Here is a 41,030-nt window from a genome sequence, read left to right on the forward strand (position 1 = left end):
ACAAAAGCTAGTTTGCGAATTACAAAAGCTAGTTCACGAATTACAAAAGCTAGTTCACGAATTACAAAAGTTGATTATACAAATCGCAAAAGCTAGTTTGCGAATTACAAAAGTTGAGTTACCAATCACAAAAGGTGTAACAGGCTAAACCTATGAACTTCCCTGTAAATTAATCTTCCCATCCGCAGGCATCCCAATTTTGGCACAGGGTAAATTACCGTTATTGTATGGTTGTTCGGGGTTAAAACAACCACTGGGATTTTCCACACTAATGCGAATACCCACAACCTGTCTGACTCGATCTTTTTGGAAGTAAATATTCTCTGGTGTAAACGAAGCTTGTGGATCAATAGAAATTACTTTGCCTGTCAGAGGTTTTTTCGGTGCAGAATCTAAGAAAATTTGAGTGGTTTGTCCCAAACGCACATTACCAATATCGCCTTCGGGAATAAAACCACGCAGATATATTGTTTTGGGGTCAACAATAGTGAGAATATTGCTTTGATTGCTGACAACAGCTCCCGGTTCCGCACTCCGAGCAGTTACTACCCCATCCAGAGGACTGACAACATTTAAGTCTTTCTTAGCATCTTGAATTTGAGTGAGGATTTGCTGTTTTGCTGCTTGAACATCTTTAATTTTTGCCTGAGCAGATTTAACTTTGGCTTGAGCAGATTTTAATTGAGCAAGACTTTGTTGTCGTTGTCTGTTGAGTGCTTCGATTTGAGCATTACGGATATCAGGGTTAAGCCCGGTGGTTTTGGCTTGCGTTAGTTCACCTTCAGTAGCGCTTAACTGTTCTCGTGCTGCATTGACTGCTGCTTTTTTGGCTTCTACAGTCGCGACTGCGGTTTCGTATGTGGTTTGAGCTTGATCAAATTGTTGTTGATTAATCGCCCCGTCGTTTACAAGTTTGGCATAGCGATCGCGGTTCACTTTTGCTAATTTTACTTCTGCTTCTGCCTGCTTGACTTGTGCTTGTGCCTGCACGAGTTGGGCTTTAGCTGCGGCGACATTAGCCTGTGCTTGCTTGATCCGCCCTTGAGTATTACCTTGGGACTGCAATAAATTCAATTTTGCTTCTTCAATTTGACTATCAATTTGTTTAATTTCTCCTTGAACTCGCTCTACATCTGCAAGCGCTTGCTGTTCATCTGATTGGGCTGATGATACCTGGGCCTGTGCGCCTCGTAGTTGGTCTTGCAGTTCTTTGACAGTACTATCATCTAACTGAATTAACTGCTGTCCTTTCTTAACTGCTACACCTTCTCGAACTGAAATAGACTCAATTCTCCCTGATTGTTTCACCCCAATATCAGTTTCGTAACCTTCTATTCTGCCACTGAATGTAAGTACATCTTCTGTTGTTGGTGGTTGCAGCCACCTCCAGACTCCATAGCCAATCCCACTTACCAACAGCAATAGCCCAATAATTAAAGGTATTGGCTTTTTGCGATGCTTTTCTTTATTCTTTGGTAAGGAAGCATCTTTAAGACCTTCTGTAGGTTGGGGTGCAGTCTGAGTCATGGTTTTACCCTATTAATTCAACACGCAACGTTGATTGATGGAGTTCGGGGAAAGGCGCAAAGATTTCGTAACTCGCGTGATGTTTATTTCCATTTCCACCAAGTTTCTGTGAGAATATTCATCATACTAGACAGTTTAGTATGATATAGCAAGAAATAGCCAAAAAATTTAACCTCTATGTCGCAAACTTCTTTCCCGGAATCTACAACCTTGGTAATAAATGAATCACCTGTTGTCACGCAAAAGCAGGAGCAAATATTACAAGGAGCCATGCGTGTATTTTTAAGATCAGGTTATGCTGGCACGAGTATGGATCGAGTGAGTGCGGAAGCAGGAGTTTCTAAGCAAACTATATATAGTAACTTTCAAGATAAAAAGGGACTGTTCAAAGCGTTGATAGAAAGGATGACTATAGGGAATTTTCAGAGCGTATTTCGTGATAGCGAATTCAAAGATGAACCTTCAGTGTTTTTACGTGAACTAACTACAATATTTTTTACTAAACTTGTAGATAATCCTGATTATGTGCCTTTGTTGCGATTAATTTTGGCAGAGTCAGAAAATTTTCCCGAATTAGCAAAACTTTATACTCACACAGTGATTCAGCAGGGTAAAAAATTATTGATTAAATATTTTGCTGATCACCCAGAATTAAACGTAGATGATCCACAGGCGATCGCTCAAATTTTTTTTGGTGCTTTGGTATCTCATGTCATCGTGCAAGAGATGCTATACGGTCAAGAAATGATTCCTTTATCACGCGATCGCTTAGTTAATAGTTTAATGAGTCTGGTGTTGGCGCGACAAAAAAATAAGGAGTTATGTACTGATTCATAACTCCCCAGCCAGGTTGGCAATGCTTGTAGTAGTTTATTTGATAAAACTTAAAGTAAATCAGCCAGTGAAAGTTTGCCTTCCATCTGAAGTTTAGCTTGCACACAGCTAGCACAATTGCAACCAAGTTGATCAATGATTGATTGAGAATCACTAGATAAGTTGGGTGCAATCCATTGGTGAACAGGTTGTGCAGACACCAATGTCATCTGTTGTGTGACAGCAGGTGCAGGCTGAAGAGAAGATGCAGCCGCCGGATTTACTACCGCCACCATAGAAGCAAGGACTACAGGAAAAGCAAGTAAAATTACTTTGATTATGTTCATAAAATTGGTAAAAAAAACCCCCATAGGACTATAACATAAATCATTTATGAAAAATTAGATCCCCAACTTCACAAGAGTTGTCGGGGATCTGAGCTTTGCGATTTTCACAAATCATATAGGATTGCTATAGTGTTTTCGCCCAAATAAATAATTCACCTTCTTTACCACCAGCAGCTATTAGCTTACCTTGCGGATGCCAAGCTAAACATGAAAAACCATTTGATGCGCCTGTGAGAATTTGCGATACTTGATTAGCATCTTTCCACAGACAAATCCAGCCATCAGAACCCGCAGATGCGAGAAGAAAACTTTTTGGTGCAAAGGCGATCGCATTAATGATATCTACATGATTGGTTAATACAGTTGCTTCCCAACCTAGAGACTCATCTAAGGACTTTTGCCAAACAACAATACCGTCAACGCTACAGCAAGCTAATATCGGTACACTATTTTGATCGCCAACACTAGACCAAGCGATTTCGCGAATTTTACCAGGAAAGCCGCGCATTATCCAAGGCTGAGGATCATTACCAGAGACTAATAACTGACTTTCCACTACAGTGATAGTGCGATCCATATTACCAGAAGCCAGATACTTGCCATCAGGCGACCATGCCATAGCCAGACTAACAGAAGGTATTACTAGGCTGTATGGTTCTTGATTCCAATCTCGGCAATTCCATACTTTTATACCCTGATGACCACCGATAGCTAAGTATTTTCCGTCGCTACGCCAATCAATACCCAATACTGATGAAAACTCAAAATTGAGAATTACGACAATTTTGCGAGTATCAGCATTCCATATTTGCACACGTCGCCCCAAGCTAAAAGCTAACTGGTGATTGTGAGGATTCCAAGCTAGTTGATCAACCCAAGCAGGAGCATTTTCTAAAGTAGCAATTAATTCAGTTCCTTGCCAGATTTTGACCTGACCATCTTGTCCACCAGCAGCTAAGAATTGTCCATCGTGAGAAAAAGCAAGACAATCAACAGAATTATCATTGCTAGTTTGCAAAGTAGTTAACTCGTCATTTTGCCAGAGTGCGACTTCCCCAGCAGAAGAAGCCACAGCGAGTATTGTATCTTGAGACGACCAAGCGATCGCACTTAGGTAATCTGAAAGTGTCCCAGAAAAATGCTGGTCAAATTCTTTGGAATCGAGAGTTGAAGGTTTCATGGTAAAGTTCTGGATTAAGGATTGGGGATAGGAATTTTACCTGATTGAGTTGAAAGTCGCGATCAATCTTAAGCTCAGTTAACTAAATTATACTTATCATCATGCAAATTAAATATTTATCAGCTTGTATCATTTTTTGTCTAGCAATAATACTTTTTTTCTCTGTCACACCTCCTGTTCAAGCTTCTGTTTGTCGAAATTTTCAAGGACATCAAATTTGTATTATTAGTATTAAACGCAGTGCCAAAAATTATTGGGAATATAGAGCAATTGTCAGTGTAGATGGAGTCAAAAGACCCCTCGAAGTTTACAACTGTCGTGATCAAAATAAACTTGAAGCAGATGGAAAAATTGTGCCATTTGATGATATTGATCCTGGTAGATTGATATGCAGATATTTTCAAAATAAAAGGTAAATAAATTTTTTCTACATCAATCCTGCTGATTCATACAGACGTTTGAGCATCGCTATGATCTTATCGCCATAATTTAAATCTGCTGACCATCGCCCTGATAATTGACCTAGTAAAGGGGCGATCCCACGGGTAACAAAACGAAATCTTGGATCTACCACATCCTGTACCAGAGGTTCTAAACTGGCGTAAGCTTTCAAATGTTGAATATGCGCCCTCACACCAATTCTGGCACTTTCAAAACTTGCTGCTTCACTACCTCCACCAATTGTCCCTAAACCTGCAAAGTTATTTTGTTCTAATTTAATATCACCGCCAAAGCGTAAAAAACCTGTTTCTACACACATTTGACAGAAAGCAATGTCATAGTTAACCCCTTCGATTGTGGCTTCTTCCCGATAGAGTTTGCCGATGTCAGGAAACTTGACGAAGGCATTTTCATTGTTATTTTTCAGAAATATTTGTAGCTGCACTTCTGAAGCATTACCATGAGACATGATTTTGTCAACTTGACCAGAGCAAATTACTAAGTTGGAACGTAAAGTTACGGTACGACTAGCACTGTCCCAACTGATAGAAACATGAAATTCTCGTAGTTCAATAGCTTTAACATAAACAACTCGACGATAGGTAATGCGGCGGACATTTGGTGCTTTTGATAGATCAATTTGCAAGCGATCCACTAAGTCAATCGGGATGTAAGCATTACCGTCAACTAATATCCCTTGCTCAGAATATTTTTGTCCATTAATGTTAATATTAATTGCAGGGTAAGTTGGTTCACTGCCTGCTGAACCAGGGTCAACACTACGACTCCAAGCAGCGACTCCATCAGCTATACCCACAGCAAAATCACGACGGCGATTTTGTAGTAAACCACGATCTTCTGGATTACTCAAAAAACCAACTTGCATTAACAAAGCAGGCGCTTGTGTCTGGCGACAAAATGCTAAACTACCCAAACCCGAATTTGTGTCTGGTTTCACTCCTCGGTTAGGTAATTGTGAAACGCGGCGTAGTAACCCCATTAATACCAATTCTGCATTGCTTTTGCGTTCATCATTGTTAGCAATGTAAAAAACACTAGCCCCACGCACAGAAGGGCTACTAGCACCATCAGTATGAATTTCCAACGCAACATCACCACGACGAACACGAGAATTGATCCAATCTATTGTTTGCTTGGCACTCAAGTCATCAGGAACTGATAAAACTTCAAAACTGCGCGCCCTCAGTTCTGTCAAAATTAAATCACGCAATAAAATCATTTCTCTGGCTTCTGTTGTACCTCCAGCCACCGAACCTGGATCAATTCCAGCCGTTTCTTTGCCTCCGTGGGCTGCGGAAAGAAAAACACGTCCCATTTTCAGTATTTCCTCTTATAAAATCTCAGGTAAGTAATTGAATACATCATTATTGGCTTGGGAACAAGAATATAATAGCGATCAGTTGTCATTGGTCATTGGTTATAGCAGTTTGTGTCCAATACGTACCCCACCCCTTAATCCCCTCCCCGCAAGCGGGGAGGGGAGGTTTTGCGTCAGCAAAGCCGGGGTGGGATTCCGACTGTATTGCAATCGAGTCAGAAGTGCTATATTTGCTGATTATTTACAATCCCCAATCTCCGGGAGCATCCCAAATGTTCAAAAAACCCGCCTGCGATTGAAATCGCTAAAGTCTGCTTAAGCAGACTGCTTGGTCTATTTGAGTCGTATTCATCCGACTTGTGCTATGAGCAAAGGGTTTAAACCCTTTGCGGTATATTGAAAAAATTGGGATGCTCCCCAATCTCCATTACCCCTTATCCCCTCCAGGGGACCCCTACCTTCCCCTTATCCCCTCCAGGGGACCCCACCTTCCCCAATCCCCAATCCCCAACATGTACACTCCTCGCCTACACCCAGACACTATAGAGGAAATTAAACAACGGGCTGACATTTATGATGTGATCTCGGAACACGTTGTTTTACGCAGGCGTGGTAAAGATTTTGTGGGTTTGTGTCCTTTCCATGACGAAAAATCCCCCAGTTTTACCGTCAGCCCTACAAAGCAAATGTATTACTGTTTTGGCTGTCAAGCTGGGGGGAATGCGATCAAGTTTCTCATGGACTTGCATAAGCATTCTTTTGCGGAAGTGGTGCTGGATTTGGCGCGACGTTACCAAGTTCCTGTGCAAACTCTCGAACCAGAACAAAGACAGGAGTTACAAAGACAATTATCAGAGCGATCGCAACTCTACGAAATTCTCGCTTCTACTGCTCAATTTTATCAACATGCTCTCAGACAAACCCAAGGACAAGTCGCCCTTGAGTATCTCCAACAAAAGCGCCAATTGCAAGACGAGACTATTGTGCAGTTTAACTTGGGTTATGCTCCTGCGGCTTGGGAAACTCTCTACCGTTATTTAGTAGAAGATAAACGTTATCCGGTGCAGTTGGTGGAGAAAGCCGGATTAATTAAACCCCGCAAAGAAAACAGTGGATATTATGATGTGTTTCGCGATCGCCTAATGATTCCGATTCACGATGTCATGGGACGGGTGATTGCTTTTGGCGGTAGAACTTTGGCAGATGAACAACCGAAGTATCTTAACTCGCCAGAAACTGAACTATTTAATAAGGGTAAAACTTTATTTGCTCTTGACAAAGCCAAAGCTGGTATTTCTCAAGTTGATCAAGCCGTAGTGGTAGAAGGATATTTTGATGCGATCGCCCTTCATGCGGCTGGAATTAATCACGCTGTTGCTTCTTTGGGTACTGCCCTCAGTATAGATCAAGTACGGTTATTATTACGCTACACCGACTCGAAACAACTAATACTCAACTTTGACGCCGATAAAGCTGGTAATATCGCCGCCGAAAGGGCGATAGGAGAAATTGCGGAACTGGCGTACAAGGGCGAAGTACAACTAAAAATTCTCAATTTACCCGATGGTAAAGACGCCGATGAATACTTACATACCCATACATCCACAGATTATCAACAACTGTTAGCGAATGCACCTTTGTGGTTAAATTGGCAAATTCAGCAAATCACAAAAGATCGGGACTTAAAACAAGCTACAGATTTTCAGCAAGTTTCGCAGCAATTAGTTAAATTACTCAAAAACATTACTAATATTGATACGCTTAATTATTACGTTTCTTATTGTGCGGAAATATTAGCTTTAGGAGACGCCAGATTAGTACCGTTGCGAGTTGAAAATCTTTTGACTCAAGTTGCGCCTCAGAATAATATTAGAGTTATATCGCGATCGCACTACAGACAAAACCAAGATTTATCAACACAAACAAATAAAAAAACTTCTATCACTTCAGAAAAAAGTCTACTAGAACAAGCAGAAGCTTTATTACTGCGAATATATCTGCATTGTCCCGAACAGCGCCAAGCCATCAATGATGCTTTAGAAGAACGAGATTTGCAATTTAGTCTTTCGCACCATCGCTTTTTGTGGCGACAAATTTTAGAACTTTCATCTGATATCTTAGAAGATGATTTAATCTCAATGGTGCAAGACAAATGTTTGGAATTTGCTGAAGAAATGGCCTTGGTTTCCCATTTGTTTCAGCTCAATGAAAAAAATAAGAAAGAAATATTACGTACTCCCCATGTTGTTCAAGCGACGACTGCTTGTATGGAACGAGTATTGAGAGAAAAACGTTATCGTCATTTTTTGGAATTGTGGGAACAAACTGATCATAAAGCTGAACCTGAGCGTTGGCAATCATATTATCAAGCTTTTTATGCAGATAAATTGCGCTTGCAAGAATTAGATAAACAACGACAGTTTTCTTTGACTGATTTGTTGTAATCTTGTAATTAGATGAATAGGCTAGGCGATACTTTGAAATAATCGCCAAGGGCTTTGGCTTGTGCCTTGCTGATCGAACGTTTACCATTCACAACTTCTGACACTACACCACTTGAGCCAATAATACCTACTAAATCAGCTTGACGAGTTCCACTGGCTCCCATAATGTGTTGGAGAATCTCATGAGGCGCAGATTCATCCATCGGATAATTTTGCGTTTCATATGCTTCAACCAATATTACTAGTAACTTGTGTAAGATTTGCTCTTCAATCGTGCGATTTTTCTTAAAAGTTAGCTGTTCTACTACTTGCAAAACACGTTCGTACTCTTGTTCTGTTTCAATTGCTGTAGGAGTAACCTCCGCCAAGAGATTGCGATAAGCATTTTGATCAAAAGTAAGCGTCATTTTTCCATTTACCTTTATCGTAATCAGCGTGTGTGAGAAAATATTTGTAATAAACTACCCTCTATCTTCAATTATTACTCCCACTCCTTGAGGGAGTGGGAATGTCAAAACAATTCAAAAAATGGTGATTATTTATTGAATGGAAGTTATCTTCCCAGTAATTGGATTCAGCGTTAATGAACCATCTTGATTAATTATTGCTGTTAAATTACCGCCTCCGCCATAGGAGTATGCCCATTTTTTATCTTTATAAGTAATCTCGACAAACCAATCTCCCGAAGAAACTCCGGGTGGTCTTTTACTACCAACGTCAGTAAAAATAACATCTCCTTGATTGGGAACTGAAAGCGTTGCATTCCCCAAAGCCACATTTGATGTTTCTACATTTTTACCTAGTTTTCCATTTTGAATATTAACGGTGACTGTTTGAGAGTATAAATTCTGGAGCTTGCTTAAATTCCACATTTTTCCTCCTCAATTAGGTATCTAAAGACTATGGAAATAGGCAATTTTATCTGGCAAGAGAAAACTGCTATTGATCAGCATACTATGCCTTTACTATCTTGATCAAGCCAATAACACTTTTTAATACACTTCATTGAGAAGGAGTTTGATTAGGGATGTATGAAAGCTTTCTCCCCACACTCCCTATCTTCTTCTCTAATTCCCCCGCAAAGGTGCATCCAAAACTTTCTTGATGCGATCGCGTGTCTCTAGTAAATGTGCTTTGGTATATTCGTCACCACCACGAACATTATCTAGTTTTTCGGATAATTTTTTCAAATTATACCAAGCTAAAGTCCGGGCATCTTCTGGAACTTCTTGTTTTCGCAACACCATTTCATTGAGAGTTTCCACATATCGGCGCTGTAAGCCTCGACGTAAGCTAGAAATCTTGATGGTTTTGCCTTGGGGTTTTAATACTTCTGTCCAAATGCCATTTTGCAGAGTATCAAATAGCTCAGGTAAGCTCAGGGAATTTTCGGTTTGATTTTTGTATTCCATGTCTTTGAGGCGGGAAAGGCGATCGCCTGAAAGCAAATCCCACAACACTAGACTTTGCATGAACAATACCCATTCATGAATCGGATAGTCTAAGCGACCGATACGGGGACTACTACCCCAATGTCGCCAACGGGATGGGGCTAATTTATTCAGCAAATCTGGTGAGAAGTTAAAAGCATTTTCGGCAAAGACATACTTTTGCAAAAGCGCTAATGCTTGCCGTTGTTTTTCTAATGGTACTGCTTGGAAGGGTAGTTTTCCTTCTTTATCATCAGGATGAACTCGATAAAAAGACTGTCCACCAATGTATTTTGTCGCGTAAAAAATATTTTGGAAATAATTTCCCAATACTGTACCAAATTGTTCTCTGACATCGCTATAGCTATCGCCATCGACAGGGCCACGCTGGTTGAGACGATCCCACATAATCCGGGCATTTTCTAACTGCCATTGAGAATAAAGCAGAACGTTGTTGCTGTTATCCCAAGCGTCAGCAGTCGGATCTAGGTCGTACATGTCTTCATCTGTAGCATAGCTCAATTCTGGCTGGTCTGATTTTTCGGCAATTTCAGTCAAAAATGGTTTTTCGGCTGTGGGAGTTGCGGCTGAAAATTGGGTGTAGCCATATTGAATTGCCCAGTCATCATAAGGCCCAACTATGTTAGGAAAATAATCTCCTTGTTTTTGACCTTTAGGTGCAAGATTTGGGGGAATATAGTCCATTACAGATGAAACTAGCCCTTTGTTGCGGGTAACATCTGTGTTGTTCAGTTGTTCTGGTGTCAGCATCGTGCTACCACGGAAATTGTGGCGTAACCCCAGAGTATGTCCGACTTCGTGAGCAATAATTAACCTTAAATATTGATGGATATAATTTTTCACCTGATCATCAGTAGGAGGCGTTTGTTGCAGAAGTGACATTGCAAGAGAACCAAAAGCAAATTGGTTAGCAGCTTCCATACCGTAACAAAGGTCATACTCTCCAGCTAGTTTCGATAAATGTTTGGCAAATAGCTTTGATTTGGCTGGGTTTTGGTTTGCTTCTAAACCATTGGTACAAAGCAAGCGATTTTGCATTAATGCTGTTAAGGAAGTTCTGTTTTTTTGCTGGTTGGGTTGGATAATTTGACGATACTCGTTTTTCAGGGCGCGGACAAAACTTGCATCTACTAAAATACTGGCGTTTAATATTTCTCCTGTGAGTGGATTGACGCGGGAAGGCCCCATGGCAAAATATCCATCTACGGTGTTGATCCAGCGAATTGTGTTGTAACGGATATCCGCAGGTTCCCATTTAGCATTATCCGGCATTTGTTTGACTTGGATTGCATCTTTAAATCCTGCTGCTTCAAAGGCTTTGTTCCACATCAAGACGCCTTCTGTAATGGCAGCGCGATATTCTAGAGGTACGGCGTTATCAATCCAAAAGACTATCGGTTTTTTGGGTGGAGAAATAGAGGCTGTGGGATCTTGTTTTTCTAAATGCCAACGGTTAATGTAGCGAACAAACGGTTCTTTGCGCTCATCGTTAGATAAGTCTTGGTAGGCGGTGATAAAATAGCCAATGCGATCGTCTGCTAGCCGGGGTTGGTAATTATTATTTGGGAGTTGAGATAGACTGTAGTGAACGCGTAAGGTAAAGCCACGGCTATCTGGTACGGTAATGAAGCTTTGTGTTTCCTCATCTTCGTCATCGCCACTACCAGAGAAATTCATCACAGATTCAATTTCGACATTTTGCGGGAAAGCTTTGGCGTTGCCAAAATAAGATTCATCAGCACTTCCAGGTAATCCCAAACTTGAGGTTAATCCTGCTATATCTGTCAGTAGCAAATCACTGAGATCGATTAAAATTGATTTGCTTTGGGGATGAATGCTTTTGATATCTATAGAATAGAGAACTGAGTCACTAAATGACCGCGCTAGCGATCGCGCCTGGGGATCTCCTTCACGAGTACGAAAATTGACGTTGCGGACAACAAAGTTTAATTTATTATTAACGCGCTCGAAATAAAACAAAAAATCCTGCAAAGGCATACCACTGTAGATACCAGCTTCACCAATACCTGATTCTAAGGTTGCTGTGGCAAGAAAATTTTTCTTTAGTTGCTCTGGTTTAATCTCTAGATATATTTTATTGTCTTCTTTGTTGCGGTAAATAGTAAATAAACCTTGCTGCTTTCGAGTATTTTTGATGACTGTGTTAAACTCTTCCAAGTCTTCTTTTTTCGATGGTTTGGAAGTAGAATCGGGTTTGTTCTCTGGTTTTTCTGGTTTATCTTTATCCGGCTTTTCTGAATCTTTCGCGATCAGTAAAAAAGGCTGCTGCTCAATTTTTTGAGTATCTTTTACCCAAATGAAAGATTGACGCTGTGATTGTTGATCGTTTTTGATCACCCAAATCTTGGATAAAGGTAGAGGAGAAGAAGACATCGGCATGGCAATTTTACCAGACACAGAGACGACTTTCTCTTTCTCCTGATTCCTCGCTTCCATAGCCAGTGTTTTGGCGCTAGCGATGACTATTCCTAAAAACAAACTAGGTAAAGCAACAACATAATAAGTTAATCTCTTCATCCGAAAATTCCTGGCTTCGTTCATTATCTCATTTCTAATACTTGCAAGGCAAAATGTCCTTACTACTACTATTGGCTGACTTGCCACGGTTTATCAAAAATATTCTTCAATAAAACTTAGACTCTTGGCAGATGACAACTCATATTAACGCTGAATATCAAGCAAGAAACTTTTATGTTAGCTGTTAATGACATTGATGAGCTTTTCTGCAATGTTTTACTGTAGTATTTTTGCTAACAACTATATCTGTAGCAAACAGAATCTATTGTTTTGATATTTGACCAAATTAAAGAGGCTGACAAGTTAATATAACAACTCAATCAGACGGCTTGGAGTTCATGAAAAACGAAAACGTTTTTAAGCAGACATTTTTGTTGAAATCAGACGAGAACATTGAGTAATAGCTTAAATAAGTATATGTATAAAATTATACTAAAAATAAATTTATTTTATAACCATTTTTTTACAGAAAAGTCCGATATTTAGGAATAAACATTATTTGGTTGATAGTATTAACGGATACATATATGGCACTATTATATCAAGTGTGGAAGCGTTTGGTAAGTTATGTTAGAAAAATCGAAGAACAAGAAATATCAAATTTAACGGGTCTTGAACTCGAAGGGGTTTTTACTTTAGTAGAAAGTAACAATGCTCAAAATAATTACAAAGAACTGCGATCGCCTGAACAATTGCAACAAGGTTTGGAAGAATGGACAAAAACTAGCGATAGATTGGATTTCCAAACAAGCGATCGCCAGTTAGATGAGAATATTTATGAGTTATTGGGAAATACTGCATTCAAGATTGAAATTGTCGAAACAGTAATGCAGAGGTTGATTGCTAGTAATAATTTTCGACCTGTACTGTTATTTCAGCGTTTAGCAGATTTTTATAGTCGTTGGTGTGAGGGGGTATTTATAGATGCAGTACCCAGTGAAAACTTACCACAGAAAAAGATGTTGCAGTTGCAAGCACAAAATCTTGCGATCGGACTACGACAGGTAGACATCAATACAGGACTGAATGTGTTGATTTTACTGTTGGAATTGCATCGTTATGCCCAACAGCAAGATGACATCAAAAACCAAATAATTTTTTATCCCTCTGGTCAACGGTACAAAGATATTTTTTTTACATCTCGACTCCTACGTGTCATTAATTATAGCGATGCGATCGAAATTGGTAATTTTGCTAATGTTGTTGGGGGATTCCTCAAAGGTAACAACTTTAGTGGCACTTATCTTGGGGATGCGAACCTGACTGGTGCTAACTTTAGTGGTGCGAACCTCAGTGGTGCTTATCTTGGGGATGCAAATCTGACTGGTGTTAACTTTAGTGGTGCTAATCTCAGCGCTGTCAACCTTGGCGATGCTAATCTCAGTGGTGCGAACCTCAGTGGTGCTAATCTCAGGTGTGCTGATCTTAGCAGTACAAATCTCAGTGGTGCGAACCTTAGTAGTGCTGATATTTACCGTGCTGATCTTAGTCACGCTGATCTCAGCAGCACTAACCTCAGTGGTGCCGATCTTAGCCATGCTAACTTAACCAGTGCTAATCTGAGGGATGCAAAACTCAACAGTAGCTATCTGAATCACGCGATTCTCTTTGGTGTTAATCTCAGTGATGCGAACCTCAACGGTGCTAACCTTGACTATGCTGATCTTTGCCGTGCTGACCTGAGTGGTGCAAACCTCAATCATGCTAATCTCAAAGGCACTAACCTCAGCGATACCATCCTTTTTAGCACAAACCTCACAAATGCCATTCTCATCTGTGCCGATCTCAGCTATGCCAAACTCAACGGTGCTAAACTCAACGGTGCTAATCTTAAAAGCGCCATTCTTCTGGGTGCAGATCTTGGTGGTGTAGACCTGACTAATGTTATTCTCAACGAAGCCGATCTCAGTGGCGTGATTCTCAACGAAGCTGATCTTAGTGGTGCAGACATCAGCGACGCTATTCTCTTAGCTACTGACCTAAGTTACGCCAACCTCAGCAGCGCTAACCTCAGTGGTAGTAACTTGAGTGGTGCAATCCTCAGTGGCGCTGATCTCAGCTACACAAACCTGAGTTATGCAATTTTAGGTGGCGCAGACCTCAGCGACGCCAACCTAGAAAAAATGATTTGGAATGAAAATTTAGAGTGGGAAGATGTGCGTGGTTTAGATAAAGCGATAAATATTCCAGAAGCTTTAAAGCAGCTGTTGGGAGAACGGGGATTGGGGATTGGGAAATAGGGAATTAACTTATACCAATTCTCTGTAAAGCTGCACATTATTTTAACCCCTCCCAACCTCCCCTTACCAAGGGGAGGTACCATCTTCATATGGAAATGGTATTAGTACAACATTTCACAAGTTCGTAACGAATATAATTCTGAAAAACTCTGCGAACCTCTGCGCTTACGGGCGAAGCATTTGTGTAGAAAAATGATAATTTTGGCTATCAATATTGGCACAAATGCTTCGCCCCTACAGCTACAAACTTAAATCTAACAACGCGTGTATACTCTCATCAGATAAATCGTAGAGATATCGCATCTCTTTGAAATTACTAAAATTTCGTTGAATTGACCTGCGATAGGTTGGATCGTAGTGATTAGATAAAATATCTTTGATGAATAATTCCCACTTCTCAGCATCAATTAATTGATACCACTGATTTAATTTTTCCCAGCCATAGCGATCTTTGAGTCTTTCCAACTTTGCTTTTAAAATATCAGGATATTCTACAAAGTGCGAATATTTTTGCAAAAGAAACTTGACTCTTGCAGTGATTGGTAGTTGAATATCTACACAACAAGCCTGTTTCATTTTCTCCCACAAAGACTTCGGTAAATAAACTTTACCTATTTTTCTACTTTCTGACTCTATCCAAACTGGCTGATTAGGATGAAAACCTTGTAGTTGTTGCAATAGTAGTGATTCAAAGTACTTTTGAGTAGGTTGGGGTGAAAGTTTATCTTGCCATTCTTCACCAAATACAGAACCACGATGTTGAGCCAAATTTTCCAAATCTAATACTTGAGTGCCGCGCTCACGCATTTGCCTTAAAATGTAGGTCTTACCACTACCAGTTAAACCACACAGTATTTTGTAAGTAAATTTTTTGGGTAATTCTTCTATTTGTTGACGCACATAAGCACGATAAGTTTTATAGCCACCTTCAAGTAGAGTTACGCGCCAACCAATTTGACCAAGTACTAAAGCCATACTTAAAGAAGGCTGTCCACCCCGCCAGCAATACACAAGAGGATGATAGCTCTTTTCTTTTTTGGCAAAGTGTTGAGTGATATGCTCAGAGATATTCTTTGTTACCAAAGCTGCACCAACTTTTCTGGCTTGAAACGTGTTTATCTGTTTATATATAGTTCCTACTTCTGTGCGTTCGGAATTATTTAGTACAGGTAAATTGATTGCGCCAGGAATATGATCTTCGCTAAATTCTCTGGGAGAGCGAACATCTATAATTTCAGTGTAGGTTTCTGTCTTAGGTTGTTGAGTGTATGTAGGTAAAGGTGGCATGTGATTTAGTTATTATAAATAATTGCTTGAAAATGAGCTTTATTCTCCTGATTGTAATAAATAGCGTCAGATTTCATAAACACCTTAGCGTAGCTATTGGGTTAAGAGGTTATTGATAACAGTAAATTCATTACCCAAATAACAAACACCTAACAACTACCACTAGCCCCCATCGAATGGCATAGTAGTAGGGTGGGTACTGCCCACCCTACTATTTTTTAGGGGTATACAATCAAAATGACAGACTTCAGAGAACTCAAAGAATGGGAAAAAGCCCATGAGTTAACAGTTGCAGTCTATGAAACTACCCAGTCTTTCCCCGAAGAAGAATTACTGGGGTTAACGCAACAAATACGTTTAGCCTGTTCCGCAATCCCCATTAAAATAGCCCAGGGATGCAATCGCGAAGATAGAGAAGATCAAGTTAATTTTTTAGAAACGGCGAAGGATGCAGCTATTGAGGTAGAGTATTATCTCTTGCTGTGTTATGAGTTAGATATGCTTGATTCTTCTGATTATGATCGCCTGGTCAGCAAAACAGTTGAAGCCAAAGAACTCCTAGAATTGTTCATCGATAAACTTAGTCATAGATAATCAAGTAGGGGCGAACGACCGTACTCTGCTAGAAGCCGCGCAGGGCGCGTCACGCCCATACAGTATGATTAAACTTACTCCCCAAAATTTGCAAACCATCAATAGTCACGCCGAAACTACTTACCCAGAGGAATGCTGTGGGATTATTTTTGGTCATCGTGGCAATGATGATAAAACTGTAGTAGAAATTATGCCCACAGAGAATGCTTGGAGTGCTGAAGCGGCGCTAGATTTTCCTGGTGAGGAAATCACATTTGAAAAAAAGCGCAGGTATGCGATCGCACCTCAAGTCATGTTACAAGCACAAAAAGCAGCACGGATACGTTCTATCGATATAATAGGTATTTATCACTCTCATCCCGACTATCCAGCAATTCCCTCAGAATTTGACCGACAGTGTGCTTGGCAAGAATACTCATACATCATTGTTTCTGTACAAAATGGTAAAGCTGCTGAGATCAACAGCTGGTGTCTTGATGATCACCACCACTTCCAACCAGAGACAATTGAAAAGTTATTTTAAAAACCACTAAAAATACAAAGACACAAAGGGTATCGTTTTTGGGTAGGATAAAAAGTCCGCGCTTCCTCATCTAACTGCTATGCTAAATCCGAACTTGGATGAAATCCAGCTGACGAAAGACGATTACGAACGCTACTCCCGACACTTAATTTTGCCGGAAGTAGGATTAGAAGGGCAAAAGCGTCTCAAAGCCGCTAGTGTACTCTGTATCGGTACAGGTGGACTAGGTTCACCGTTACTTTTATATCTGGCGGCGGCGGGTATTGGACGCATCGGTATTGTTGATTTCGATGTTGTTGATACTTCCAACCTCCAACGTCAAGTGATTCACGGTACTTCTTGGGTGGGTAAACCCAAGATTGAATCAGCCAAGAATCGCATTCTCGAAATTAATCCCTATTGTCAGATTGATCTTTACGAAACTCGCCTAAGTTCCGAAAACGCCCTTGATATTGTTAAACCTTATGATGTTGTCGTTGATGGAACTGATAATTTCCCCACGCGATATCTTGTCAACGATGCTTGTGTATTGTTAGATAAACCCAACGTCTACGGTTCCATTTTCCGTTTTGAAGGTCAAGCAACGGTATTTAATTACGAGGGTGGGCCAAATTACCGTGATTTATATCCAGAACCCCCACCACCAGGAATGGTTCCCTCTTGTGCAGAAGGCGGCGTCTTGGGAATTTTACCGGGAATGATTGGCGTCATCCAGGCAACAGAAACCGTTAAAATTATTATGGGTCAGGGCAATACTTTAAGTGGACGCTTACTGCTGTACAATGCCTTAGAAATGAAATTCCGCGAATTGAAATTGCGTCCCAACCCAATACGCCCAGTAATTGAAAAGTTGATAGATTACGAACAATTCTGTGGTATTCCACAAGCGCAAGCAGAGGAGGCGAAACAGCAGATGGAACTTTCCGAAATGACTGTACAGGAATTAAAGCAGTTGTTGGATGGCGGTAGTGACAATTTTGTACTGCTGGATGTCCGCAACCCACATGAATATGAAATTGCTAAGATTCCTGGTTCTGTATTAGTACCTTTACCTGATATCGAAAATGGTGAGGGTGTGAATAAAGTTCAGGAATTAGTCAATGGTCATCGCTTGATTGTCCATTGTAAATCAGGTATGCGTTCTGCAAAAGCTTTGGGAATTCTCAAGCAAGCAGGAATTGATGGTACAAACGTCAAAGGTGGAATTCTGGCTTGGAGTAAGGAAGTTGATCCATCAGTACCCACATACTAAATATTAAATTTTAATAAATTATTGATGCACACAGGTAAATTTTATCTGTGTGCATTTTTATCACGGTTTGAAACTTCCTAGATCCTCGACAACTTTTGCGAAGTCGGGGATCTGAACACCCACGACTTATCAAAATTAACGTGAGTTCGATTGATTTTATTAGCCCAATATCCCGCCCTCAAATAATTTTGAGGCTAATAGCTAAAACCCACTTGAATTGGGTTGAAAGGCTTATTGATTCAGTCTACTTTAAGAGGTTGTTTGAAAAGTGATTGGCTGTAATTTTAATTACATTATTACCCCCCCCTTAATCCCCCTGCGGTGTACACACAAATCCTCTGATCCCCCTAAATCCCCGCGCTGACGCGCCGCTACGCTAGAAAAAAGGGGGACTTTGATTCTAGTTCCCCCTTTTTTAAGGGGGGTTAGGGGGGATCAAAACGCTACTAGGCAACTTTATAAGACTTCTGTGTACACCGCAGCCTTGTAAAGGGGAGGGTTAGGGTGGGGTAAAAAATATTTGATACATCAATCATGACTTTTCAAACATCCTCTAAGTAGACTTTGATTATTAGCCCGCAAGTAAAGTGCGGGCGAGTTAATTGCTTAGTCTGATAATATTTATTGAACTCACGTAAAATTAATGGGACAGAACACTAATTTCAAACTCGTAAATCAAGTTTTCAACTCGTAAATCAAGTTTTCAACTCGTAAATCAAGTTTCAAACTCATAAATCAAGTTTCAAACTCGTAAATCAAGTTTTCAACTCGTAAACTAGCAAATTTCAGCAAATCTACTTGCATTTATTATTTGCACTAATTCCAATTCTCTAAAAGTTCTGTGGCTTCACTCAGGTTAATGCATCTGTTTATTACGTATTTTAATGATATATAGCGAACTCAGTTTGAAACACTATCAAGGTTCTCTATTTCAATTAATCAAAAGGAAAGCTTTATGACCCAACGGAAACGAAACTCGATTGCACTAACCAAAGCTGAAAGAAGAATTGAAGGGTTACAAATGATTGATTCTAACTTAAATTTTGGTAATGGTTTGTCAATCACTACCTATAACAGCATGATTAATGATTTACGAGAAAAGCTAGCCGCCTATAATCAAGCACGAGCAATCATGGATAGGACGCAAAATGCATTAAGAGAAGCAGAATGTGTGTTAAATGATTATTCTGAGCATATGCTGCTGGGTGTTGCGTCTCGCTATGGTAAAAATAGTGATGAGTATGAAATGGCTGGTGGAACGCGCAAATCACAACGACGAAGAACACGTTCTGTGGCAAAGTAAATTTTTACAGTCGATAAAGATACTCCTGTATCCGTTGCTAAAGTTTGTTGACTTGGATATCCATTTCGTTGAAGGGCTGATTTAACTTGTTGAATGGGAGCATCCCAAATGTTCAAAACCGCCTGCGATTTAAATCGCAGTCTCACAGTTAAAGTCTGCTGAAGCAGACTGTTCTGTTTGATTTATTTGATGTAGTATGAAGACGACTTATGCTACGAAGTTCGGGTTTAAACCTTTAGTGGTATATTTAAAAATTGGGATGCTCCCTGTTGAATAGACTCTGGGACTACCCGAAGCGATCGCGCCATTACTTCTCATTTTCACATACCAACTGTGGATAAACAAGAATGTAAACTAGTTGAGGATCAAATTTATCAGCAGGACAAACAACAGTAATTACAACTGCGATGGGGCTTTAAGTTAGTGCGATCGCATTTTTGATAACTAGCGTGTGTTGTGATCAGTTGCAGACCGAGTCAAAAATAGGAAGTTAAACAAGTTGAAAAATAATGAATTCTGAAATATTTAGTATTCATAATTCATAATTTTCCTGTGTTTACAATCGCTGCAATAAACTCAAACCATGAGTATCAGTCCCACAGGTGTTATAAAGTCCGTATTCAGCAGCTAACTGCTGGACTTGTTGTGATTCTGTCGCACTGGGTTTCCAAGGTTTTGGGTTGTTGTAGGCGTAGAAAGTTTCCACACCATTAATACCAAGTTCAGCAGCAGCAGGAATTAATTCTGAATGCGATTTTCTTTTGTAGCGTGCTGGGTGAGCAAGTACCGCTAACCCACCAGCTTTTTGAATTGCAGCAATAACGTTAACTGCTTCATGTTCTTCTCCTGTGGTAATTCTCCTTTGAATGTATGGCTTAATATCTGGGTGTGTAGTATCAAAGGCGTAAGCCAAAATGTGAACTTCTATACCTAGCAAACCAGCATTAATTTCTACACCACTCCAGAGGTGAGGAACACGTACACCTGGGTGACTCCATTGCCAATCTTCCAGCCATTGTTGTGCTGCTTGGTAGCCAGATATACTATGATGATCGGTGATTGCAAGTCCTTCTAAACCGATGGCGATCGCTTGTTCCATTAACTCACTCGGATGTAATTTACCATCAGAGTAAATGGTGTGCATGTGAAAATTGAAGCACTTCGGACAACTTTGAGCATCGATGTTTTGAAATACTTCTTCTAATAATTCTCTAGAGGCAAAAGCAGTCCGAATACAATTGACAGTCATAACCCCCTCTTTTTTGTTTTGTGAATGAGTGATAGTTAACACTCCAACACAACCTATTCATGGCTCGGAATTTACCAGCACTTTTACATAGTGTTGGTGGCTTTTTTTTTAAGCTTGGTTGGTAATATTTTTCAATATGTTAAGACTACGTTAGCAAATTTAAACGTAATTGGTCATGAGTATTTTCGATTGCCAACCTCAACAAAAGTAATTAAATTTGCCAAAACTCTCCGTTATTTCCACATCTAATAAATATAGAAATAACGACTACAATACTTATGAATCAAGCACAAAAATTACTAGATTAGGAAAAAATCAATCTAATCATATGTATTCAATTTATCATTGATTCTGGTAAACCTAATAATTCGCCGGAGCCAGTAATCACTTCACCAATGACATAAGTTGCAATATTTTGGGACTCAAAATGATCAACTGCTGGCTGTACTTGTTGTGGAGGTACAAGTAAGACAAAACCGATCCCCATGTTGAAAGTGTTATACATCGCCTGGGGACTCACTGAACCAGTCTCAGCTAACCATTGAAATATAGGTGGAATAGACCAACTGTCAGTGTCAATTTTAATTGCTTGTCCTTGTCCCAAACATCTGGGTAAATTTTCTGGTAAGCCACCACCAGTAATATGAGCCATACCATGAATCTCTAAACCCGCTTGGCGTGCAGCGAGAATGGGTTTGACATAGATGCGGGTAGGTGTGAGGAAAGTTTCTCCTAAAGTTTTACCACCAAGTAACGCTGGGCGTTGTTCCCAAGCAAGTCCGTGATCACAGATGATTTTTCTAACTAAACTATAGCCATTACTGTGAACACCTGCGCTACTCAGAGCGATCGCCACATCTCCCACTTGTACTTGCGAACCATCGAGTAGCTGACTTTTTTCTACAACTCCCACACAAAAGCCAGCCAAATCATACTCACCAGTTTGGTAGAAACCAGGCATTTCTGCTGTTTCTCCCCCCAATAAAGCACAACCAGCTTGTTTGCAACCAGAAGCAATACCCGCCACAACTTGAGTTAATTGCTCTTTCTCTAACTTACCAGTTGCCAAATAATCCAAAAAAAATAGTGGTTCAGCACCAGATGTCAACACATCATTAACGCACATCGCCACCAAATCAACCCCAACGGTGTCATGAATGTTGAGAGTGTGAGCAATCTTGAGCTTTGTACCTACACCATCAGTACCAGAAACTAGCACTGGTTCGTGCAAACCAGTTGGTAACTGAAAGTAGCCACTAAAGCCTCCCAATCCGCCTAACACTTCCGGTCTAAAAGTGCTATGAACCAAATTACGAATCTGAGTTACAAAAGCGCGACCAGCCTCAACATCAACTCCTGCGTCCTTATAATCCATTACTTACAACACCGTGACCAACGCCCCAACCATCTAGATTATCACCATAGACGCTTTGTGTTGTCATTTGTCATTAGTCATTAGTCATTTGTTATTTGGCCTTTGTGATCCGATTTTGGATTGCTTCCCTATGAAATGTGGCAACTTGTACCATCAAGGTATTATCTGTCAATTGACTAATGACAGTCGCTTCGCTCCAAGTTAAAAGTAAAAAGTAAAAAGTTAAAAGGCACTCATAAAAAACTTCAGTTGTGGGTATCAAGCCCACTTAAACACTCATAATTTTACCGAGACACGTAGTGCAAGGTAAAAGGTGTCCTTTTTTCAAGCCCACAGATTTATCAGTGGGAATCTTTCTTTTTACTTTTTACTTTTTACTTTTTACTTATTCAAATACCTCATCTTCTTGACCACGCCACCATTCACCCAAATTCATTAAATCTTGGTGAATATCAGCCAAAGTATCAGCGTATTCAGTTTCTGAAAGTGCTTCACGCAGTTCTTGGAGTTTTTTCAGTCGCAGTTGTACCATCAGCCAAGGTTTGGCGATGCTGTCAGTTGCTTCCATGTATTGGGCTAAGTCTTTGCTATCCATGTTTTTTATTTCTCAATTGTTGAATCTATAAGTTGCTCTAATATAATCATGAATCAAAAACAGTCACGACTGGCATCGTGACTGTCTTAAGTTTTAGTGAATCAATTGAAATTTCGACAAGTGACCAGTGATCACTGATTACTGATCACTGATTACTGATTTAAGCCGCAGCATATCTTTGCGCGACAAAATCCCAGTTCACCAACTGATCCATGAAATTCTTGATGAATGCTGGACGAGCATTGCGGAAATCAATGTAGTAGGCGTGTTCCCAAACATCTAAGGTTAAGAGTGCCTTTTTACCATGAGCAACGGGGTTCTCAGCATTGGGTGTCTTCATTACCTTTAAGGTGCCACCATCATCAATTAACCAAGCCCAACCGCTACCAAACTGAGTCGATGCAGCATTAGAAAATTCATCTTTGAATTTATCAAAACTGCCAAAATCTTTTTCAATTTTGGTAGCCAAATCACCTTTAGGTGTGCCGCCACCTGCTGGCTTCAGACAGTTCCAGAAGAAAGTATGATTCCAAACTTGAGCAGCATTGTTAAAAACACCTGTCTTGGAGGAATCTTTAAAAGCAAGTTGGATCACTTCTTCCAATGGCTTATCAGCAAGCTCTGTTCCCTCTGTAAGTTTGTTCAAATTATCTACATAAGCCTTGTGATGCTTGCCATAGTGGTACTCGAAAGTTTCAGCTTTCATACCGTATGGTTCTAAAGCATCAAATGCAAAAGGAAGGGGGGGCTGTGTAAATGCCATTTTGTGAAATCCTCTCTTTACAGTTTTCCAGTTTAGAGCTTCTGCTGAAGCTTCGGAAAATAAATAACTAAGTGTTCAGTAGTTTAAGTTGCTGAACACTAGCAATAAAACTTAATAACTTGATTCTACAAGCAAATGTGGTATTAGAAGCGTCAATCTCAAGGTATAGAACCACAAAAATGCTACCAAAAAATTTTTATTTGAGTATTAATACTAAAACATCTATCGTAGGTTTGATTTTAAACGCAGAGCAACTAGAAGCAAGCAAACTCAGCAGACGTAAATCTTATGAACACAAAGCTTTGTCATTAAATCTATTAGTTATTTTTATAACTCTCTTGGAAATCATAATCTAAAGAAAGTTTTAACAGTCTAATGTAATTTATTTTACATGGAATTTTCAAGTATAAAATCTTGACATTCGGTAATATATATGCATCAAGATCAGGAAAAGTAACTTGTTTTAACATCAACAAAAGAGCAGAGTTTATAGATGGCGATCGCCATCAAGACTGAGCGGCTCTCTTATCCCAAATTACCAATTACTGAAATAATTCCTGAGTATTTAAATAGAAGTAAAAACCTTGGTAGAAATGTGACTATGAAAACATTTCGAGCTTTAATTGGAAAATTCAAATCATAGTATAATTATTAATATATATAATCATAAATATGCATACAGCAAAGACAGTAAAACAAGTAGAAGCTCAATTGCTGACACCAGAAAACTTTGCCCGTTATGGACAGGTGATTTTTCCTAGTAAAGATGGTAAAACCTTTGATACAGAAGATGCTCAATTACGACTAGATAAAGGTACACCCCGTTTTTATATTATGCATTTGGAACGTCGCGGACGGAAATTTTACAAAATCACTCGCCACGTCCAATGCACTCAATGTCTAGGTTCATTAGAAGGTAAGGACTGGTTAATTGCAGTTTGTCCTCCTAATAATGAAGTCAAAGAACCAGATTTAGAAAATATGTCTGCTTTCCGTATTCCCGGAAATTGTTTTATCAAATTAGATGTAGGAACTTGGCACGCAGGGCCATATTTTGAGCATGATAGCGTAGATTTTTATAACTTAGAATTGAGTGATACGAATGTAGTGGATCATTTCACTCATGATTTTTTGCAGAGTCAGCATATAGAGTTTGAGATTATTTAGCACAGTATCTATCCCACCTCGGACCCCTCCTCAATACATCGGCGAGGATTAGGGTGGAGTAAAACTTAATAACCAAAAACTAACTATTGACAGATGCCAATCTGCCATTTTCGGAATTAATGTAAAAATATTTGTATTGATCTGTTATTAAATTTATTTTACTTAGTAAGACTCGGTATTGTGAAGACTCACACCGCCTCAGAACAGATGCATCTAAAATTTTCTCAAGATATCAAGTTACTGTTACAACGGTTATCTGAAAAGCCGTTATCACTTGGAGATATCCTGGCAGAAACTTCGGAACGAGGTTTTAATTTGGTGATTGCATTGTTAGTTTTACCCTTTTTGTTTCCAATGCCACCAGGATTAACGGGTCCATTTGGTGGCGCTTGCTTGATATTGTCAATACAAATGGTTTTAGGTAGGCGATCGCCTTGGCTACCTCGAAAAATAGCTACATATAAATTTCCTCGTTCTTTTGCCAATATCCTATTGCAAAATTTGCGACGCATTACCAGAATTATAGAAAAAATTGCTCGCCCTCGATTGTCTAAAATTGCTGATAATCCTTACGCTTGGCGGTTTAATGGGTTTTGTATTTCTTGGTTAGCAATGTTATTAATATCACCAATTCCTCTTACTAACCCTATCCCAACTATAGGTATTTTATTATTAGCCGTGGCAACAATAGAATCTGATGGTTTACTGATGTGTATTGGCTACATATTTACTATTTTAACTACTTTATTATTTGCCCTGATTGGTTATTTGTTTTTTATAGCTCCAACTTTACTGCCAGAACTCCTACGCTAATAAATTAGCAATTGATTTTTTATTTAAAATTAGAACTAGAAACTTTTACAAAAAACCCTCAGTGCAGGACTGAGGGCAGTAATTAAGGTGCATCTACCACTTCTATATCCATAGTGCTAACAACAGCATCCGGTAAAAATGAACGAATAGCAAATATTTTCAATCCCTACAAAGACAGAAGTTTTAATATATTTAAACGTGTTATAATAAAGCCCCCAGCCAGAGGCTGAAGGCTACAAACTCGGGTGCATCTACCATTTCTTTATCCGTCTGACTAACGAATGCATCCGGAAAAATTTATAGATAGCGATCCCCGCTTTTAATTTTGGGATTGTTGAGTTATTCATGGGCAAAGAGTGGTGATTTATTTACATATTCTGCAACACCTGTCGGATAATACCTGCTGGTACTTGATCTGTCACCGTCACCGCACCAATTTGGGTTGGTAATACAAACCGAACTTTACCCTCTTTCACTTTTTTATCAATCTGCAATGCTTCAATAATCGCTACAATATCCAACCCAGATGGTAATTTAGTTGGTAAACCTGCTTTTTCTATTAAAACATCTTGGCGTTTTGCTTCAGCCTGACTCCACATTCCCAGTTCTACAGCGATCTGTCCTGCTGCTACCATACCGATCGCAACTCCTTCTCCATGCAGTATTTGTGTGTAACCTGTCAAGCTTTCCACTGCATGACCGATGGTGTGTCCGTAGTTGAGTATCGCCCGTAGTCCAGCTTCTTTCTCATCTTTGCTAACGACATCAGCTTTAGCTTGACAGGAGCGAGTTAATATGGTCTCTATTAATTCTGGTTGAATATATCTCATCTCATCCAAGCGCAGACTTGCTTCCAATTCAGCAAATAACTGAGCATCCCAAATAACACCATACTTGATTACCTCTGCCATACCTGCACCGAATTCCCGTGCGGGTAGCGTTTTCAACACATTGGGGTCAAGTAATACTAATCGCGGTTGATGGAATGCGCCAATCAAGTTTTTACCTTGGGGATGGTTGACGCCTGTTTTGCCACCGATGGCTGCATCTACCATCGCTAAAAGGGTTGTAGGCACTTGTATAAAATTAATTCCTCGTAACCAAGTCGCTGCCGCAAAACCCGTCATATCACCAATGACGCCGCCTCCTAAAGCTACCATTGTGGCAGAACGTTCTAAGCGATTTTCCAGTGCTACATTGTATAAATCTTCTACCGATGCCAAGGTTTTATAATTTTCGCCATCAGGTAAAATATGGCTTGCAACTTCAAAATTGGCAGCTTTAAGTGATGCGATCGCTCTTTCCCCATAAAATGGAAAAACAGTCGGGTTAGAAACTAGCAAAACTTTCTTACCTAACTGTAAATTAGCCATATATTCGCCTAATTGATCTAGGCTACCTGGTGCGATCGCAATATCATAAGACTGCGACGGTAGATTTACTTTAATTACGGAAGCCATCACTAACCTCTTTGCAAGTCCGTGTCGGCTATTTTACCGCAATGCAGTCCTAGCCTCACTGTTTGATGGCGATCATGATATAACTCCACAGGCTATTCGTCCTCCACCTGCATCCGCCCCCGTGCCATTAGCTTTTTGCTGATCTGGTAACAGGTGAATGATGATGGCGCTACCATTACCGTCAAACACATTGACAGGGCCTTCACTGAGGGTAATTCGACTGGTGATCGCATCGTATTTTGCCCGTCCCTGTTGATCTACTTCCAAATTCGGCAAATCACCTAGATGATAGGGATGATTAGCCTCTACAGGAGTTTCTGAACTAAAAGGGCCAGGGTCAAAATGTCCACCAGTGGTACTATAAGGAGGATTAGCATCAGGTTCACACACGCCCACAGCATGAATGTGGAGTCCATGTAGACCAGGAGTCAGTTTGGTCGGGTTGCCTTGAATCTTACCCCGAATCCGTACCGCCTCATTTTCTCGCTGTGTCAAAAAGAGTGTACCGTTAATGTCTGTACCCGCAATTTGCACTTGTGCTTGCAGGATATTAGGTGGATAAAACGCTTGTGCCAATTTCATTCTAGTGAATAGCATCAAGTAGATGGATAGTCCAAAGATCAACAAATATTTTAATCGTGAAAACTGTCTCAACATAACCTCCAGTGGTAGTGATAGATAACTTAAATTGAGTATTTAGACAAAATATATTTAACGTGATTGTAAACTTCGTGAGCTACCACGCCGTATAGACGGAGGGGGCTTCCCAATTCATCGGGAAAGCCTCCAAAACTCCGTAGTTCTATTGGTCTGACATTCCCTCCAAGGGTAGGAGGAGTTCTGGTCTCCAAGACCCAAGTTTTTTCTTGCAACATATACCTATGAAGCTCTGGTTCTCGCTTATGGCATTGATGTTAAAAAATGCACCTACGCAATCACACGGTTAAAGTTATTTATATCTACACTACATGAGTTCGACATTTCGGTAAATGTCTTTGTTAAGTAGCACGAACATCATACGGCTACACCATGCCAACCTGATTCTTAAATTATGCTATTGACTTAAAGCGCACTCTAAGTTTTAAGTAGTTAAGCAAAAATTAAATATATATTCGTCATTGCGAATGAAGCGGAGCGTAACGACGCAATCGCAAGCGTTAGAGCTAAATCAAATTGACTCACCAGAGCATAAATATTTTTGCCTGACTACTTAGCACGGCTGGCGATCGCTATGCTCAAGAACGCATGAGCTGGAGTAATGTCACAATCTGAGACTCAAGGAAGCTAACAAATGATTCAATAGATTTAAGAGTAAACAATTGTGGAGAAACGCAAATGTTAGCCGTAGTATCTTATATCATCTTCTTGGCAATCTTTTTTGGCATTGCAGTCGGTTTACTGTTTGGTCTGCGCGCCGCCAAGATTATTTAATAAAGCAGAGTAGAAGACGACCGGTACTGCTCGCTTAAGAATTTTTCGTCATAATTTTAGACATGTAGAGACGTTGCAGGTGCTAGTCTCTACAGGGTTTAAATGTCAATCGATTTGTCTTATCCGAGCAGTATTGTATTCTGTACTATCCAACCACAACTTCTGTTGTTCCCTTGTTTTTATCAACAAACGATGGACGCATTTGCAAACCAAGCAAATTTAGCATTTCTTGGTCTGCATCATAGCCAGGACAAGGGGTGGTGACGGTCAACATATGACCGTTATCACTGGAAAAGATAGAATTGGCCCCTACTAAGAAGCATAAAGCCTGTTCAACCTGAGAAAGTTTTGCTCTACCTGCGCTCAAGCGCACATCAGAAGCTGGCATAATCAGACGTGCAGTGGCGATCATCCGCACGACATCCCAGATGGGAACTTCTGGTTGATTTTCTAAGGGTGTACCTTGAACTTTAGAAAGAATATTAATTGGTACAGACTCCGGATGAGGATGCAAATTAGCCAGAGTGTGCAGCATTGAAACGCGGTCTTCGACATTTTCACCCAAACCAAGAATACCACCAGAGCAGACGGTGACGTTGGTCTGACGGACATTGTTGATTGTGTCTAGGCGATCGCTATAAGTTCTGGTAGTAATAATAGTGCTATAATACTCCGGCGATGTATCTAGGTTATGGTTATAGGCGTAAAGTCCTGCTGCTTCTAATTGCTTGGCTTGCTTTTGTGTCAGCATTCCCAGAGTGCAGCATACTTCTAATCCTAATGCTGTAACTTCTTTGACCATATCTAAAACTTGATCAAATTGCGAATTATCCCGCACTTCTCGCCAAGCTGCACCCATACAAACGCGACTAACACCACTATTTTTTGCTTCTTGGGCAATGTTAACTACTGTTTGTTTGTCTAAGAGTGCTTGTGGTTTAACTTCTGTTTTGTAGCGAGAAGATTGGGCGCAATAGCTACAGTCTTCAGGACAAGCTCCTGTTTTAATAGAAATTAGCTTACAAACTTGGATTTGTTTGGGATTGTGATATTGACGATGCACAGTCGCTGCTTGGTATATCAGATCTAAAAATGGTGTATCGTAAATTGCCCTGATTTCTGCTTTTTGCCAATCGTAGCGTATTCCCACGGCTTTGCCTACCTTGTTGATTAATTTTCTATCGCACCTGTGATTTTGGCTCAGAAATCAGGTTATCAAGAATTTGGTTAAGTCACATGAGAATTTTAACAATAAATTTAGTCTGCCTCTTGAGTCATAAGCAATCTCATTCACAATGGCATTAGAATTTTATTTATAAAGAAATAATAAAATTAGTAAAATTCCATATTTTTTTTAGTAAATTACTATTTCAAAATATAGTAATCCTATTGCTTTTTGTTGGCGTAGCCTGCACTTTGCGCTAAAAAAAACTCAGTACACGTTTATTTATTCTCTCTTTTTCCCTGTTCTGTGTTCCTTGTTTCCTCTCTTACGAGTGATTCACCGAATCAAATAGGATTGCTATGTGGGCAATTTAAAATTCTCAAAATTCTAAAATCTGAAGTTGCTTTTTTCATATTCACTGCTAAATTAGCAAGAAGAGCAATTTCTAACTACAGTTTTGTAAACTGCATCACACTTTCTCGTTTTCACTACCTAAGTCCATGAGTAAAGAAGCTAATAAAATTGTTAAAGTAAATGAAGTTTCTGCCGCCACATCTTCTACCTTAAGTACTTATATTGATAGAACCGTCGAAACATTAAAATTTAGCGTTAGTACTATCAATATACCCAAAGAGGCATTCGGGGCGATCGTAACTACGCTAATTCTATTAGTATTAGGACTGTTGTTGATTATTGGCAATCTCAGCAATACTTTAAATCAACAAACATTCCAGTTTAAAGAATTTTATATCAATACTGAATCGACATTTGATTATCAACGTCACGTTATTTTATCTGATTACATCAAAACAATAGGGAACATAGTTTTAACAGAGAAATCCCAAGCCAAGCCAGAAAAATCAGCAATGATTCGAGCTATGACTCAGGCTACATTACAGGAATTAGATCCAGAAAGTCGGCGTTATGTGGTGATGTTTTTATCTGATATCAATTTACTAAAAAACTCATCCAAAAAACAATTACCATTACTTTTTGGAGCGTCGATTGCAGGAGCTAAACTGCAAGGTTTAGATTTAAGATCTGCCAATTTTCAAAGCACAAATTTAACTAATGTAGATTTGCGTGGCGCGGATTTACGAGGAGCTAATTTAAAGAATGCTATTTTGACAAATGCTTGTTACAACAAATTGACATTATTTAGCAAAAATTTTACACCAAATGCGGTTGGGATGAAAGAAGTCTTAGATACTAAAAAATGTTATTCCAGTTAATCACATTAACAATTAATTAAGAAATTAAGCTCATGAAATTTAAACCACCAAGAATTGTCACTGAACGTCTGCTATTACGAATGGCTACCCAAGAGGATATACCTGAAATTATCGAGTATTTTACTGAAAATAAAACTTACTTTACTCCCTTTTATCCTATTTGGGGTAATAGTTTTTTCACAGAAGAATATTGGCAATTGCAGCTAGAAATGAATTTACATGAGCTTGCCAATGATTTTTCTTTAAGATTATTTATGTTTGTCAAAGAAAATCCGAAAAAAATAATTGGGACTATAAATTTTAGTAACTTTGTCCGAGGAGTAGCACAATACTGCAACGTTGGCTACGGTCTTGCAGAAGCTGAACAAGGTAAAGGTTATATGACAGAAGCTTTGCAAGCTGCGATCGCATACATATTTAAAGAACTAAATATGCATCGCGTGATGGCAAACTACATACCTCATAATCGGCGTAGTGGTAATTTATTGAAAAGATTAGGCTTTGTCGTAGAAGGATACGCCCGCAATTACCTATTAATTAATGGACAATGGGAAGATCATATTTTAACAAGCTTAACTAATCCCAATTGGCAACCAAGATAAATTATAGTTGTTGGTTATTCGTCATTTGTTATTCTTCTTTGTCCACCGTGTGTGTTTCCCTTTCTTCCCAATTTTTAATTTTTAATTTTTAATTTTTAATTGTTTTGTCGCCCGTGTCCCCTCCCTCCCATCTCCGACTATGATTAAGAGAAGGTGAACTAAGTTGTACTCATAATGACTCTGGCTGAAACTTCTGACGACACTAATTCTAAAAATCCTTTTTTTGGTCTTAATTACGAACCCGCCTTAGAATCTTTAGGCAATGACTATTATGATGAAGTCGCAGCTGCGGAATTTTCTCAACACATTTTGCGCTGGCGTAATGATGCATTGTTACCAAATTTGGGACTCAATCCCCAAACAGTGACAGATGAAAATTTTATCACCGCTTTTGGCAAATTTGAAGAACGCAAACCTTTATTAGCACTGCGATACCACGGTTATCAATTTGGTGAATATAACCCTCAACTAGGTGATGGTAGAGGTTTTCTCTACGGACAAGTGCGTGGTACTGATGGTGAACTTTACGACTTCGGTACAAAAGGTTCTGGTAGAACGCCCTATGCTCGTGGTGGTGACGGTATGTTGACATTAAAGGGAGGTGTCCGTGAAGTTTTGGCTGCGGAAATGTTACATAGAATGGGTGTACGTACTTCCCGATGTCTCAGCATGATTGAAACAGGTTTATCACTGTGGCGGGGTGATGAACCTTCTCCTACTCGTTCTTCCGTAATGGTGCGTTTGAGTAAATCACACATTCGCTTTGGTTCTTTTGAACGATTGCACTATTTCCGTCGTCCAGATTTAAGCAAAAAGTTATTAGATCACGTAATTAAAGAATACTATCAACATTTAGATGAACAACAAGATAAGTATGCTTTATTTTATGCAGAATTAGTCCAACGGACAGCAGAATTAGTAGCACAATGGATGGCAGTTGGTTTTTGTCATGCGGTTCTCAATACTGACAATATGTCGATTACAGGGGAAAGTTTTGATTATGGCCCCTATGCTTTTATTCCTAATTATGACCCGTTTTTCACTGCGGCATATTTTGACTATTACAAACGCTATTGTTATATCAATCAACCAGAAATTTGTAAGTGGAATCTGGAAGCACTCCAAGAAGCTTTAAAAGCTGTGATTCCTCAAACTGATATGGAAGATGGGTTAGCACAATTTGATGATTTTTATTTAGCTGAATATCGTTGTTTACTGCTAAAGAAACTAGGTTTTGAGAATTTGTCTAATCCAGAAGCTGAAGAACTTTTAAAAGCAACTATTAATTTTTTAAAGCATTATCCAGTTAGTTATCATCACTTTTTTGCAGACCTAGCTACTAGCTTTTCTAGCAAATGGAGGGATGACGCAAGCAGTGTTCTCAGCAATTCAGAAATTGGCCAATCTTTAGGTAGATCAGAATTATTTTTACATTGGTCAGGGATATATCACAGAATTTTAACGAATTTGACACCGGAAGAGATAGAGCAAGTAGCTCAAACTCTAGTTTGTTATAATCCTCAAATTGTGATTTTAAGACCAGTCATAGAATCAATCTGGGAACCCATTACTCAAGAGGATAATTGGCAACCTTTTTACACATTACTTAATCAAATCCAATCTTAAATTTAATTTATTTAATACCGACTTTCCGCACTTCATCGTGTAATGTCCGTAGATTTCCAAAATCTCACTAACAATGGTTAAATGAACAACACCAATTCTCAATGAATTTAAATATTAATACTTAACGGTTTGACCATTATTAGGAATAATTCTTGAAAATTAAGATAATACATTTTGAAGTGCGGAATGTGGGTTAATAGTATGATTACCTCACCGAGACAAATCTTGGTATCCTGCACAGTACTCATCAATAAATGAAACTGTATCTACTAACCCAAGTTGCTAGTTATAAAAAAGAGCCTATTTTTAAGTACAAACTCTGAAATTTTTGTGCCTAATAAGAACTAGCTGTGAGTCGAGTTTACTAGAGCTAAATAATAATTACTACTATTAAGCTGAACGTATAGCTAATAAAAGGGTTAAAAGGAAATGGAAAAGATCACCCCTTTAACCCTTAATTTCTCAAATTGACCAATGATTCCTTGATAGTACAAGAAAGCGGATAAATCCAGGAGTTGATCCAAAATCCATAGACGCTTCTGCAAGTAGCCACTCCGTGTCTACCCGCAGGGTAATCTAAAATCCAAAATTGTCTGACTCAACTTGTGCAAGAAGTCTAATTAGTATGATTAGTAGTGTTGTAGCGAACCCTTGTCCCTGCCCACAATAACTTTTCTCGTAGCGTCTGGTAATAGGAGTTGTTTTCCCGTAAAATGATAAACTTAGCTCGACACTCAGCCATTCGTACGTCAACCCGATGTCCGGGCCAAATCGAAGTAGCTAACACCCCATCCATCCATAGTTTGGTACTCAAATCGTAATCACCCAATGGCCAAATACTGACAACTGAACCAGGGGGTAAGACGAAGGGGCGATTAGAAAGACTCATCGGACAAATGGGACTGACAGTGAGTGCTTCCATACCATCATGTACAATTGGACCACCAGCAGAAACGGTATAACCAGTAGAACCTGTAGGCGTGGAAACTATTAATCCATCTCCTACATATTGATCTACCACCTCGCCGTCAATTTCCATTTCCAGAATAGAAGTAATCATGCGATCGGCAGAAGCTGGTTTGACACACATTTCATTCAAAGCCAAGTAGCGTTCACTTACAGGTTCTAAATTGCTACCATGGCCTTCATAAACTGCTGCTTGCACCATCATTCGGCGTTGGATAGCATAACGATCTTCCAACAGCCGTTCCCAAACTTTTTCCGTATCCTGAAATTCTTCTACTGACTCAGTTAAAAACCCCAAGTGACCACCCACATTTACTCCTAAAATGGGTACGCCAGCTGGGGCTAAATGTCTGGCGCCAGTTAAAACAGTACCGTCACCACCAAGTATCAATGCCAGGTCAATTGGTTGTCCAGCCGAAGCCAAAAATACTGGATAAGGATTATCCTTAGCCCCGCTTGGCCCCATTAATACCTGACATTGGTGATTTTCTAGTTGCTTTGCACAAATTTCTGCCCAGCGCTTACTTTGGGCATCTCTTGCTTTATAAGCAATAATTACCTTTTTAAGGTCCACAGCATTACCATTTGAGGAGATTAAACTGCTCCATATCGACAGTATCACGGTTGCGATAGATGGCCAGTACGATCGCCAGACCTACCGCCGCTTCTGCTGCCGCTACAGTGATGACAAACACAGTAAAAACCTGACCCTTAATCCCTGTTGGGTCTAGGAAGTTAGAAAAAGCCATTAAGTTTAAGTTCACAGCATTAAGCAGCAATTCAATCGACATTAATACTCGCACAGCGTTGCGGCTGGTAATCAAACCATAAATGCCAATGCAAAACAATGCTGCTGCTAGTAACAAAAAGTACTGGAGTTGCATAAATCTTCGTAACTTCTACTAATGTTTTTTAGTTGTGAGTTATTCAGTTATCAGTTATCAATCATGGTTTTTCTGGTAACTGTTAACTGTTCATTGTTCCTTGTCGCTGCCAGCTGATATCAATTCTCTGGGGCGTTCTGGCAATGTCAAAACTGTTTGTGGCAAATCAGATGAGACGTCTTGCTCTGGCAAATATTCGCGACGTGCCAAAATAATTGCGCCTACCATTGCCATTAATAACAAGATAGAAGCGACTTCAAACGGTAGTAAAAAGTCACTAAAGAAATGCTGACCAATGGCAACTATGGTGTTGCCTACAGGAGTAGCAGTGGAATACGACCAAGGTGTTGCTAATACCATCGTACTCAACAGTGCAAATAGTCCTACACTTACCACAGCTGTCAGGGCTTTACGCACCCAAGCAGTGGGGAAAGGAACAAAATTCTGTCGCTTATTTACCAACATAATGGCAAATAAAATTAGCACGTTCACCGCACCAACATAAATTAATAATTGCGCTGCTGCTACAAAATCAGCATTTAGCAATAGGTACAACCCAGCTATACTGGCAAAAACACCGCCCAGCATAAAGGCAGAATGAACAACGTTAGAGAACAGCACTACACCCAGTGCTGCTCCAATCATCATTGCAGCCAGTATGCCAAACGAAACAACTTGTACTCCTTCGGCTATATTCACTTTTTTTGTCCTTTGATATCTGAATAATTGGTCAATGATAGTTGGTAAATGGTAACTGGTAATTGGTAATTGCTATTACTCATTACCCATTACCTATTACCCTTTCTCTACGAGATCTTCAGGGTGTGAACCTGCACGAGGTGCATTTGCTGGTAAATCGTGGGGGTCCATAACTCCCTTGGGCAGGTAAACTAATTCACGTAGTGGAGTTACCATTGGGTCATTTGTGACTTTGTAGGGGAGACGACCCAGCGCTACGTTATCGTAGTTCAATTCGTGGCGGTCGTAAGTGGAAAGTTCGTACTCTTCTGTCATAGATAGACAGTTTGTTGGACAATATTCCACACAATTACCACAAAAGATACAAACACCAAAGTCAATACTGTAGTGCTTGAGCTTTTTCTTTTTGCTGGTTTTGTCAAATTCCCAATCCACTACAGGTAAGTTAATTGGACAAACCCGCACACAAACCTCGCAGGAAATACACTTATCAAACTCAAAGTGAATCCTACCGCGAAACCTTTCACTGGGAACCAATTTTTCGTAAGGATACTGTACAGTGACTGGACGTCGGCGCATGTGGTCAAAGGTAACAGCAAGTCCCTGACCAATGTAACGCCCTGCTTCTACTGCTTCCTTGGCGTAATCACCAACTTGTTTAAGGAACTTTAGCATAATTGTGTTTCTCTCTTCTTTGGGATGACAGGTGATTGGTGATTGGTAATGGGTAATGGGTAATAGTTTGTTACCCATTACCCATTACCCATTACTCATTACCCGCCGAAGGCGACGGGAAAAGCTAGCTTCAGAGCTGCGGTTAATAGTAAATTTACTAAACCGACTGGTAATAAAAACTTCCATCCCAAATCTAGTAGTTGGTCAATGCGAACACGGGGTACAGTCCAACGTAATAGGATGGCTAAAAATACTAAGAAGTAGGCTTTAAGAATGGTCATAGTGATACCCAATGAAGCGGTGACTACTTGCAACACCGGATTGGCTTCACTAACTCCAAACCAACTAGCTAATGTGCTGATAGGAATGGGAAAATCCCAACCACCCAAGTATAAAACCGATACCAGAAGTGCTGAGAGTACGAGGTTGACGTAAGAACTTAGGTAGAACAGAGCAAACTTCATGCCAGAGTACTCTGTCTGATAACCTGCTACTATTTCTTCTTCTGCTTCTGGTAAGTCAAAAGGTAATCGCTCACATTCGGCTAAGGCTGCGATCCAAAAGATGAGGAAACCGACTGGTTGTCGCCAGATGTTCCATCCCAAGATACCGTAGCCAGATTGTTGGTTGACAATATCAACTGTGCTGAGGCTGTTGGACATCATGGCGATCGCTAGTACCGCCAGTGCCAAAGGAATTTCGTAACTAATCGATTGTGCTGCTGCACGCAGTCCACCCAAAAGGGAGTATTTATTGTTGGATGCGTAGCCTGCCATCAACAAGCCAATTGGGGCAACGCTAGACAAGGCAATCCACAAGAAAACCCCGATGCTAAGATCCGTAATGAGTATATTCTGTCCAAATGGCACGATGAGATAGGACAGAAAAACCGGAATTGTAACGATAATCGGACCCAGGGTAAATAACAGGGGGTCGGATTTGCCTGGCACTACATCTTCTTTAAATACGAGCTTCAGACCATCCGCTACAGGAGCCAGCAAACCTAAAGGACCAATGTATTCAGGACCAATCCGCTGCTGTGCTGCTGCTGAAATCTTCCGCTCAAGCCAAACACAGGTTAGAACACCCACTGTTGCACCAATAATCATCAAAATCATTGGCAGTGGCATCCAAATTGCTTTGGCTAAGTCTCCGGGTACTCCCAACTCTGTGAGAGATTGAATAAAAGTTCCTTGCAGATCAATTCCTGAATTCATGTTTGTTGCTCTTCAAGTCACTAATTCATGGTCGTTTACAACTATCTACACTTGTTAATAACTGTAAATTTATCCATCGATAAACACTGCATAAACTTGGCAAAAATTTAAGATTTTTTGCAATGTCCATGCCTAGTATATCGTTGGATGGGTTTTACCTCGATCAGCTAGATGTAGAGTTTCTACTTATGGTAAGAATTGAGGGATAGGGGATCGGGGATTGGGGATTGGGCATGTGGCATTGGGCATTGGTTATCTTCTTTGTCTCCCTGCTTCCTTGTCCCCTATCCCCTATCCCTTGTCCCCTTTCCCCTATCGTTTCTCTATCGGTGTGTAAGGAATGTCGTACTGACCGTTATACACCTGAGTGGGTCGGAATATCCGGTTTTCTGCGAGTTGTTCTTTCCAATGTGCTAACCAACCAGCGACACGAGCGATCGCAAATATTGGTGTGAACAAGTCTGTGGGAATACCCAGTTTTCTATACACTAAACCAGAATAAAAGTCAACATTGGGATAAATTCCTTTGTTACCCAATTTTTCCTCTACCACTCGCTCCATCTCTTGAGCAATGTCATAGAATTTATCGTTGCCAAATTTCGCAAACAGCTTTTCTGCTAAGTTTTGCAAAATTGTAGCGCGTGGATCTTTGACTTTATAGACACGATGTCCAAAACCCATGATTTTGGCTTTACGTTGTAGCCGATCATCTATATAAGGACGTACATTGTCTACAGAGCCAATTTCTTCTAGCATTTGAATTACTTCTTCGTTAGCACCGCCATGCAACGGGCCTCCCAAGGTTCCAACGGCACTGGCGACGACTGCATAGGGATCTGTCAAGGTAGAAGCCGTCACCCTAGCACTAAATGTAGAAGCATTCATTGTATGCTCTGCATGTAATATCAAGCAGACATCAAAAATTCTTGCTGCTAGTGGATCTGGTTCTTTTTCATTGAGCATATACAAAAAGTTCGCAGCGTAGTCCAAATTATCTTTCGGACGTACTGGGTCGTTTCCTTTTCGCATCAACTGGAACGCTGCTACCATTGTGGGAATAGTTGCTAGCAACCGAACTACTGCATCCCGGATATAAACCGGATTATCCAAATCACGACGTGAATAAAACAAGCCTAAAGCAGCAGCAGAGGCTTGTAGAGCATCCATGGGGTGGCCGCTTTCTGGAAAGGATTTCATCATGTCGCGAATGCGGTATTTAATCCGCCGATGATGGTGAACTTCATCCTCAAATGCTGCTAATTCTTCTACTGTGGGTAATTCACCCCAGATCAAAAGATAAGCAGTTTCCAGAAATTTACTTTTTTCTGCTAGTTCCTCAATCCGGATGCCACGATATTCTAGTAATCCCTTTTGCCCATCAACAAAGCTAATACTTGATTGGGCAGCAGGAATGCCTTCCAAACCAGGCCTGTATTCGCACACCATCATGGCAACACCATCTGATTTTTAAAGATTTGACCAGGCTAACTTACCAGAAATAATTATTGCCATAACAGTATTCCTGGTCGCACAAATTCTTTAACGAAATTGTGGAAAAACTGTTAGAGCAAGTATTTGGGTGGCGTCAACCAAAACATCTGACCACGACCCAAAACAGAGCCTGTTTCTGGTACCTTTATCCCGATCATACCCGCTTTTTTCAGCGCCAAACGTTCTTTGACTTCCCCCCAAACGATAATTTCTGCCCAATGGCTCAAACACGGTTCGTGTCCAACCAAAGCCAATTGGGTATTTGGTGCAAAATTCTTTGGTTCTAACCAGTTTACAATCCAACTGTAGATATGACCATCAGGGACTAGATGAGTACATTCTTCGATCTGCGAACTCAGTCGAGCTGCCATAAGTATATCTGCTGTTTGTTTTGCTCTCACGAAGGGACTAGTCAGTATTAAATCAAAGTGCAAACCCAAATTTTTGAAGCGTCGAGCAACTTTTTCTGTTTTTTGTCGCCCCTCTTTTGTGAGTTGTCTTTCCTCGTCTTTGATATCGTCGGTTGCTGCTTCAGCAATGCCATGACGAATTAAGTATATTTCCATTATTTTAGTTTTTAATAGCAACCCGATTTGATTTAGTGAACTTACTCGTTAAGACAGGTAACAAGGAACAGAAAGTTTACTGATTTTTGAAGCGCATACGCCAACAAAAATCAAATAGGAATCCTATATCACCTTTTACTTTTTTCAGTATAAATCCTGAAGCTATACGAAGTTCTAAATAGCACAATAAAAAACATGGTGTTGAAAAAACACGGGTCTCAACAGGAATGAAATATTTATCGGGGAATCTACCTGTTTTGTACCTTAACTATCACGCTACCAAAATAAATTTCTGTTGATGACTCAAACCAAAGTTCACTTACTATTTTTTAGGAATTTGGAATGATTCGTCAAATTGTAATTGCTTCAGCTTTTGTGTTAGGAAGTTGTATTGCGATCGCTCCTAAAGCGTTTGCTGGCGGTACAGTAAATGTACCATTTGGTGGAGCAGTAACCGCAGCATGTTCTTTCTCTGGTAGTCCTGGTTCTGGTACATTGGCTAACCCAACTCCATATTCTTTAAGCAGCTTGTTGGGTGGTTCACCTGGTTCCGCAAGTGTGCAATGTACTGGTGCTACTGGAAATCTTACAATTACTGGCGTGACCAAAACTGCTGGTCCAAGTCTCACTTCTCCAACTTATACTGCAACTGCTATTGGAGGAGCGGTTAACGTTGCTTATGCAGCAGGTGCTTCTACTCCAGGAATCGTACTTCCCGGCCTTGCTGTCCCCTTAACAGTCAACATGGATGTAGTTGATACTGCTGCTTTACCAGCAGGAACCTACGCTTTCACTGTTGATATGACAGTTACACCGTAAAATTTCGCTAGTTTTTGGGTTTTCTGACTAAATCTCACAACACATACCTTGTAACTTGGCTGATAGCCAAAGTCTGCTCTGTCCTAATTAATTTAGACAAGTTACAGGTGTTCAGATACCCGACTTCTTGTTTAGATCCCCGACTTCTTTAAGAAGTTGGGGATCTATTAAGCCTTCAAAATAAAAAAAGCCGGAAATGAATATCAACTCATTTCCTAGCTTTTAAAGTTCACAAATTTGGAAAAATGATTCGTAAATCTATACTAGCAAAAACCTCTGTTTTTCACAATAATTTTCATATAAAAAAATCAATGATTCGTACTGCTATTTTGTTGAGTATCTGTACTTTATCAGCAGTCTTATCTAGCAGTGCTGCTCAGGCACAAGTGAGAATTTCTCCAATGGTAATAGAGGCGGAAGCAAATCGTAATCAAGCCGAAGGAGTCATTAACGTCACAAATATTACGGATGAACCTTTTCGCGCTCGTGTTTATGTTCAGCCTTTTAATTATAACCGCGATCAAGGTTTTCAAACTTTATCCTCTAGCCCCACTGACCTTAGTCCTTATTTGCAATTTTCACCGGGTGAATTAGTTGTACCACCAGCTACTACCAGACGCATACGTTTAATAGCTCAACTTCCTCCGAATCTTCCTGATGGAGAATATCGAGTTGTCGTTTTTACCGAAAATTTAAAGGAGATTAAAACAACTGATCAAAACGGTAATTCTGTTAAGATCAGAGCAAAAGTCGGGTCTACTTTTTATGTACGGAAAGGAAAGGTATCTCCTCAACTCACTGTGGATAGTAGCAGCTTTGATCCAGCTAAAAACCAAATAAAGTTGTTAGTTCGCAACACTGGTCAAGCATCTGTTCTCCCGATTGCGAATTGGACTTTAAAAGTAACTGCCTAGCTAGTAGTATTTGAGGAAAGGAAAACAGAGACATTACCTTGT

The 41,030-nt window shown here is 39.9% G+C and carries 38 protein-coding genes; 16 read left to right on the forward strand and 22 right to left on the reverse strand.

All coding sequences use genetic code 11. The features are described 5' to 3' along the window. Positions 1-150: 150 nt before the first annotated feature. Positions 151-1,527: an HlyD family secretion protein gene (locus AC5JMK_RS21610; protein WP_495910998.1), complete on the reverse strand. Its 1,377-nt coding sequence runs from the start codon at positions 1,525-1,527 to the stop codon at positions 151-153. Between the two features lie 177 nt (positions 1,528-1,704). On the opposite strand from AC5JMK_RS21610, the gene AC5JMK_RS21615 reads away from it, so the two are divergent. Next, positions 1,705-2,364: a TetR/AcrR family transcriptional regulator gene (locus AC5JMK_RS21615; RefSeq protein WP_096676390.1), complete on the forward strand. Its 660-nt coding sequence runs from the start codon at positions 1,705-1,707 to the stop codon at positions 2,362-2,364. Positions 2,365-2,411: 47 nt separating this feature from the next. On the opposite strand, the gene AC5JMK_RS21620 is transcribed toward AC5JMK_RS21615, so the two are convergent. Both AC5JMK_RS21620 and AC5JMK_RS21625 read right to left on the reverse strand, forming a co-directional pair. Continuing rightward, positions 2,412-2,687, reverse strand: coding sequence for a hypothetical protein (locus tag AC5JMK_RS21620; protein WP_495910999.1), 276 nt, complete (start codon positions 2,685-2,687; stop codon positions 2,412-2,414). 124 nt (positions 2,688-2,811) lie between these two features. Next, positions 2,812-3,867, reverse strand: a complete 1,056-nt coding sequence (locus AC5JMK_RS21625) for a WD40 repeat domain-containing protein (RefSeq protein ID WP_495911000.1) — start codon at positions 3,865-3,867, stop codon at positions 2,812-2,814. A 101-nt stretch (positions 3,868-3,968) separates the two neighbouring features. On the opposite strand from AC5JMK_RS21625, the gene AC5JMK_RS21630 reads away from it, so the two are divergent. Further along, positions 3,969-4,283 carry a hypothetical protein gene (locus tag AC5JMK_RS21630; protein WP_495911001.1) on the forward strand — a complete coding sequence of 105 codons (315 nt, stop codon included), beginning with the start codon at positions 3,969-3,971 and terminating at the stop codon, positions 4,281-4,283. An 11-nt stretch (positions 4,284-4,294) separates the two neighbouring features. Here the strand turns inward: AC5JMK_RS21630 and tftA are convergent, their stop codons facing one another. Then, positions 4,295-5,644, reverse strand: a complete 1,350-nt coding sequence (tftA, locus tag AC5JMK_RS21635) for a hormogonium tapered terminus morphoprotein TftA (protein ID WP_096676387.1) — start codon at positions 5,642-5,644, stop codon at positions 4,295-4,297. Between the two features lie 515 nt (positions 5,645-6,159). On the opposite strand from tftA, the gene dnaG reads away from it, so the two are divergent. Beyond that, positions 6,160-8,091, forward strand: a complete 1,932-nt coding sequence (dnaG, locus tag AC5JMK_RS21640; RefSeq protein WP_495911002.1) for a DNA primase — start codon at positions 6,160-6,162, stop codon at positions 8,089-8,091. A gap of 8 nt (positions 8,092-8,099) precedes the next feature. Here dnaG and AC5JMK_RS21645 read toward each other — a convergent pair whose 3' ends face one another. The 3 genes from AC5JMK_RS21645 to AC5JMK_RS21655 form a co-directional block, all read right to left on the reverse strand. Continuing rightward, the gene (locus AC5JMK_RS21645) at positions 8,100-8,498 is read right to left on the reverse strand and encodes a helix-turn-helix domain-containing protein (protein WP_096676385.1); all 399 of its coding nucleotides are present in this window, start codon (positions 8,496-8,498) and stop codon (positions 8,100-8,102) included. A 132-nt stretch (positions 8,499-8,630) separates the two neighbouring features. Beyond that, positions 8,631-8,963, reverse strand: a complete 333-nt coding sequence (locus AC5JMK_RS21650; RefSeq protein WP_096676384.1) for a hypothetical protein — start codon at positions 8,961-8,963, stop codon at positions 8,631-8,633. Between the two features lie 195 nt (positions 8,964-9,158). After that, positions 9,159-12,080 carry a zinc-dependent metalloprotease gene (locus AC5JMK_RS21655; protein WP_096679018.1) on the reverse strand — a complete coding sequence of 974 codons (2,922 nt, stop codon included), beginning with the start codon at positions 12,078-12,080 and terminating at the stop codon, positions 9,159-9,161. Positions 12,081-12,607: 527 nt separating this feature from the next. Between AC5JMK_RS21655 and AC5JMK_RS21660 the strand changes: the two genes are divergently transcribed. Continuing rightward, a complete protein-coding gene (locus AC5JMK_RS21660) occupies positions 12,608-14,320 on the forward strand; it encodes a pentapeptide repeat-containing protein (protein WP_495911003.1) in 1,713 nt (570 codons plus the stop codon). A gap of 240 nt (positions 14,321-14,560) precedes the next feature. On the opposite strand, the gene mnmH is transcribed toward AC5JMK_RS21660, so the two are convergent. After that, on the reverse strand, positions 14,561-15,607 hold the full coding sequence (mnmH, locus tag AC5JMK_RS21665) for a tRNA 2-selenouridine(34) synthase MnmH (RefSeq protein ID WP_096676383.1): 1,047 nt from the start codon (positions 15,605-15,607) through the stop codon (positions 14,561-14,563). 237 nt (positions 15,608-15,844) lie between these two features. Here mnmH and AC5JMK_RS21670 point away from each other — a divergent pair, with 237 nt between their 5' ends. From AC5JMK_RS21670 to AC5JMK_RS21685, 4 genes are all read left to right on the forward strand, one after another. Next, positions 15,845-16,201, forward strand: coding sequence for a four helix bundle protein (locus AC5JMK_RS21670; protein WP_096676382.1), 357 nt, complete (start codon positions 15,845-15,847; stop codon positions 16,199-16,201). A 64-nt stretch (positions 16,202-16,265) separates the two neighbouring features. Next, positions 16,266-16,724 carry a M67 family metallopeptidase gene (locus tag AC5JMK_RS21675; RefSeq protein ID WP_495911004.1) on the forward strand — a complete coding sequence of 153 codons (459 nt, stop codon included), beginning with the start codon at positions 16,266-16,268 and terminating at the stop codon, positions 16,722-16,724. Between the two features lie 79 nt (positions 16,725-16,803). Beyond that, positions 16,804-17,976, forward strand: coding sequence for a molybdopterin-synthase adenylyltransferase MoeB (gene moeB / locus AC5JMK_RS21680; RefSeq protein ID WP_096676380.1), 1,173 nt, complete (start codon positions 16,804-16,806; stop codon positions 17,974-17,976). 955 nt (positions 17,977-18,931) lie between these two features. Further along, positions 18,932-19,279: a hypothetical protein gene (locus AC5JMK_RS21685; protein ID WP_495911005.1), complete on the forward strand. Its 348-nt coding sequence runs from the start codon at positions 18,932-18,934 to the stop codon at positions 19,277-19,279. A 556-nt stretch (positions 19,280-19,835) separates the two neighbouring features. On the opposite strand, the gene AC5JMK_RS21690 is transcribed toward AC5JMK_RS21685, so the two are convergent. The 4 genes from AC5JMK_RS21690 to sodB form a co-directional block, all read right to left on the reverse strand. Then, on the reverse strand, positions 19,836-20,528 hold the full coding sequence (locus AC5JMK_RS21690) for a PHP domain-containing protein (protein ID WP_096676379.1): 693 nt from the start codon (positions 20,526-20,528) through the stop codon (positions 19,836-19,838). A 334-nt stretch (positions 20,529-20,862) separates the two neighbouring features. Beyond that, positions 20,863-21,903, reverse strand: a complete 1,041-nt coding sequence (purM, locus tag AC5JMK_RS21695; protein ID WP_096676378.1) for a phosphoribosylformylglycinamidine cyclo-ligase — start codon at positions 21,901-21,903, stop codon at positions 20,863-20,865. Between the two features lie 385 nt (positions 21,904-22,288). Next, entirely contained in the window at positions 22,289-22,498 is a 210-nt protein-coding gene (locus AC5JMK_RS21700) for a hypothetical protein (protein WP_096676377.1), read from the reverse strand. Positions 22,499-22,658: 160 nt separating this feature from the next. Further along, a complete protein-coding gene (gene sodB, locus AC5JMK_RS21705; protein WP_096676376.1) occupies positions 22,659-23,261 on the reverse strand; it encodes a superoxide dismutase [Fe] in 603 nt (200 codons plus the stop codon). A 672-nt stretch (positions 23,262-23,933) separates the two neighbouring features. On the opposite strand from sodB, the gene AC5JMK_RS21710 reads away from it, so the two are divergent. Then, on the forward strand, positions 23,934-24,428 hold the full coding sequence (locus tag AC5JMK_RS21710) for an ureidoglycolate lyase (RefSeq protein WP_096676375.1): 495 nt from the start codon (positions 23,934-23,936) through the stop codon (positions 24,426-24,428). A gap of 207 nt (positions 24,429-24,635) precedes the next feature. Next, complete coding sequence (locus AC5JMK_RS21715) at positions 24,636-25,241, forward strand: exopolysaccharide biosynthesis protein (RefSeq protein WP_096676374.1); 606 nt, start codon at positions 24,636-24,638, stop codon at positions 25,239-25,241. Between the two features lie 368 nt (positions 25,242-25,609). Here AC5JMK_RS21715 and aroB read toward each other — a convergent pair whose 3' ends face one another. Next, positions 25,610-26,701 carry a 3-dehydroquinate synthase gene (aroB, locus tag AC5JMK_RS21720; protein WP_495911006.1) on the reverse strand — a complete coding sequence of 364 codons (1,092 nt, stop codon included), beginning with the start codon at positions 26,699-26,701 and terminating at the stop codon, positions 25,610-25,612. Positions 26,702-26,773: 72 nt separating this feature from the next. Further along, positions 26,774-27,283, reverse strand: a complete 510-nt coding sequence (locus AC5JMK_RS21725) for a superoxide dismutase family protein (RefSeq protein ID WP_096676372.1) — start codon at positions 27,281-27,283, stop codon at positions 26,774-26,776. Positions 27,284-28,036: 753 nt separating this feature from the next. On the opposite strand from AC5JMK_RS21725, the gene petL reads away from it, so the two are divergent. Continuing rightward, on the forward strand, positions 28,037-28,132 hold the full coding sequence (gene petL, locus AC5JMK_RS21730; RefSeq protein WP_096676371.1) for a cytochrome b6-f complex subunit PetL: 96 nt from the start codon (positions 28,037-28,039) through the stop codon (positions 28,130-28,132). Positions 28,133-28,277: 145 nt separating this feature from the next. Here petL and bioB read toward each other — a convergent pair whose 3' ends face one another. Then, positions 28,278-29,282 carry a biotin synthase BioB gene (gene bioB / locus AC5JMK_RS21735; RefSeq protein ID WP_096676370.1) on the reverse strand — a complete coding sequence of 335 codons (1,005 nt, stop codon included), beginning with the start codon at positions 29,280-29,282 and terminating at the stop codon, positions 28,278-28,280. 515 nt (positions 29,283-29,797) lie between these two features. Between bioB and AC5JMK_RS21740 the strand changes: the two genes are divergently transcribed. The 3 genes from AC5JMK_RS21740 (at position 29,798) to AC5JMK_RS21750 (ending at position 32,757) form a co-directional block, all read left to right on the forward strand. Then, complete coding sequence (locus tag AC5JMK_RS21740) at positions 29,798-30,529, forward strand: pentapeptide repeat-containing protein (protein WP_495911007.1); 732 nt, start codon at positions 29,798-29,800, stop codon at positions 30,527-30,529. Between the two features lie 32 nt (positions 30,530-30,561). After that, entirely contained in the window at positions 30,562-31,131 is a 570-nt protein-coding gene (gene rimJ, locus AC5JMK_RS21745) for a ribosomal protein S5-alanine N-acetyltransferase (protein ID WP_096676368.1), read from the forward strand. A gap of 174 nt (positions 31,132-31,305) precedes the next feature. Continuing rightward, the gene (locus tag AC5JMK_RS21750) at positions 31,306-32,757 is read left to right on the forward strand and encodes a protein adenylyltransferase SelO (RefSeq protein ID WP_096676367.1); all 1,452 of its coding nucleotides are present in this window, start codon (positions 31,306-31,308) and stop codon (positions 32,755-32,757) included. A 616-nt stretch (positions 32,758-33,373) separates the two neighbouring features. On the opposite strand, the gene AC5JMK_RS21755 is transcribed toward AC5JMK_RS21750, so the two are convergent. The 7 genes from AC5JMK_RS21755 to sixA all read right to left on the reverse strand — a co-directional run bounded on the left by AC5JMK_RS21755 (position 33,374) and on the right by sixA (position 39,255). Then, positions 33,374-34,297, reverse strand: a complete 924-nt coding sequence (locus AC5JMK_RS21755) for an NAD(+) kinase (protein ID WP_096676365.1) — start codon at positions 34,295-34,297, stop codon at positions 33,374-33,376. A gap of 4 nt (positions 34,298-34,301) precedes the next feature. Next, the gene (gene nuoK / locus AC5JMK_RS21760; protein ID WP_016860688.1) at positions 34,302-34,607 is read right to left on the reverse strand and encodes an NADH-quinone oxidoreductase subunit NuoK; all 306 of its coding nucleotides are present in this window, start codon (positions 34,605-34,607) and stop codon (positions 34,302-34,304) included. 90 nt (positions 34,608-34,697) lie between these two features. Further along, positions 34,698-35,306: an NADH-quinone oxidoreductase subunit J gene (locus tag AC5JMK_RS21765; protein WP_096676364.1), complete on the reverse strand. Its 609-nt coding sequence runs from the start codon at positions 35,304-35,306 to the stop codon at positions 34,698-34,700. A gap of 96 nt (positions 35,307-35,402) precedes the next feature. Next, positions 35,403-35,981, reverse strand: a complete 579-nt coding sequence (ndhI, locus tag AC5JMK_RS21770; RefSeq protein ID WP_096679016.1) for an NAD(P)H-quinone oxidoreductase subunit I — start codon at positions 35,979-35,981, stop codon at positions 35,403-35,405. 98 nt (positions 35,982-36,079) lie between these two features. Then, positions 36,080-37,198 carry an NADH-quinone oxidoreductase subunit NuoH gene (gene nuoH, locus AC5JMK_RS21775; RefSeq protein ID WP_096676363.1) on the reverse strand — a complete coding sequence of 373 codons (1,119 nt, stop codon included), beginning with the start codon at positions 37,196-37,198 and terminating at the stop codon, positions 36,080-36,082. Between the two features lie 312 nt (positions 37,199-37,510). Then, positions 37,511-38,647, reverse strand: coding sequence for a citrate synthase (locus tag AC5JMK_RS21780; protein ID WP_096676362.1), 1,137 nt, complete (start codon positions 38,645-38,647; stop codon positions 37,511-37,513). 113 nt (positions 38,648-38,760) lie between these two features. Continuing rightward, positions 38,761-39,255 (reverse strand): phosphohistidine phosphatase SixA, encoded by a 495-nt coding sequence (gene sixA / locus AC5JMK_RS21785; RefSeq protein ID WP_096676361.1) that lies wholly within the window; start codon positions 39,253-39,255, stop codon positions 38,761-38,763. A gap of 342 nt (positions 39,256-39,597) precedes the next feature. On the opposite strand from sixA, the gene AC5JMK_RS21790 reads away from it, so the two are divergent. Beyond that, a complete protein-coding gene (locus AC5JMK_RS21790) occupies positions 39,598-40,074 on the forward strand; it encodes a hypothetical protein (protein ID WP_096676360.1) in 477 nt (158 codons plus the stop codon). Positions 40,075-40,319: 245 nt separating this feature from the next. Further along, positions 40,320-40,988, forward strand: a complete 669-nt coding sequence (locus tag AC5JMK_RS21795) for a fimbrial biogenesis chaperone (protein ID WP_495911008.1) — start codon at positions 40,320-40,322, stop codon at positions 40,986-40,988. Positions 40,989-41,030: the final 42 nt, after the last annotated feature.

The sequence above is a fragment of the Pelatocladus sp. genome (assembly GCF_059505505.1).

Coding starts and splice junctions, on each gene's coding strand:
- purM (WP_096676378.1), bottom strand. CDS start 21,903: ATGGATTATAAGGACGCAGGAGTTGATGTTGAGGCTGGTCGCGCTTTT.
- AC5JMK_RS21645 (WP_096676385.1), bottom strand. CDS start 8,498: ATGACGCTTACTTTTGATCAAAATGCTTATCGCAATCTCTTGGCGGAG.
- aroB (WP_495911006.1), bottom strand. CDS start 26,701: ATGGCTTCCGTAATTAAAGTAAATCTACCGTCGCAGTCTTATGATATT.
- moeB (WP_096676380.1), top strand. CDS start 16,804: ATGCTAAATCCGAACTTGGATGAAATCCAGCTGACGAAAGACGATTAC.
- AC5JMK_RS21625 (WP_495911000.1), bottom strand. CDS start 3,867: ATGAAACCTTCAACTCTCGATTCCAAAGAATTTGACCAGCATTTTTCT.
- sodB (WP_096676376.1), bottom strand. CDS start 23,261: ATGGCATTTACACAGCCCCCCCTTCCTTTTGCATTTGATGCTTTAGAA.
- AC5JMK_RS21715 (WP_096676374.1), top strand. CDS start 24,636: ATGCATCTAAAATTTTCTCAAGATATCAAGTTACTGTTACAACGGTTA.
- petL (WP_096676371.1), top strand. CDS start 28,037: ATGTTAGCCGTAGTATCTTATATCATCTTCTTGGCAATCTTTTTTGGC.
- AC5JMK_RS21685 (WP_495911005.1), top strand. CDS start 18,932: ATGACCCAACGGAAACGAAACTCGATTGCACTAACCAAAGCTGAAAGA.
- AC5JMK_RS21620 (WP_495910999.1), bottom strand. CDS start 2,687: ATGAACATAATCAAAGTAATTTTACTTGCTTTTCCTGTAGTCCTTGCT.
- AC5JMK_RS21780 (WP_096676362.1), bottom strand. CDS start 38,647: ATGATGGTGTGCGAATACAGGCCTGGTTTGGAAGGCATTCCTGCTGCC.
- AC5JMK_RS21615 (WP_096676390.1), top strand. CDS start 1,705: ATGTCGCAAACTTCTTTCCCGGAATCTACAACCTTGGTAATAAATGAA.
- AC5JMK_RS21750 (WP_096676367.1), top strand. CDS start 31,306: ATGACTCTGGCTGAAACTTCTGACGACACTAATTCTAAAAATCCTTTT.
- AC5JMK_RS21630 (WP_495911001.1), top strand. CDS start 3,969: ATGCAAATTAAATATTTATCAGCTTGTATCATTTTTTGTCTAGCAATA.
- AC5JMK_RS21725 (WP_096676372.1), bottom strand. CDS start 27,283: ATGAAATTGGCACAAGCGTTTTATCCACCTAATATCCTGCAAGCACAA.
- AC5JMK_RS21710 (WP_096676375.1), top strand. CDS start 23,934: ATGCATACAGCAAAGACAGTAAAACAAGTAGAAGCTCAATTGCTGACA.
- AC5JMK_RS21650 (WP_096676384.1), bottom strand. CDS start 8,963: ATGTGGAATTTAAGCAAGCTCCAGAATTTATACTCTCAAACAGTCACC.
- AC5JMK_RS21795 (WP_495911008.1), top strand. CDS start 40,320: ATGATTCGTAAATCTATACTAGCAAAAACCTCTGTTTTTCACAATAAT.
- AC5JMK_RS21675 (WP_495911004.1), top strand. CDS start 16,266: ATGATTAAACTTACTCCCCAAAATTTGCAAACCATCAATAGTCACGCC.
- tftA (WP_096676387.1), bottom strand. CDS start 5,644: ATGGGACGTGTTTTTCTTTCCGCAGCCCACGGAGGCAAAGAAACGGCT.
- AC5JMK_RS21660 (WP_495911003.1), top strand. CDS start 12,608: ATGGCACTATTATATCAAGTGTGGAAGCGTTTGGTAAGTTATGTTAGA.
- sixA (WP_096676361.1), bottom strand. CDS start 39,255: ATGGAAATATACTTAATTCGTCATGGCATTGCTGAAGCAGCAACCGAC.
- nuoK (WP_016860688.1), bottom strand. CDS start 34,607: ATGCAACTCCAGTACTTTTTGTTACTAGCAGCAGCATTGTTTTGCATT.
- AC5JMK_RS21670 (WP_096676382.1), top strand. CDS start 15,845: ATGACAGACTTCAGAGAACTCAAAGAATGGGAAAAAGCCCATGAGTTA.
- mnmH (WP_096676383.1), bottom strand. CDS start 15,607: ATGCCACCTTTACCTACATACACTCAACAACCTAAGACAGAAACCTAC.
- dnaG (WP_495911002.1), top strand. CDS start 6,160: ATGTACACTCCTCGCCTACACCCAGACACTATAGAGGAAATTAAACAA.
- ndhI (WP_096679016.1), bottom strand. CDS start 35,981: ATGCTAAAGTTCCTTAAACAAGTTGGTGATTACGCCAAGGAAGCAGTA.
- AC5JMK_RS21740 (WP_495911007.1), top strand. CDS start 29,798: ATGAGTAAAGAAGCTAATAAAATTGTTAAAGTAAATGAAGTTTCTGCC.
- AC5JMK_RS21790 (WP_096676360.1), top strand. CDS start 39,598: ATGATTCGTCAAATTGTAATTGCTTCAGCTTTTGTGTTAGGAAGTTGT.
- AC5JMK_RS21655 (WP_096679018.1), bottom strand. CDS start 12,080: ATGAAGAGATTAACTTATTATGTTGTTGCTTTACCTAGTTTGTTTTTA.
- AC5JMK_RS21700 (WP_096676377.1), bottom strand. CDS start 22,498: ATGGATAGCAAAGACTTAGCCCAATACATGGAAGCAACTGACAGCATC.
- AC5JMK_RS21610 (WP_495910998.1), bottom strand. CDS start 1,527: ATGACTCAGACTGCACCCCAACCTACAGAAGGTCTTAAAGATGCTTCC.
- AC5JMK_RS21690 (WP_096676379.1), bottom strand. CDS start 20,528: ATGACTGTCAATTGTATTCGGACTGCTTTTGCCTCTAGAGAATTATTA.
- nuoH (WP_096676363.1), bottom strand. CDS start 37,198: ATGAATTCAGGAATTGATCTGCAAGGAACTTTTATTCAATCTCTCACA.
- rimJ (WP_096676368.1), top strand. CDS start 30,562: ATGAAATTTAAACCACCAAGAATTGTCACTGAACGTCTGCTATTACGA.